At 72.0% G+C, this 56,109-nt stretch carries 49 protein-coding genes, 2 tRNA genes, 1 pseudogene and 1 riboswitch (1 of these 53 only partly in view); of the genes and pseudogenes, 10 read left to right on the top strand and 42 right to left on the bottom strand.

Annotated features, from left to right (window positions below):
* The 3 genes from thrS to MF605_RS07395 form a co-directional block, all read right to left on the bottom strand.
* Positions 1–1,791, bottom strand: partial view of a threonine--tRNA ligase gene (thrS, locus tag MF605_RS07405; RefSeq protein WP_044659661.1) — the 5' portion only. Its footprint begins 228 nt before the window's first position; the window shows 1,791 of its 2,019 coding nt (coding positions 1–1,791); it begins with the start codon at positions 1,789–1,791; its stop codon lies beyond the left edge, outside the window.
* 109 nt (positions 1,792–1,900) lie between these two features.
* Positions 1,901–5,599 carry a DNA polymerase III subunit alpha gene (locus MF605_RS07400; protein ID WP_134416940.1) on the bottom strand — a complete coding sequence of 1,233 codons (3,699 nt, stop codon included), beginning with the start codon at positions 5,597–5,599 and terminating at the stop codon, positions 1,901–1,903.
* Positions 5,596–5,922, bottom strand: coding sequence for a DUF6504 family protein (locus tag MF605_RS07395; RefSeq protein ID WP_036338972.1), 327 nt, complete (start codon positions 5,920–5,922; stop codon positions 5,596–5,598). Before MF605_RS07395 ends, MF605_RS07400 begins: the two co-directional genes overlap by 4 nt.
* Before the next feature lie 444 nt (positions 5,923–6,366).
* Between MF605_RS07395 and MF605_RS07390 the strand changes: the two genes are divergently transcribed.
* On the top strand, positions 6,367–7,086 hold the full coding sequence (locus MF605_RS07390) for a DUF6318 family protein (RefSeq protein ID WP_082067620.1): 720 nt from the start codon (positions 6,367–6,369) through the stop codon (positions 7,084–7,086).
* 215 nt (positions 7,087–7,301) lie between these two features.
* Positions 7,302–8,021 (top strand): PKD domain-containing protein, encoded by a 720-nt coding sequence (locus MF605_RS07385; RefSeq protein ID WP_230278125.1) that lies wholly within the window; start codon positions 7,302–7,304, stop codon positions 8,019–8,021.
* A gap of 68 nt (positions 8,022–8,089) precedes the next feature.
* Here the strand turns inward: MF605_RS07385 and MF605_RS07380 are convergent, their stop codons facing one another.
* The 3 genes from MF605_RS07380 to MF605_RS07370 form a co-directional block, all read right to left on the bottom strand.
* Positions 8,090–8,806 carry a hypothetical protein gene (locus MF605_RS07380; RefSeq protein WP_242821261.1) on the bottom strand — a complete coding sequence of 239 codons (717 nt, stop codon included), beginning with the start codon at positions 8,804–8,806 and terminating at the stop codon, positions 8,090–8,092.
* 213 nt (positions 8,807–9,019) lie between these two features.
* Positions 9,020–9,841 (bottom strand): SOS response-associated peptidase, encoded by an 822-nt coding sequence (locus MF605_RS07375; protein ID WP_041102748.1) that lies wholly within the window; start codon positions 9,839–9,841, stop codon positions 9,020–9,022.
* 1 nt (position 9,842) lies between these two features.
* Entirely contained in the window at positions 9,843–10,112 is a 270-nt protein-coding gene (locus MF605_RS07370) for a hypothetical protein (protein ID WP_041102747.1), read from the bottom strand.
* A gap of 205 nt (positions 10,113–10,317) precedes the next feature.
* Between MF605_RS07370 and MF605_RS07365 the strand changes: the two genes are divergently transcribed.
* Genes MF605_RS07365 through MF605_RS07355 form a run of 3 tightly spaced genes read left to right on the top strand, consistent with a single transcriptional unit; the run spans position 10,318 to position 12,721 of the window.
* Positions 10,318–11,412 carry an S-(hydroxymethyl)mycothiol dehydrogenase gene (locus MF605_RS07365; RefSeq protein ID WP_061867737.1) on the top strand — a complete coding sequence of 365 codons (1,095 nt, stop codon included), beginning with the start codon at positions 10,318–10,320 and terminating at the stop codon, positions 11,410–11,412.
* Positions 11,412–12,068, top strand: coding sequence for an MBL fold metallo-hydrolase (locus tag MF605_RS07360; protein ID WP_061867738.1), 657 nt, complete (start codon positions 11,412–11,414; stop codon positions 12,066–12,068). The genes MF605_RS07365 and MF605_RS07360 overlap by 1 nt, the downstream gene beginning before the upstream one ends.
* Positions 12,069–12,100: 32 nt before the next feature.
* Complete coding sequence (locus MF605_RS07355) at positions 12,101–12,721, top strand: uridine kinase family protein (RefSeq protein ID WP_061867739.1); 621 nt, start codon at positions 12,101–12,103, stop codon at positions 12,719–12,721.
* 31 nt (positions 12,722–12,752) lie between these two features.
* Here MF605_RS07355 and MF605_RS07350 read toward each other — a convergent pair whose 3' ends face one another.
* From MF605_RS07350 to nrdH, 9 genes are all read right to left on the bottom strand, one after another.
* A complete protein-coding gene (locus MF605_RS07350; RefSeq protein WP_134416941.1) occupies positions 12,753–13,523 on the bottom strand; it encodes a lipoate--protein ligase family protein in 771 nt (256 codons plus the stop codon).
* Positions 13,520–14,386, bottom strand: a complete 867-nt coding sequence (locus MF605_RS07345) for a thioesterase family protein (RefSeq protein WP_041102744.1) — start codon at positions 14,384–14,386, stop codon at positions 13,520–13,522. Before MF605_RS07345 ends, MF605_RS07350 begins: the two co-directional genes overlap by 4 nt.
* Before the next feature lie 102 nt (positions 14,387–14,488).
* On the bottom strand, positions 14,489–15,352 hold the full coding sequence (locus tag MF605_RS07340) for a MetQ/NlpA family ABC transporter substrate-binding protein (protein ID WP_010078798.1): 864 nt from the start codon (positions 15,350–15,352) through the stop codon (positions 14,489–14,491).
* 53 nt (positions 15,353–15,405) lie between these two features.
* Entirely contained in the window at positions 15,406–16,086 is a 681-nt protein-coding gene (locus MF605_RS07335) for a methionine ABC transporter permease (RefSeq protein ID WP_010078799.1), read from the bottom strand.
* Positions 16,083–17,123, bottom strand: coding sequence for a methionine ABC transporter ATP-binding protein (locus tag MF605_RS07330; protein ID WP_041102743.1), 1,041 nt, complete (start codon positions 17,121–17,123; stop codon positions 16,083–16,085). The genes MF605_RS07335 and MF605_RS07330 overlap by 4 nt, the downstream gene beginning before the upstream one ends.
* A 59-nt stretch (positions 17,124–17,182) precedes the next feature.
* Positions 17,183–17,280, bottom strand: a riboswitch (SAM riboswitch).
* Positions 17,281–17,562: 282 nt separating this feature from the next.
* Positions 17,563–18,546 (bottom strand): class 1b ribonucleoside-diphosphate reductase subunit beta, encoded by a 984-nt coding sequence (gene nrdF / locus MF605_RS07325; protein ID WP_239074567.1) that lies wholly within the window; start codon positions 18,544–18,546, stop codon positions 17,563–17,565.
* Positions 18,547–18,795: 249 nt separating this feature from the next.
* Positions 18,796–20,922, bottom strand: a complete 2,127-nt coding sequence (gene nrdE, locus MF605_RS07320) for a class 1b ribonucleoside-diphosphate reductase subunit alpha (RefSeq protein ID WP_180537555.1) — start codon at positions 20,920–20,922, stop codon at positions 18,796–18,798.
* A 47-nt stretch (positions 20,923–20,969) separates the two neighbouring features.
* A complete protein-coding gene (gene nrdI / locus MF605_RS07315; RefSeq protein WP_004167610.1) occupies positions 20,970–21,437 on the bottom strand; it encodes a class Ib ribonucleoside-diphosphate reductase assembly flavoprotein NrdI in 468 nt (155 codons plus the stop codon).
* An 11-nt stretch (positions 21,438–21,448) separates the two neighbouring features.
* On the bottom strand, positions 21,449–21,694 hold the full coding sequence (nrdH, locus tag MF605_RS07310) for a glutaredoxin-like protein NrdH (RefSeq protein ID WP_036313172.1): 246 nt from the start codon (positions 21,692–21,694) through the stop codon (positions 21,449–21,451).
* 411 nt (positions 21,695–22,105) lie between these two features.
* On the opposite strand from nrdH, the gene MF605_RS07305 reads away from it, so the two are divergent.
* Positions 22,106–22,411 carry a GNAT family N-acetyltransferase gene (locus tag MF605_RS07305; protein WP_095354181.1) on the top strand — a complete coding sequence of 102 codons (306 nt, stop codon included), beginning with the start codon at positions 22,106–22,108 and terminating at the stop codon, positions 22,409–22,411.
* Positions 22,412–22,420: 9 nt separating this feature from the next.
* Here the strand turns inward: MF605_RS07305 and MF605_RS07300 are convergent, their stop codons facing one another.
* The 4 genes from MF605_RS07300 to MF605_RS07285 all read right to left on the bottom strand — a co-directional run bounded on the left by MF605_RS07300 (position 22,421) and on the right by MF605_RS07285 (position 26,625).
* Positions 22,421–23,464, bottom strand: coding sequence for a hypothetical protein (locus MF605_RS07300; RefSeq protein ID WP_127445755.1), 1,044 nt, complete (start codon positions 23,462–23,464; stop codon positions 22,421–22,423).
* A gap of 202 nt (positions 23,465–23,666) precedes the next feature.
* The gene (locus MF605_RS07295) at positions 23,667–24,737 is read right to left on the bottom strand and encodes a DUF305 domain-containing protein (RefSeq protein ID WP_036313160.1); all 1,071 of its coding nucleotides are present in this window, start codon (positions 24,735–24,737) and stop codon (positions 23,667–23,669) included.
* A gap of 122 nt (positions 24,738–24,859) precedes the next feature.
* Positions 24,860–25,648 carry a class F sortase gene (locus tag MF605_RS07290; RefSeq protein WP_095354179.1) on the bottom strand — a complete coding sequence of 263 codons (789 nt, stop codon included), beginning with the start codon at positions 25,646–25,648 and terminating at the stop codon, positions 24,860–24,862.
* An 80-nt stretch (positions 25,649–25,728) separates the two neighbouring features.
* Entirely contained in the window at positions 25,729–26,625 is an 897-nt protein-coding gene (locus MF605_RS07285; RefSeq protein ID WP_134416942.1) for a LysR family transcriptional regulator, read from the bottom strand.
* Positions 26,626–26,769: 144 nt separating this feature from the next.
* On the opposite strand from MF605_RS07285, the gene gabT reads away from it, so the two are divergent.
* The gene (gabT, locus tag MF605_RS07280) at positions 26,770–28,092 is read left to right on the top strand and encodes a 4-aminobutyrate--2-oxoglutarate transaminase (protein WP_134416943.1); all 1,323 of its coding nucleotides are present in this window, start codon (positions 26,770–26,772) and stop codon (positions 28,090–28,092) included.
* A gap of 81 nt (positions 28,093–28,173) precedes the next feature.
* Here the strand turns inward: gabT and MF605_RS07275 are convergent, their stop codons facing one another.
* The 4 genes from MF605_RS07275 to MF605_RS07260 form a co-directional block, all read right to left on the bottom strand.
* Positions 28,174–28,485, bottom strand: a complete 312-nt coding sequence (locus tag MF605_RS07275; RefSeq protein ID WP_017487866.1) for a hypothetical protein — start codon at positions 28,483–28,485, stop codon at positions 28,174–28,176.
* A 198-nt stretch (positions 28,486–28,683) separates the two neighbouring features.
* Positions 28,684–30,069, bottom strand: coding sequence for an NAD-dependent succinate-semialdehyde dehydrogenase (locus tag MF605_RS07270; RefSeq protein WP_134416944.1), 1,386 nt, complete (start codon positions 30,067–30,069; stop codon positions 28,684–28,686).
* Positions 30,066–31,727, bottom strand: a complete 1,662-nt coding sequence (locus tag MF605_RS07265) for an APC family permease (protein WP_134416945.1) — start codon at positions 31,725–31,727, stop codon at positions 30,066–30,068. Before MF605_RS07265 ends, MF605_RS07270 begins: the two co-directional genes overlap by 4 nt.
* A gap of 26 nt (positions 31,728–31,753) precedes the next feature.
* Positions 31,754–33,286, bottom strand: a complete 1,533-nt coding sequence (locus MF605_RS07260) for a flavin monoamine oxidase family protein (RefSeq protein WP_036381601.1) — start codon at positions 33,284–33,286, stop codon at positions 31,754–31,756.
* Positions 33,287–33,447: 161 nt separating this feature from the next.
* Here MF605_RS07260 and MF605_RS07255 point away from each other — a divergent pair, with 161 nt between their 5' ends.
* Positions 33,448–34,140, top strand: a complete 693-nt coding sequence (locus MF605_RS07255) for a TetR/AcrR family transcriptional regulator (RefSeq protein WP_036381598.1) — start codon at positions 33,448–33,450, stop codon at positions 34,138–34,140.
* A 96-nt stretch (positions 34,141–34,236) separates the two neighbouring features.
* Here MF605_RS07255 and MF605_RS07250 read toward each other — a convergent pair whose 3' ends face one another.
* Together MF605_RS07250 and MF605_RS07245 are read right to left on the bottom strand one after the other, a co-directional pair.
* A complete protein-coding gene (locus MF605_RS07250) occupies positions 34,237–35,316 on the bottom strand; it encodes a hypothetical protein (protein WP_134416946.1) in 1,080 nt (359 codons plus the stop codon).
* A gap of 246 nt (positions 35,317–35,562) precedes the next feature.
* A tRNA-Ala gene (locus tag MF605_RS07245) sits at positions 35,563–35,635 on the bottom strand.
* A gap of 168 nt (positions 35,636–35,803) precedes the next feature.
* Here MF605_RS07245 and MF605_RS07240 point away from each other — a divergent pair.
* Complete coding sequence (locus MF605_RS07240; protein ID WP_134416947.1) at positions 35,804–36,934, top strand: oxidoreductase; 1,131 nt, start codon at positions 35,804–35,806, stop codon at positions 36,932–36,934.
* A gap of 86 nt (positions 36,935–37,020) precedes the next feature.
* Here MF605_RS07240 and MF605_RS07235 read toward each other — a convergent pair.
* The 11 genes from MF605_RS07235 to MF605_RS07185 form a co-directional block, all read right to left on the bottom strand.
* Positions 37,021–37,096: transfer RNA gene (locus tag MF605_RS07235), tRNA-Ala, on the bottom strand.
* Between the two features lie 121 nt (positions 37,097–37,217).
* The gene (locus tag MF605_RS07230) at positions 37,218–37,883 is read right to left on the bottom strand and encodes a histidine phosphatase family protein (protein WP_134416948.1); all 666 of its coding nucleotides are present in this window, start codon (positions 37,881–37,883) and stop codon (positions 37,218–37,220) included.
* Between the two features lie 13 nt (positions 37,884–37,896).
* Positions 37,897–38,322, bottom strand: coding sequence for a ribosome silencing factor (gene rsfS / locus MF605_RS07225; protein ID WP_036316941.1), 426 nt, complete (start codon positions 38,320–38,322; stop codon positions 37,897–37,899).
* On the bottom strand, positions 38,319–38,966 hold the full coding sequence (nadD, locus tag MF605_RS07220) for a nicotinate-nucleotide adenylyltransferase (protein ID WP_100058799.1): 648 nt from the start codon (positions 38,964–38,966) through the stop codon (positions 38,319–38,321). Before nadD ends, rsfS begins: the two co-directional genes overlap by 4 nt.
* A 74-nt stretch (positions 38,967–39,040) precedes the next feature.
* Positions 39,041–39,262, bottom strand: a complete 222-nt coding sequence (locus MF605_RS07215; protein ID WP_010078833.1) for a hypothetical protein — start codon at positions 39,260–39,262, stop codon at positions 39,041–39,043.
* A gap of 79 nt (positions 39,263–39,341) precedes the next feature.
* Complete coding sequence (locus tag MF605_RS07210) at positions 39,342–40,691, bottom strand: glutamate-5-semialdehyde dehydrogenase (RefSeq protein ID WP_134416949.1); 1,350 nt, start codon at positions 40,689–40,691, stop codon at positions 39,342–39,344.
* Between the two features lie 72 nt (positions 40,692–40,763).
* The gene (gene proB / locus MF605_RS07205; RefSeq protein WP_134416950.1) at positions 40,764–41,969 is read right to left on the bottom strand and encodes a glutamate 5-kinase; all 1,206 of its coding nucleotides are present in this window, start codon (positions 41,967–41,969) and stop codon (positions 40,764–40,766) included.
* A 3-nt stretch (positions 41,970–41,972) separates the two neighbouring features.
* Positions 41,973–43,520, bottom strand: coding sequence for a GTPase ObgE (gene obgE / locus MF605_RS07200; RefSeq protein WP_020622077.1), 1,548 nt, complete (start codon positions 43,518–43,520; stop codon positions 41,973–41,975).
* Positions 43,521–43,689: 169 nt separating this feature from the next.
* The gene (gene rpmA, locus MF605_RS07195; RefSeq protein ID WP_002853915.1) at positions 43,690–43,947 is read right to left on the bottom strand and encodes a 50S ribosomal protein L27; all 258 of its coding nucleotides are present in this window, start codon (positions 43,945–43,947) and stop codon (positions 43,690–43,692) included.
* A gap of 51 nt (positions 43,948–43,998) precedes the next feature.
* Entirely contained in the window at positions 43,999–44,304 is a 306-nt protein-coding gene (rplU, locus tag MF605_RS07190) for a 50S ribosomal protein L21 (protein WP_002853919.1), read from the bottom strand.
* 232 nt (positions 44,305–44,536) lie between these two features.
* Positions 44,537–47,710 carry an Rne/Rng family ribonuclease gene (locus tag MF605_RS07185; RefSeq protein WP_242821260.1) on the bottom strand — a complete coding sequence of 1,058 codons (3,174 nt, stop codon included), beginning with the start codon at positions 47,708–47,710 and terminating at the stop codon, positions 44,537–44,539.
* Positions 47,711–48,107: 397 nt separating this feature from the next.
* On the opposite strand from MF605_RS07185, the gene MF605_RS07180 reads away from it, so the two are divergent.
* Positions 48,108–48,767, top strand: a complete 660-nt coding sequence (locus MF605_RS07180; protein ID WP_134416952.1) for a vitamin K epoxide reductase family protein — start codon at positions 48,108–48,110, stop codon at positions 48,765–48,767.
* Positions 48,768–48,853: 86 nt separating this feature from the next.
* Here the strand turns inward: MF605_RS07180 and ndk are convergent, their stop codons facing one another.
* From ndk to MF605_RS07150, 6 genes and pseudogenes are all read right to left on the bottom strand, one after another.
* Complete coding sequence (ndk, locus tag MF605_RS07175; RefSeq protein WP_012750845.1) at positions 48,854–49,276, bottom strand: nucleoside-diphosphate kinase; 423 nt, start codon at positions 49,274–49,276, stop codon at positions 48,854–48,856.
* A gap of 75 nt (positions 49,277–49,351) precedes the next feature.
* Positions 49,352–49,852 carry a DUF4233 domain-containing protein gene (locus tag MF605_RS07170; protein WP_078026091.1) on the bottom strand — a complete coding sequence of 167 codons (501 nt, stop codon included), beginning with the start codon at positions 49,850–49,852 and terminating at the stop codon, positions 49,352–49,354.
* Positions 49,849–51,402 (bottom strand): bifunctional folylpolyglutamate synthase/dihydrofolate synthase, encoded by a 1,554-nt coding sequence (locus tag MF605_RS07165; protein ID WP_078026090.1) that lies wholly within the window; start codon positions 51,400–51,402, stop codon positions 49,849–49,851. The genes MF605_RS07170 and MF605_RS07165 overlap by 4 nt, the downstream gene beginning before the upstream one ends.
* On the bottom strand, positions 51,402–54,818 hold the full coding sequence (gene ileS / locus MF605_RS07160; RefSeq protein WP_113914190.1) for an isoleucine--tRNA ligase: 3,417 nt from the start codon (positions 54,816–54,818) through the stop codon (positions 51,402–51,404). Before ileS ends, MF605_RS07165 begins: the two co-directional genes overlap by 1 nt.
* Positions 54,819–55,096: 278 nt before the next feature.
* The gene (locus MF605_RS07155) at positions 55,097–55,732 is read right to left on the bottom strand and encodes a TIGR03085 family metal-binding protein (RefSeq protein WP_101965499.1); all 636 of its coding nucleotides are present in this window, start codon (positions 55,730–55,732) and stop codon (positions 55,097–55,099) included.
* 81 nt (positions 55,733–55,813) lie between these two features.
* Positions 55,814–56,109: pseudogene (locus tag MF605_RS07150) on the bottom strand (pyridine nucleotide-disulfide oxidoreductase); the annotation flags it as partial.

The raw sequence follows: 56,109 nt of genomic DNA, 5'->3' as shown, positions 1-56,109 counted from the left end.
GGCACGCAGCTTCGCGACGACGTCGTCCAGGTAGTCGTTGAATGCCTCGGCCACCGGGATGGCCACGACCTGCTCCGGGGCAAGCCAGGCCGGGAACGCGCCGGCGTAGTGCTCGGTGAGGACGCCCAGGAAGCGCTCGATGGAGCCGAAGAGGGCGCGGTGGATCATCACGGGGCGCTGACGGGTGCCGTCGGCGGCCTGGTACTCGAGGTCGAAGCGCTCGGGCAGGTTGAAGTCCAGCTGGATGGTGGACATCTGCCACGTGCGGCCGATGGCGTCCCGGGCCTGGACCGAGATCTTCGGGCCGTAGAACGCGGCGCCGCCCGGATCCGGGACGAGCTGCAGACCGGAGGCCTCCGCGACCTCGGCGAGGGTGCGGGTGGCCTCCTCCCAGATCTCGTCGGAGCCGACGAACTTCTCCGGGTCCTTCGTGGAGAGCTCGAGGTAGAAGTCGTTGAGGCCGTAGTCCTTGAGCAGGTCGAGGACGAAGTTGAGCGTGGTGGTCAGCTCCTCCTTCATCTGCTCGCGGGTGCAGTAGATGTGGGCGTCGTCCTGGGTCATGCCGCGCACGCGCGTGAGCCCGTGGACCACGCCGGACTTCTCGTACCGGTACACGGAGCCGAACTCGAACAGCCGCAGCGGCAGCTCACGGTAGGACCGGCCGCGGGAGCGGTAGATCAGGTTGTGCATGGGGCAGTTCATCGGCTTGAGGTAGTAGTTCTGCCCCTGGCGCGTGATCTCGCCGGTCTCGGGATCACGGACCTCGTCGATGTGCATGGGCGGGAACATGCCGTCCGCGTACCAGTCGAGGTGGCCGGACACCTCGTAGAGGTGCTGCTTGGTGATGTGCGGGGTGTAGACGAACTCGTAGCCGGCCTCGGTGTGGCGCCGACGGGAGTAGTCCTCCATCTCCTTGCGGATGATGCCGCCGCGCGGGTGGAACACGGGCAGGCCGGAGCCGAGCTCGTCCGGGAAGGAGAAGAGATCCAGCTCGGCGCCGAGCTTGCGGTGGTCGCGGCGCTCGGCCTCGGCGAGGCGCTCCTGGTAGGCCTTGAGGTCGTCCTTGCTGGCCCAGGCGGTGCCGTAGATGCGCTGCAGCTGCTTGTTCTTCTCGTTGCCGAGCCAGTAGGCGGCGGCGGAGCGGGTGAGCGCGAAGCCGTTGCCGATGAGCTTGGTGGAGGGCAGGTGCGGGCCGCGGCAGAGGTCGCACCACACGGCGTCGCCGGTCTTGCGGTCCACGTTGTCGTAGATGGTGATCTCCCCGGCCCCGACCTCCACGGAGGCGCCCTCGCCGGCGGTGTCCGCGGCATCCTTCTTGCCGAGCAGCTCGAGCTTGTAGGGCTCGTCCGCCATCTCGGCGCGGGCGGTCTCCTCGTCCACGACGCGGCGGCGGAAGGTCTGGCCGGACTTCACGATCTTCTGCATGAGCGAGGAGATCTGCTTGAGGTCCTCGGGGGTGAAGGGCTCGTCGACGTCGAAGTCGAAGTAGAAGCCGTCCGTGATGTACGGGCCGATGCCGAGCTTGGCGCCCGGGCGCAGCTGCTGCACGGCCTGGGCCATCACGTGGGCGGTGGAGTGCCGCAGCACCTCGAGGCCCTCGGGCTCCGTGATGTCCACCGCTTCGACGGACGCGCCGGCAGGGATCTCCCGGGCCAGGTCCCAGAGCAGGCCGTCCACCCGCATGACGGCGGTGGTCGGCTTCTCGCGGAAGAGGTCGAGGCCGGTGGTGCCGTGCGTCACCTCCCGCAGCTCTCCGTCCACGGTCAGCAGGATGTTCTTCGGCTCCGACACGGTGCTCCTTCGAGGTCTGGCTTCGGGATCGGTGGCGTACGGGGGCCACCGTCGGCCGCGTCCCATTCTAGGGGCGCGGCCGGACGGCGGGGCACGGAGGCGGACGGTCTCATCTGTCCGGGGTGGGCAGCAGCTCCCACGTCTTCGGGTGGGGCACCGGGATCGGGGGGTGCTCCGGCGCGGGCCGACCCGGTGCCGTGCGGCCGGGGCGGGCCCCGCCGGCCGGCCCGACGTCGGTGCGCACCTTCACGGGCCAGCCGCCCGTGCCGTGGTGCGGGATGTCCGGCAGGGGCTGCGCTCCGGTGCCCGCCCGGCCGCTGCGGCGCGCGGCGGCGGCTCGGCGGTCCGCCGCGAGCCAGTCCCGCCACTGCTGCCGGGTGGCGTCCAGGTAGTCGGGGTCCGGGAGCGTCTCGGGCCGGTGCAGGTCCCAGGCGCGCACGGCCTGGACGGACACGGCCCGGTCGCCGGTGCGCCGGACGGTGCCCTCGATCAGCAGGAGGCGGGCGGAGAAGAGCATCTCCCCGGAGGCGTGCTGGGCCTCGGTGAAGAAGGAGGCGTCCACGCAGCCGGTGCCGTCGTCCACGGAGAGGAACACCACCCGCTTGCCGCTGCGCATGGGCGGGGTCTGGGTGGCCACGCGCACCCCGGCCACGAGCACCCGGGACTGCGTGCGCAGCCCGAGCAGGTCCTTCGCCCGGGTGACGCCGAGCGCGTCCAGGTACGGGGCGTGGGAGTCCATGAGGTGGGCGGTGACGTCCAGGGCGGTGAGCTCCAGCTCGGTGCGGACCCGGGCGGCCGGGCCCGGGTCAGGGAAGAGCGGGGCGAGGGCGGTGAGCTCGGTGTCCGGCAGGTCCAGGGCCAGCTGGCCCTCCACCTGCCGCGGACGGGCGGACCGCGAGCGCGGGGCGGTGCGGCCGGGGGCGGTGCCGCGGGTGGTGGAGTGCTGGAGTTCGAGGTGGTGGACGAGGTCGGTGCGGGAGGCGCCGCCGGGTGGGAGGAGGCAGTCGAGGGCGCCGAGCTGGGCGAGGCGTTCGAGGTTGCGGGCGGTGGGGCGGGCGCGGTCGCGGACGTCGGCGAGGGAGCGGTAGGGGCGGCCGGCGTCGAGGCGGTCGGTCTCGGCTTCGCTGAGTCCGGAGAGGCTGGTGAGGGGCAGGCGGATGCCCCAGCGGCCGGGGGCGCCGTCGTCGACCTCGGGGTGGGCGGGGACCCACTCGACGTGGACGTGGCGCGAGGAGGCGTTGACGTCCACGGGCAGGACGGGGATGCCCATGCGGCGGGCCTCGGCGACCATGAGGCGGGCGGGGTACATGCCGGGGTCGTGTTCGAGGATGGCGGCCATGAAGGCGGCGGGGTGGTGGGTCTTGAGCCAGGCGGAGTGGTAGGTGGGGACGGCGAAGGCGGCGCCGTGGGCCTTGCAGAAGCCGAAGGAGCCGAAGGCGGAGAGGGTGGCCCAGACCTCGTCGATGACTTCGAGGGAGTAGCCGCGGGCGAGGGCGCCGGTGCGGAAGGCCTCTTCGACGAGGTGTTCCTGCGGGCCGCCGAGGAGGCGGCGGTGCTCGTCGGCGCGGGCCAGTCCGCAGCCGGTCATGACGTCCATGGTGCGTAGGACCTGTTCGTGGAAGACGGTGACCCCGTGGGTCTCGGCGAGGACGGGCCGCAGGTCGGGGTGCGGGTAGTGGGCGGGTGCCCAGCCGTGCCGCTGTTCGAGGAAGGGCCGGACCATGTCGGACTGCATGGGGCCGGGGCGGAAGAGGGAGATGTCCACGGTGAGGTCGTTGAACTCGCGGGGGGCGAGTTTGCCGACGAGTTCGCGCTGGCCCGGGGACTCGATCTGGAAGCAGCCGAGGGTGTGGGTGGTGCGGATCATCGCATAGGTGGCGTCGTCGTCCAGGGGCACCTGTTCGAGGTCGATGCGCTCGCCCGTGGTGCGTTCGACCTCGGCGATCGTGTAGGCGATGGCGGACTGCATGCGCACGCCGAGGATGTCGAGCTTGAGGAAGCCCATGGGGTCCATGTCGTGCTTGTCGAACTGGCTCATGGGCAGGCCCATGCCGGAGGGCTGGACGGGGGTGCGGTGCAGCAGGGCGGCGTCGCCGAGGATGACGCCGCAGGGGTGCATGGAGATGTGGCGGGGCAGGCGGTCGAGGCGTTCGGTGAGGTCGACGAGCAGGTCCAGCTGGCGGTCGCCCTCGGCGCGGCCGGACTCGATGCGGCGGGAGAGGCCGCCGAGTTCGGGCATGCGCTGGAGGGCCTCGCGGAAGTTCGAGGCGGAGAAGCGCCAGAGCTGCTTGGCGATGGCGTCCACCTCGGGTTCGGGCATGCCGAGGGCGAGGCCGGCGTCGCGGACGGCGCCGCGGGCCCGGTAGGCGTTCTGCATGCTCATGAGGGTGGTGCGCTCGGCGCCGAAGCGCTCGACGACGGCATGGTAGATCTCGTGGCGGCGGGCGGACTCCACGTCGATGTCGATGTCCGGGAGGGTGGAGCGGTCGGTGGAGAGGAAGCGCTCCATGATCAGGCCGTTGGCCATGGGGTCGACATGGGAGATCCGCAGGGCGTGGTTGACGAGGGAGGAGGCGCCGGAGCCGCGGGCGGCCACGCGGATGCCCATGCCCTCGATGAGGTCGACGACGGCGGCCACGGTGAGGAAGTAGGAGGAGAAGCCGAGTCGGGTGATGATGCCGAGCTCGTGTTCGGCGCGGTCCTGCAGGTCCCGGGCCGCCTGGCTGGTGCCGGGGAGGCCTCCCCCGGTGTGGAGGTGGGGGTAGCGGGCGAGGAGGCCGGTGCGGGTGCGCTCGCGCAGCACGTGCTCCGGGGGGCCGTCGATGCCGATGACGGCGGCCTCGGGGACGCGGGGCACGCCCCAGCCGAGGTCGGTCTCGGGGTCGAGCGCGCAGGCCTCGGCGAGGCGGCGGGTGGCCTCGAGCAGGGGGGCAGGGCGGTCGTCGGCGGCGGCGGCGACCTCGTGGGCGATGCGGTGCATGGCGGCGGTGGACTTGAGCCAGCCCTGCCCGTTGGGTTGCAGGTCGTGGAGGGCGTCGAGGGAGCTGAGGGCACGGACGGCGTCGAGGACGTCCGCGGTGGCGGCACCGTCCGGGGCCGCGTAGCGCACGGCGTTGGTCAGGACGGCGGGGATGCGGGCCTGGCGGGCGGCGCGGAGGGTCTTCACGGCGTGCCCGGTGTCGAGGCGGCGGCCGGGGGCGGAGAGGTGGGTGACGACGTCGGCGTGGGGGCTGCCTGCGGGCAGGGCCGCCTTCCAGCGGTGCAGGGCGGCGAGGCCGGCCGCGTACCGGCGGCGGGCCAGGTGGCGGCCGACGTCCGAGTCCGGGCCGAGGAGGACGAACAGCTCGGGGGTGGACGGGTTGTCCCGGTTGGCGGCGGTGGGGACTCGGCCGGCCGCCGCGGCGGCGAGCTCGGCGACGCTGGCCCAGGGGCTGCCGCCTGCCGCTCCCCCGGTGGTGCGGGCGTGGGCGGCGGAGACGAGCTCGCACAGGGAGCGGTAGCCGGAGCCGTGGCAGCCTCCTCGGGCGAGCACGACCACGCGGCCGGCGTCCTCGTCCTCGCTCCACCGGACGGCCAGGTCCACGCCCACGATCGGGGTGATGCCGTGGCGCAGGCAGGCGCCCACGTGCTTGGCCATGCCGTAGAGCCCGTCCCGGTCGGTGCAGGCCAGCAGGTCCATGTCCGCGGCCGCGGCGGCGGCCACGAGGTCCTCGGGCCAGCTGACCCCGTAGTGGGCGCTGAACGCGGAGGCGACGTGCAGGTGGGCGAAGGGTGCGGCGGTGCGTCCGGCCGCGGTGGCCCGGCTCATGCCGACCGCCTCAGGTCCTGGGCGTGCTCGTGGACGCGCACGAGCCGCCACCGGCCGGAGTCCAGGTGGTGGGCGACGTCGAGGGTCTGCAGGGGCGCGGCGCCGGCCCGGGCCAGGCGGACCTGCAGCCGCCACATCTCGTGGTCGACGAGACCGGCGCCGCGGCCCTTCTCCGCGCGGACCTCCTCCGCCCACCAGCGGCGCCGCTCGAACCAGCGCACGGGGCGCTCTGCGAGGACGTAGTCCCGCCCGTTCCAGCGCAGCCCCTGCGGGGTGCCGTCTGCCCCGCACTCCACCGCCACCGACTGTGTGAGGACTCCCATTCTGCTTCTCTCCCTGTGCACTGCTGACCGGACCGACGACGGGGTGCCGTCGGGCGATGGGAGCGCGGCCCGTCCGGCGGACCGGACGCGGGGAAGAAGTGGGAAGGTGGGGCCGCACCCCCGATCGTACTCGAATATGTGTTCGAATGCGATGGAGGCGAACGTAGGGCGGCCGCCGGACACGTTAAGGACGCATGGCCCCCGGGATGGGAGGGACCGAGTCCTGGCCGCGGACCTCGACCCGACCCTGGGGCGCACATGCACGAGAAAATCGTCTCTTGGGCCGGAAGAAGTGCGCCGGCACGGTCCTGTGGACAATGCGAGCAGGACCACAATCCGCCTGCGTATACTCCGAACCAACCGGGCCTCGCATGCCACGGGCACCGCGCTGCGGGATCAGCGCGGGAGGCGCGGACACACGACGGACGTCCAGTTGGAGGGGAAATGTCTCTCACCGCACCCGGGCGCGCCCTGCGCCGCCACCGATTCGCCCAGGCCGGCACGCTCAGCGTGGCCTTGGCGCTCGCACTGACCGCCTGTGGCGGGCAGTCCGAGCCCGCCGAGTCGTCGACGACGTCACCCTCGTCCGCCAAGCCCGCCGTCGAGACGTCCGCGCCCGCGAGCACGAGCGAGACCGCGGGCGTCAGCTCATCCCCCACGGCCACGGAGAGCAGGTCCGGCGAATACGTGCCCGCATCTGCCGACGGTCCCGCTCAGAACGTGCCCAAGCCGGAGATGCCCGCCGCCATGAAGGAAGAGACCAAGGAGGGCGCCGAGGCGGCGATTCGCTATTTCTGGGAGGCGACTTATTTCCTGCAGCAGACGGGTGAGCCCCAACCTCTGCAAGAGGTATCAGGCAAGACTTGCAAATTTTGCGAGCAGTACAAGCAGTCAATGACAGGTCTATATGAGAACGACGGATGGATGTCTGGCGACGGCCCAAGCATCACCTCCATGGCGACCCAGCCATCTACAGACGGATATATAGCAACACTTCTCATCGATCTGAGCCCTGAGACTGCCCGTGACTCCAAGGGAAAAATTCTTCCCGGCGGAGAGGTTTCAGCCTCACCTGAAAGTCCGTGGATTGCAGAACTTTCCTACTCAAGTGACCTTGGACATTGGGTCGTAGACAGCATGACGCTCGAGTCTCCAGCCGGATGACCAGCATGAAACCTAGGCTTTTCCTGTGCGGTTTCGCTCTTACCTCCCTGCTCCTTACTGCACAGCCCGCCGCCTCCGAAGAACCCGTAGTCAAATGTGGCACCCAGGGAAATTCCTATGGAATAGGCGACAACGCCGTGAAGTCTGAAGTAAATTGCACCGATCCGTCGGAGATTTCTTCACCTGGAACAGACGGTGCAAACTCGTCGGCTCCCGTGGCATCCCACCTAGAGCACAAGACGGTCAGTGCGTGCATCCCAGGGCAGCTCGGCAACTCGGATTTCGAGAGCTGCCGAGAGCAGGAGGACAACTTCTGCCCCGAGGGTTCATGGATCCGGGCGCAGACCATAGACACCCGTCAACCTGATGCGAATCCCGTCTATGGCGCCCCCAAATGTTGGACGGCCAAGGCCTCCAGCAACGGCGCCCCGCCCGTCTCCATCGACGAGGTCCGCACGCTCCTCGTGCTGGAGCCTGAGATCCGGTCGGACAATGGCGGACGCGGGATCCGCAATGCGGAGACGAACTTCTACGCAGACGCCGAGACGCGCACGCTCGTCACCACCCTCAACGGGGTCGAGGTCGAACTCCGCGCCACGCCGGTGAGCTTCCACTGGGATTACGGGGACGGGTCCCCCACCAAGACCACCTCGGTCGCAGGCCAGAGCCAGCCGGAGTTCAACGTCCCCACCCCCACGAGCCACGTGTACGAGGACACCGGGCAGTACACGGTCCGCCTCACCACCGTGTACATCGGCGAATACCGGGAGGCCGGGGGCGAGTGGGTGCTCATCCCGGGCACCATCAGCCTCGACTCGGCCCCTGTCACCGCGAATATCTGGCGCACCATCACCCGCAATGTCGCCGATGACTGCAGCGTCGACTCCTCAGCCTGGGGCTGCACCGGCCCCATCGAATCCGCTCCGGCCGGCTGAGCACAGACCGCGGGGCGGCCGACGGTCTCCCGTCCACCGCCCCGCGGCCCCCTCGTCGGCCGGGTGTGTCAGACCCGGCGCACCCGCCCCCGGGCCATGAGCACGAGTCCCGCGCCGAGGGCCGCGAGCGCTCCGAGCGCGCCCGCCGGAACCTCGCGCCCGGTCTCGACCGTGTCCGGGGTCGTGTGGGTCTCCTCCTCGCCCGTTCCCTCTCTCGGCTCCTCCCCGGCCACGGGCGCCGGAGTGTCGACGGGCTCCTGCTCGGCGGGCGGCACCGGGTCCGCCTCGCCGGGAGACGGGGCGTCCTCCCCCGCCGGCACGTTCAGGGCCCGGGGCTTCTGCCCGTCCGCGAGCAACTCGACGAGCGCGAAGACGTCGGACCGCGCCGCGTCCTGGGTGATGATGACGTCCTCACTCTTGGTCATCCCGTCCAGCGACCAGTCGAGGACGAGGCGGTCGTCGGTCGGGTATGTCGCATCAGCGAGGTAGTGAAACCCGGTGAAGGAGTCCACCGTGGTGTCGCGCCAGAGGGCACCCCAGCGCGGACCCCACGAGAGTTCCGCAACCGCCGCGTCGTCGCCCAGGCCTTCGGACCGGAACGGCAGCAGCACGCCCGGCTCGGCGTGCTCCAGCGTGAGGAACCGCTCGGGGTAGTCCCCGAACACGGGGTCGGCCAGGCTGTGCTCGCCCCACGCGTAGACGAGCCCGGCAGAGGGGCCTCTGTTGCCCTCCGGAGTGCCGGCAGCCTCATCGTAGAGAGCGGCGGCCACCGGGGTGCCGTCCACGGACAGGGTGAACAGGAGATGACCGTCTCCGGCCTCACCGTGGCACCCCGCCGAAAGATGCGGCGCTCGCGCCGGCCCGGTGACACCCACGCTACGCAGAGCCCATTCTCAGGGGGAGTTCAGGACGGTCTCGGATCCGTCTCGATCCGATCACGGTGCCGCGGCACCGCGTTCCCGCGCCTCACGGGCAGGTCATCCCCGTCGCCCCGTCCCTCAGAGCAGCGTGCCCTGCTGCTCTCTCATCTCCTGGATCAACTCCGGCCCGTTGTTCCGGACGTTCCCCACGGCGCCCTCCACGGGCCGCAGCGACCAGCCCGCCGCGACGTCGTACGCGCCGGCGCACACCTCGCCCACGAGGGCGTCGGCTTCTTCGGCAGACCCGAGCGTGTCCGGGGCGAGCCACCGGTCCATCGTCTCGGCGTCCATGGGCACGGGCATCCGGTCGTGCAGCTGGCCGAGTGCGGCGAGCACCGGCTCGTCGTCGTCCGCGTCGGGTGCGGCCATGGTGAGGATCGTCGTCGAGAGGACCCAGGCGTCCTCCCCCGCGGCCTGGGCCTCGGGGTCCTGCCACCACTCGTACAGGCCGGCGAACCAGATGACCGGCCCCTCGCCGTCCCCGGCCCCGGCCGGGTGCACGTAGTAGGGCTGCTTCTTCGCGGCCCGCCCGTCGGGGCCCTTGGCGCCAGGCTCCGGCGTCTTCCACTCGTAGTAGCCCTCCACCGGCACAGCGCAGCGGCGGGCGCGGACGGCGGCCCGGAACGTCGGCTTGGAGGCCACGGTCTCCGAGCGCGCGTTGAACGCACGGGACCCCACGGACAGCTCCTCCGCCCACGGCGGCACCAGGCCCCAGCGGGCCACGTGGATCCGCCGGGTCACTCCGGCGCCGCCGTCGTCCGCATGCGCCACGAGGATCGGCACCTCGGCTGTCGGCGCCACGTTCCAGCTCTGGCGCAGCACCAGCTCCTCATTCGTCTCGGCATCGCCCAGGGCCACCAGGTCGCTCGTGGCGCGGGCCATCACGTAGCGGCCGCACACGTCAGCGGTCCCTCCCGTCCCGGCCACGCTCGACATACATCCACGCGATGCCGAGGGCGAAGCCCATCATCGCGCAGCCGAGCACAGTGCCCCAGGGCCTTTCGGTGCCCAGTCCGAACACCACCCCCAGGCCGACGCCGATCAGCAGCCCCACCAGTGGGATGCGCCACTGAGCGAGCGCCCCGGTGCCGTTCCGGGCACCGGCCGGAGCCCCGGCTGGAGCCTCCGGAGCTTCGTACGCCTCGTCCTCGTCTCTGCCCTGTCCTGCCACGGTTCGCCCCTCCGTTCACATCGGTGTTGCGGGTCAGGTTGCAGTCTCCCCCGGCCGCCGCGGCGACACCACACACCAGGCCCCCCGGCTGCTCACCGATGCGTCGCACAGACACCTGTGATGGGATGGGCAGAACGAGCCCGCACGTCGCGCCGCCCCACGCATGCGCGGCATCGGGCAGATCCCCACCACCAGGAGGAACAACGTGTCCCAGAAGGTCCGCGGCGTCGTCGCCATGGCGAAGGACGCCCCCGTCACCATCGAGACCATCGTCATCCCCGATCCGGGACCCGGCGAGGCCGTCGTCGACATCAAGACCTGCGGCGTCTGCCACACGGATCTGCACTACCAGCAGGGCGGGATCGGCGACGAGTACCCGTACCTGCTCGGCCACGAGGCCACGGGTGTGGTCTCCGCGATCGGCGAGGGCGTCGACCACGTCAAGGTCGGCGACACCGTGATCCTCAACTGGCGCGCCGTGTGCGGCGAGTGCCGCGCGTGCCGGAAGGGCGAACCGAAGTACTGCTTCAACACCCACAACGCGACCCAGAAGATGACCCTGGAGGACGGCACGGAGCTGTCCCCGGCCCTGGGCATCGGGGCGTTCGCGGACAAGACGCTCGTCCACGCCAAGCAGTGCACCCAGGTCGACGGCGTCGACACGCCCGAGGAACAGGCCGCGGTCGGCCTGCTCGGCTGCGGGATCATGGCCGGCATCGGCGCGGCCATCAACACCGGCGAGGTCAAGCGCGGCGAGTCCGTGGCCGTGATCGGCTGCGGCGGCGTCGGCGTGGCCACGATCGCCGGGGCGAAGCTCGCCGGCGCCACCACGATCATCGCGGTGGACATCGACGCCAAGAAGCTCGCCAAGGCTGAGGAGCTCGGCGCCACCCACACCGTGAACTCGAAGGACGAGGACCCCGTGGAGGCCATCCGCGCGGCGACCGGCGGCTTCGGTGCCGACGTGGTCATCGAGGCGGTCGGCCGCCCGGAGACCTACGAGCAGGCGTTCTACGCCCGGGACCTGGCCGGCCGCGTCGTCCTGGTGGGCGTGCCCACCCCCGGCATGGAGCTGAAGCTGCCCCTGCCGGAGGTGTTCGGCCGCGGCGGCGCGCTGAAGTCCTCGTGGTACGGCGACTGCCTGCCGGAGCGCGACTTCCCGATGCTCGTGGACCAGTACCGCCTGGGCCGCCTGCCGCTGGACGAGTTCGTCACGGAGACCATCGCCCTCGACGAGGTGAACGAGGCCTTCGAGACGATGAAGTCCGGCGACGTCCTGCGCTCGGTGGTGGTGCTCTGATGGCGCGCATCGATCACCTGGTCACCTCTGGCACGTTCTCCCTGGACGGGGAGACGTTCGACGTGGACAACAACGTGTGGATCGTCGGCGGCGCGGAGCAGTGCGTCGTCATCGACCCGGCCCATGACGCCTCGGCCGTCTGGAAGAAGGTGAACGGCCGCCAGGTGCTGGCCATCGTCCTCACCCACGGCCACGACGACCACATCCGCCAGGTCCAGGAGTTCCGCCAGATGGTGGACGCCCCCGTGCTGCTCCACCCCGCAGACCGCATGCTCTGGGACGACGTCTTCCCCGACGAGGAGCCCGACGGCGCGCTCGCCGAGGGCGACGTCCTGCGCGTGGCCGGCGTCGAGCTGCGGGTGCTGCACACCCCCGGCCACTCCCCCGGCTCGGTCTGCCTGTACGCCCCCGCCCTGGGCGAGGCCGGCGACGACGGCGCCCCGACCGGCGTCGTGTTCTCCGGCGACACCCTGTTCCAGGGCGGGCCCGGCGCCACCGGCCGCTCGTACTCGGACTTCGACACGATCATCGAGTCCATCCGCGAGCGCCTGCTCCCGCTGCCGGAGGCCACCGTGGTCCACACCGGCCACGGCGACTCCACCACGATCGGCACGGAGAGGCCGCACCTGCAGGAGTGGATCGACCGCGGCCACTGAGGACGCGCCGAGGTGGGGAAGAATGGTCCCCCGTGACCATCCTCCCCGCCTCGCCCCCTCCCTCCGTGATCCTGCTCGGCGGCGCGTCGGGCTCCGGCAAGTCCTACCTGGCCCGGCGGCACGGCCGGCCCCACCTCTCGCTCGATGCCTTCTACCGTCCGCAGTCCGACGACGGCGCCGCGGGCGGGCCCGGCCCCGCGTTCCCGCGCACCCCGTACGGCGAGATCGACTGGGACCACCCCGGAACATGGGATGAGCAGGCGGCGGTGGACGCCGTCGTCGAACTGCTCGAGGAGGGCGCCACGCGCGTGCCCGACTACGACATCTCCACGTCCTCCGTCCGCGGGCACAGCACCGTCGCGCTCGAGCCGGGCGGGGTGATCGTGGCGGAGGGCATCTTCGCCGAGCGCATGCCCGCCGCCCTGGACCGGGCCGGAGTCCGCTACGCGGCCTGGTACATCGACCAGGCGCGGACCACGACGGCGGCCCGCCGGTTCGTGCGCGATGTCGCCGAGCGTCGCAAGCCCGTGCCGTTCCTCGTGCAGCGGGGCTGGTCCCTGTACCGGACGGACGCGGCGCGCCGGGCGGCGGCCGTGGCGGCCGGCTTCACCCCGCGACGCAAGCGGGAGATCATCGCGGATCTCACGGCCTGACGGGCCGCCCGCAGCCGGGCCGCCCGTGCCCTCAGCCGGCGGTGCCCGCGGTGAGGACGGCGAGCTGCTCGTCCACGACCTCGAGCCCGGCGGCGGCGGCCCACGCCGTGTACTCCTCCCGCAGGGCCACGGCGAACGCGGGGACGCTCACCCCGGGGCGCACGTCCTCGGCCGCGCCCGCCGTGCGGGGGTCCATGTCCAGGCCGAGCTCCCGGTAGACGTCGACGAGCACGGCCCGCAGCGGGGCGGGGTCGGACACCACCACGTGGGTGGAGAACAGGAACGCCCCCTTCACCAGGCGCTGCGCGGAGCCGGCCAGCTTCACCGGGTAGGTCGGCGCAGGACCCTGCACGGAGAACTCACCCGGGCAGTACTCCCCCGGGATCTCGCCCACGGAGGCGGGCACGTCCATGCGCGCGAACGCCCGCACGAACAGGTCGGCGAACTCGGCGAACCGGGCCTGCTGGGTGAGTGCCGCGTCCTCCTGCTGGCTCAGGTGGTCCACCACCAGGCAGCCGTGATGGTAGGCCGCCGCCCGCCCGCCGGCCCGGCGCACCACCGGCGCGAAGCCGTGGGCCCGGGCCGCCGCAGCCGCGGCCGCGAAACCGGGCAGCCGCGCGTCGCGCTGGCCGAACGCGACCGTCGGTTCGGGCACGTAGACGCGGATCAGATCGTCGAGGGCCCTTCCCTCGGCCGCGGCGGCGCGGAAGACGGCCAGCTCGCCCATGGCCCAGTCGAGGTCTTCAGCGGCCCCGAGGGTCCGCTCCTGCACGGCCCAGCGCAGCCGGGGAGCTGGGCTCACAGGCCGCCCTCGACCGGCCAGGAGCGCAGGGTGAGGGTCTGCTCGACGTGGGCGAAGGGGCCGTCGTCGTCGTGGAGGACGGTGCTGGTCAGGCCCACGCCGTCCGGGCCCACCGTGACCTGCCCCGCGAGGCCGAGCCAGTGGCCGGTGGGCTCGCGGTACAGGTGGATCTGCAGGTCCACGTTGGGGAAGAACCACCCGCCCGGCTTCGCCGGCAGGGCGGGGGCGATCCCGTTGGCCGCATCGGTGAGGCTGATCAGGCGCACCAGGTCGCTCGTGCTCTCCCCCGCCACCATCTCGCGGTCCGTGGTGAGCCACACCCGGCCGTGGCCCGGCCCGTGGCCGGGCAGGACGACGCCGTCGAGGGAGGCGATGTACCCGCCTCCCCATCCGTGGAGCGCGTTGTGCGACTGCGCCTGCGAGCGCGGCGGGAGGGGCTCGTCCGGCAGCTGGGCGACGGCGGAGGTGTCCGAGGTGGACAGCAGCCAGGCGCGCAGGGTCAGCACGGTGCGGCCCCGGGCGTGGAGCACGGACTCGACGAGCTCGATGGTCCGGCCCGGACGCAGGGTGCGCGTGACCACCTCGAGCTCGCCCGACCAGAGCGTGCCCAGGATGTCGTAGGAGAGCCGTCCCACCCGCAGCCCGGGAGTGGTCTCGTGCGCGGCCACCTCGTGCAGCAGCAGGCCCGAGACGGCGGCCATGTGCATCTCCTCTTCCCGCCATGCGCCCTGGGCGTGCACGGTGGAGCGCACGCGGGAGGTGCGGACGCCGTCGGCGTCCACGGTGGGCTCGCCGAGGCGCACGTAGAAGGCCAGGGGATCGTCGGCGACGGAGGCCGCGGGGGTGGAGGTGATGTCGGTCATGGGCCGAAGTCTGCCAGAACGACGACGACGGCCGGTGACGTCCCCGCGGGGATGTCACCGGCCGATGAGGCAGGCGCGGGGCGCCGTCAGGGACGCTCCGACTCAGAAGGACGGGGTGACGTCGCCGCCCGGCCAGGTCTGCTCGATGTACTCCTTGACCTCCGGCGAGTGCAGCAGCTCGTCGAGCTTCTCCACGCCCGGGGTCTTCTCCCCCTCGCGCCATGCCACGAAGTTGGCGTAGGGGTTCTCGCCGGAGATCTCCTCGACCACCACGGCGTCCTCCAGGGTCATGCCGGCCTGGATGAAGTAGTTGCCGTTGATGATGGCGAGGTCCACCGCCGGGTCGTCCAGGATCTGCACGAGGATCTCCGGCTGGTTCTCCTCGAACTGCAGGCCCTTCGGGTTCTGCTCGGGGGTGAGGGTCAGGGCGGCGGAGTCGTCCTGGATGTCCTGGAGCAGGCCGGCCTGCTCCAGCATCTTGAGGGCACGGGGCTGGTTGCCGGGGTCGTTCGTGATGGCCACGGTGGCGCCGTCCGGCACCTGGTCCACGGAGTCGAACTTCTGGGAGAACGCGGCGTAGGGCTCGATGTGCACGCCCTCGCCGTGCTCCATCTTCAGGCCGCGCTCCTCGACCTGCTTGTTGAAGAACGGCTCGTGCATGTAGTAGTTCGCGTCGATCTTGCCCTCGTTGAGCGCGGTGTTGGGCATCTGGTAGTCGTCGAACTCCTGGATCTCCAGATCGATGCCCGCCTCCTTCGCGAGGTTCTCGTCCACGAACTCGAGGATCTGGGCGTGCGGCACGGGGTTCGCACCCACCTTCACGACGACGGGATTCGCCGGGTCCGGGGTGGGGGCGGAGGAGGCCGCCGAGTCGGAGCCGCTGGCGCCGCAGGCGGAGAGGGCGAGGGCGAGAGCGGCGGTGCCGGCGCCGAGGGCGGTGCGGCGGGAGAGGGGTGACAGAGCCATGGGAGGGGCCTTTCGTATCGGAGGGGTGGAGAGATGAAGAAGAAGGTGAGAGGTCAGCGGTGGTCCATGCGGCGGATCAGCAGGTCGCCGATCCACTGGATGAGCTGCACCAGGACGACGATGACGACGATGGTCACGACCATCACCTCGGTCTGGAATCGCTGGTAGCCGTAGTTGTAGGCGAGGCGGCCGAGGCCGCCGCCGCCGATCAGGCCGGCCATGGCCGAGTAGCCCACGAGCGTCACCAGGGTGGTGGTCGTCGCCGCGATCAGGCCGGGCATGGCTTCCGGGAGGAGGACCTTGCGGATCACCTGGCCACGGGTGGAGCCCATGACCTGCGCGGCGTCCACGGTGCCCGAGGGGATCTCACGCAGCGCCGACTCCACAAGGCGCGCGAAGAACGGCGCGGTGCCGATGGTCAGGGAGATGGTCGCCGCGATGGGCCCGATCGCCGTGCCCACGAGCCACTTGGTCAGCGGGATGAGCGCCACCATGAGGATGGCGTACGGGATCGACCTCGTGATGTTGACGATCACGGCGGACAGCACCGTGTAGAGGGCGGGCATGGGATTCAATCCCCCCGGACGGGTCACATGCAGCACGATGCCCAGGAGGCCGCCGATCAGCACGGTGGCGACGCCGGAGATCGCCACCATCAGCAACGTCTCCACGACCGCCTCAGGCAGGGCCTCGGTGATCGCCGGGTTCGTGGTCAGCTTCTCGAGCCAGGTCATCGGGCTCCTCCGATCTCATCCGCGGTGACGTGGTCCTGGGCTGCCTGCCGAGCCGTGCGGACGCGAGCGGTCAGGCCTGCCTCCTGCAGGCGCGCCACCACGGCGTCGGCCGAGGCCTCCGTGGCGGACAGGCCCAGGAGCTGGTGGGAGAAGCGCTCCCCCGCGAGGTCCTCGACGGTGCCGGCCAGGATCTCGACGTCGCCGGCGCCCGCGTCGCGGACCAGCTGGGTGATGGGCAGGGAGGCGGCCCGGCCCCGGCCGAGCACCTCCACGAGGCGCTGGTCCCGAGCGGCATGGGGCGTGGGCAACGGCAGCAACGCGGCGGACAGCGGCGAGTCGAGGTCGGACGCCACGTCCCCGAGGTCGCCGGACTGGACGATCCGCCCGTCCTGCAGGAGGGACACCTCGTGGCACAGTCGCTTGACCACGTGCATCTCGTGGGTGATGACCAGGACGGTCAGGCCCAGGCGCCGGGAAAGGTCCTCGATCAGGGTCAGGACACCCTCCGTGCTCGCGGGGTCGAGGGCCGAGGTGGGCTCGTCGCAGAGCAGCACGTCGGGGTCCGACGCGAGCGCGCGAGCGATGCCCACCCGCTGCTTCTGACCGCCGGACAGCTGCGCCGGGTAGGACCCTTCGAAGCCCTCGAGACCCACCAGAGCGAGCAGCTCGTCTGCGCGCGCCCGACGCGCGGTGGCATCGGACCCGCCGGCGACCTCGAGCGGATAGGCCACGTTGTCGCGGGCGGTCCGGGAGGAGAACAGGTTGGCGTGCTGGAAGACCATGCCGATCCGGCGGCGGGAGTCCAGCAGGCCGGAGCGCGACTCCCGGGTCAGGTCCTTGCCCGCCACGGAGACCGTCCCGGAGGTCGGGGGCTCGAGCAGGGTCAGGCACCGCACGAGCGTGGACTTGCCCGCGCCGGACTGGCCGATGATCCCATGGATGCGGCCCGGGGCCACGGCGAGGTCGACGCCGCGCAGCGCACGGATCTCCTTCGCGCCCTGGCGGAAGGTCTTCTCGAGACCACGCACCTCGATCATGGGCGTGCCCATGGGATGCGCAGACGTGCTGAGAGCAGGGGTAGACGACATTCCCGTCCTTTCCATCGGTCCTGGCGTTAGCACCTGCGCCCGGTCGGTGGGGGTGTGGTTGCTGCGGCGTCGTCGAGCCAGATCTCTCGGCCGCTCAAGATGGTGAGGGGCGCCCCGGCGTCGTCACCGGTGCAGGGAAAAAGTCAACCACACCGGGGCGCCGTGGAAGGAACGACGTGACACAGGTCTCATTTCCCGACCTCTCGGAGGGCTGGACCCCGCCTCCGGCCCGCGTCATGTGTCGCCATATGACAAACCCCTGCCATCCAGTGGCCGGTGGCACCCCTCCCCACCACGACGCCGGCCCGCACCTTCACGGGAAGGTGCGGGCCGGCGTCGTGGTGGCCTGCGGACGGCGGGGCCCATCAAGGGCCTCAGGCGGACGGGATCAGAAGTCCCAGTCCTCGTCCTCGGTGTTCTCGGCCTTGCCGATCACGTAGGAGGAGCCGGAGCCGGAGAAGAAGTCGTGGTTCTCGTCCGAGTTCGGGGAGAGCGCGGAGAGGATGGCGGGGTTCACGTTCGTGGTCTCGGCCGGGAACATGGGCTCGTAGCCCAGGTTCATCAGCGCCTTGTTCGCGTTGTAGTGCAGGAACTTCTTCACGTCCTCGGCCAGGCCGAGGGCGTCGTAGAGGTCATGGGTGTACTCGACCTCGTTCTCGTACAGCTCGAACAGCAGCTCGAAGGTGAAGGCCTTGAGCTCCTCCCGCTTCTCCTCCGGCAGGGTCTCGATGCTCCGCTGGTACTTGTAGCCGATGTAGTACCCGTGCACGGCCTCGTCGCGGATGATCAGGCGGATCAGGTCGGCGGTGTTGGTGAGGCGGGCGTGCGCGGAGAGGTACATGGGCCAGTAGAAGCCCGAGTAGAAGAGGAAGGACTCGAGCAGGGTGGAGGCGATCTTCTTCTTGTACGGGTCCTGGCCGTCATAGCGCTCCACGATCAGGCCGGCCTTGGCCTGCAGGTTCCGGTTCTCACGGGACCAGCGGAACGCCTCGTCGATCTCCGGGGTGGAGGCCAGCGTGGAGAAGATCGAGGAGTACGACTTCGCGTGCACCGACTCCATGAACGCGATGTTCGTGAGGACGGCCTCCTCGTGCGGGGTCATGGCGTCCGGGATGAGGGAGACGGCGCCCACGGTGCCCTGGATCGTGTCCAGCAGCGTCAGGCCCGTGAACACGCGCATGGAGAGCAGTCGCTCCTCGTCCGTGAGGTGGGACCAGGACTGGACGTCGTTGGACAGCGGCACCTTCTCCGGCAGCCAGAAGTTGTTGACGAGGCGGTTCCACACCTCCACGTCCTTCTCGTCCTGAATGCGGTTCCAGTTGATCGCCTCGACGAGGTGGGACTGCTGGGTCTCGGTCACGGCAGGGCACATCCTTCAGAAGAATTCGTTGAGAATCCGCGGATTCCGGGGGCTCTCGGGAGCACGGTCATCGGGGCGCGGGTCCGGGACAGTCTAGGCCCGCAGGGGCAGCGGCAGCCACTCGGGCGGGTCCGGGCTCGCGACGTCGTGGGCCCGCCCCGCCCGGCCAGGCGCGCCGCCCCGCTTCGAGGCGGGAAATCGAGCGCACCTGCGCTCAGAAGCGCGGAATACGCCGGATTTCCCGCCTCGAAGGGCTGGCTGTCAGAGCATGCAGCTGACGCAGCCCTCGACCTCGGTGCCCTCCAGCGCGAGCTGGCGCAGGCGGATGTAGTAGATCGTCTTGATGCCCTTCGTCCACGCGTAGATCTGCGCGCGGTTCAGGTCACGGGTGGTGGCCGTGTCCTTGAAGAACAGCGTCAGGGACAGACCCTGGTCCACGTGCTGCGTCGCCGCGGCGTACGTGTCGATGATCTTCTCGTAGCCGATCTCGTACGCGTCCTCGTAGTACTCGAGGTTCTCGTTGGTGAGGTACGGCGCCGGGTAGTAGACGCGGCCGAGCTTGCCCTCCTTGCGGATCTCGATCTTCGAGGCCACCGGGTGGATCGAGGAGGTCGAGTTGTTGATGTAGGAGATCGAGCCCGTCGGCGGGACGGCCTGCAGGTTGCGGTTGAAGATGCCGTGCTCCATGACGGAGGCCTTCAGCTCACGCCAGTCGTCCTGCGTGGGGAGGGCGATGCCGGCCTCGGCGAACAGCTCGGCGACGCGCTCGGTGGCGGGCGCCCACTCCTGATCCGTGTACTTGTCGAAGAACTCTCCGGAGGCGTACTTCGAGTCCTCGAACCCGCCGAACCGCTGGCCGGTCTCGATGGCGATCCGGTTCGAGGCCCGCAGCGCGTGGAACAGCACCGCGTAGAAGTACATGTTCGTGAAGTCGATGCCCTCCTCCGAGCCGTAGTGGACGCGCTCGCGCGCCAGGTAGCCGTGGAGGTTCATCTGCCCCAGGCCGATGGCGTGGGAGGCGGCGTTGCCCTTGGCGATGGACGGCACCGACTGGATGTCGGACATGACCGACACGGCCGTCAGCGCACGGATCGCGGTCTCCACGGACCGGCCGAAGTCCGGCGAGTCCATGGTCTTGGCGATGTTCATCGAGCCGAGGTTGCAGGAGATGTCCTGGCCCACGTGGGCGTAGCTCAGGTCCTCGTTGTACTCGGAGGCCTCGGAGACCTGCAGGATCTCGGAGCACAGGTTGGACATGGTGATGCGGCCCTTGATCGGGTTCGCGGCGTTCACGGTGTCCTCGAACACGACGTACGGGTAGCCGGACTCGAACTGGATCTCGGCGATGGTCTGGAAGAACTCGCGCGCGTTGATCTTGGTCTTCTTGATCCGCGCGTCGTCGACCATCTCGTAGTACTTCTCGGTCACGGAGATCTCGGAGAACGGCACCCCGTAGACGCGCTCGACGTCGTACGGCGAGAACAGGTACATGTCCTCGTTCTTCTTCGCCAGCTGGAACGTGATGTCCGGGATCACGACGCCGAGGGAGAGGGTCTTGATGCGGATCTTCTCGTCCGCGTTCTCGCGCTTGGTGTCGAGGAAGCGGTGGATGTCCGGGTGGTGCGCGTTGAGGTACACCGCGCCGGCGCCCTGGCGCGCGCCGAGCTGGTTGGCATAGGAGAAGGAGTCCTCGAGGAGCTTCATCACGGGGATGACGCCGGAGGACTGGTTCTCGATCTGCTTGATGGGCGCGCCGTGCTCGCGGATGTTGGTCAGCGAGAGGGCCACCCCGCCGCCGCGCTTGGACAGCTGCAGGGCGGAGTTGATGCCGCGGGCGATCGACTCCATGTTGTCCTCGATGCGCAGCAGGAAGCAGGAGACGAGCTCGCCGCGCTGCTTCTTGCCCGAGTTGAGGAACGTGGGGGTGGCCGGCTGGAAGCGGCCGGCGATCATCTCGTCCACCAGATGGGTGGCCAGCTCCTGGTCGCCCCGGGCCAGGTGGAGGGCGACGACGGCGACGCGGTCCTCGTAGCGCTCGAGGTAGCGCTTGCCGTCGAAGGTCTTCAGGGCGTACGAGGTGTAGAACTTGAACGCGCCGAGGAAGGTCGGGAAGCGGAACTTGGCCTTGTAGGCACGGTCGAACAGGCCTCGGATGAACTCGAACGGGTACTGCTCGAACGTCTCGGTCTCGTAGTAGTCGTTCTTCTGCAGGTAGTCGAGCTTCTCCTCCAGGTCGTGGAAGAACACCGTGTTGGTGTTGACGTGCTGCAGGAAGTACTGGCGCGCGGCCGCGTGGTCGGCCTCGAACTGGATGCGACCGTCGGCGCCGTAGAGGTTCAGCATGGCGTTGAGCTCGTGGTAGCCGAGGTTCTGCCACTCGGCGGGCATGTTCTTCGCCTGGCGGATGAGGTCCGCCTCGGTGGGTGCGGTGGTGGTCATGTCCACAGTCCTTCCAGGCCGCCGCGGACGCGTTCGACGTCGTCGGGCGTGCCCATCAGCTCGAATTTGTACATGAGGGGCACCTGGCACTTGCGGGAGATGATGTAGCCGGCCAGGCAGTAGCCCTCATGGAAGTTGGTGTTCCCGGACGCGATCACACCCCGAATCCAGTGACGGTTCTCCGGGACGTTGAGGAACTTGATCACCTGCTTCGGGACCGCGCCCGGCCCGCTGCCCCCGCCGTAGGTGGGGGTCATCAGGACGTACGGGGCGGTGGCCCCGAGGGTGGGCTCCCGGGTGATCAACGGCAGTCGAGCCACCCGGTCCTCGGGCAGCTCGAGCTTCTCGACGAAGCGGTGCGTGTAGTTGGAGGCGGAGGAGAAGTAGATCAGTCCCGCGTCGGTGGGGACGAGCCCCTGCGCCTCGGCCGAGCGGATGTGGCTCGGGTCCGCGGCGACGGTCATGTCGACTCCGGTCAGGCCACCGATGCCGCGGCGGACTCGGCGAGCTCGGCGATCTTGTCCGGGCGGAAGCCGGACCAGGAGTCGGTCTCGGTGACGACGACGGGGGCCTGCATGAAGCCGAGGGCACGGACGCGCTCGAGGGCGGCGGGGTCCTGGGACATGTCCACGACCTCGTAGGCGATGCCCTTCTTGTCCAGTGCACGGTAGGTGGCGTTGCACTGCACGCAGGCCGGCTTGGTGTACACGGTGACGGTCATGGCGATCCCTGTTCCTTCGTGGTCTCTGGTGGTCTGCGGGTGTCGGCGCGGCGCCCGCGAGGTGAATCACGGGGCGTGCCGAACATCTGCGTCGATACTACATCTAGTGATCACAGCCGGGAACCATCCCTACATGTAGTAGTCACACCGCTGTAGTTACGTATCCCCACCCTCTGGCCATCCTGTCCACACCCTGCTGTGCGAGACGATCCGCGCGGACATGCGGGACACGCCGGGACCGAGGTCGACTGTCCACAGCCGGTGGAGATCTCGGGGCCGGGTTCCCACAGCCGGAAAGTCGGGTTCGCCACGTCCGCGAGCGGCGTGTCCGGCCCCCGCGGACCACTACATGTAGGAGCCCGCCGCCGGCCGGCGTCGGAATACCCCGTGACCACCGGGGGTTGCCCCGGCATGAGCACCTCCCCCACCGTCACCCGCAATGACGCCGAGTCCCGCTACGAGCTCCACGACGGCGGCACACTGCTCGCCGTCCTCGACTTCCGGGACAACGGCGCGGCCGTCTCCCTGAACCGCGCGTTCACCATCCCGGTGCACCGCGGCCGGGGCCACGCCGCCGCGCTGACCGCGGGCGCCGTCGAGGACATCGCGACGAACGGCGGCCCCGCAGGGGGCCGCCGCATCGTGCCGATGTGCTGGTACGTCGCCCAGTGGTTCGACGAGCACCCGGAGAAGAGCGCGCTGCTCGCGCCCCACTGACCGGCGCGGTCAGGCCGCGACGCGGTGCCGGCGCACCACGGCCAGGACGCCCGCGGCCAGCACCGCGACGGCGACGGGCCACGCCGCCGGACCACGCCCGGTCTCGACCGTGTCCGGCACCGTGTGCTCGCCGTCGGCCGGATCCGCAGGGGTCTCGGGCTCCGCCGGCGAGGTGGGAGTGTCGGGATCGGCCGGCTGGCCCGGAGCGTCGTCGAACGGGCCGGCCACGGGGAAGGTCACGAACCCCGGGATCCGCCCGTTCTCCCAGTCGTAGAGGTCCACGCGGGGATCGCCGAACCGCACGGTCACCGTCCGCGTCGTCGTCACGCCGTCCCTCGTGGCCCGCAGGGTGACGGTGTCGGATCCGGTGAAGCCCTCGGGCGCCTGGTACACGTAGCCGCGCGGCCCGCCGGTCTCCTCCTCCGTCACCTCGACGACCCGACCCTCGGCCGGGCCCGCGACGAGCGTCAGCGGCGCCGCCTCATCGCCCGTGTACGAGGAGATGAACACGTGTCGCTCCCCCGGCGCCGCGAGCAGGGTGGTGTCCCAGGCGGTGGGGAGCATGTGGAAGCCGAGCTCATGACGCTGGTCGGCGCGCAGCGGCTCGCCCGGGTCAGCGTCGGTGAGGTCGGCGTCCGGACCGTAGGTGAGGGCGGCCACCTCGCCGCCCAGGACGTAGAGGGTGTAGACGACGGGACCGGTCCCCGACTCGCCCAGGCTCCGCCGGGCCGCGGCGACGTCGAAGTCACCGCGCTCCAACTCGTCGTCGTACGTGAACGGGACCTCGGTCTCGGCGCCGCGGGCCTCCCCCTCCAGCACCGGAGCCACCGTCAGGCGGACGTCGGACTCGTCCACCTCGAACTCGGTGCCGAAGGAGGCACCGGTCTCACCCTCCGCGCTGGCCACGAGGAAGGATCCGCCGGGCAGGCCGTGCTCGGCGGTCCATCCAGCGGGGTGGGCGGGTGAGGCGAGGGCAGGGGTCGCCCCCAGGCCGGTGAGAAGGACGCCGGCGCCCAGGGCGGCGGCAAGGCGGGTCGGTCGGGCGGTGCGCATCGTGCTCCTCCAGGGGTGCGGTGCTGCGACGGGCTGAAGGGTTCTCCGGCTCGGACGCCCGAGGTCGACCGGATGCCGCACTCGCCGCGTCGGCACGAATCTACGCCGCACGGACGTGAGGCGGGTCACCATCCGGTGACGAAGCGCTATCGACTCGGTCACGGCGACGCGCGATGCGGATCGGGCCGGCCGGCGCCGCGCGTCAGCGGGATGCGCTGGGCGAGGGGCTTGCCCCGGAGGAGGGGCGCGGGGTGGCCTGCGCCGTGTCGGCCGGGCTGGGCGACGGGCTCGCCGATGCGGCGTCCCGCCCCCGCTGGTCCTCGGCGTCCCGGCCGGACGCGCTGGCGGAGCCCGACGCGCTGGAGGAACTGGGCGAGCTCGACGACGGCAGCACCGGCTTCTGGGTGGCGCGGAAGCTGCGCACCCGCTGCAGCGGCTCCGGGACGAAGTCCGAGGGGACGGAGCCGCCGTCCGCGCCGGTGCCCTCGATCTTGATGGGGCCGGTGAACCCGGACGGTTCCGCCGTGCGCGCCCCGCTCGACCCGATCACGCCCATCTCCCCGAGCGTCGCGGCCAAACTCTCCAGCTCCTTGCGATGGCCCTCGACCACGCTGGAGGCCAGCTCCTTCGCCGCGTCGTCCGAGCCGTCCTCCGCCTCCGTGGCGGAGATCGTCAGCGCGCCCTGATAGAGGCGGCGCATCTGGAGCAGGTAGATCCGTCCTGCCTCCTCCGGCTCGGCGGCGGCCAGCACGTTCTTCTCCCGGTCGGACAGGAGTCCGGCGCGCAGCTCGTCGCCCACGATCTGGGTCGGCTCCGCGTCCTCCGTGGACTCGGGCTGCGCAGACGGGGTCGACTCGGCACCCGCACCGCGCACGTCATCCGAGGGGACGCCCCAGCCCTCGAGCATCGACTCGAGCCGGCCCGCCCGCTCCTCGTGCTCGGACTTCATCCGTTCGGCGGTGGCCCGGATCTCCTGGTCCACGCCGTCCTTGCCCAGCACCTGATCGGACTGCTGGATCGCGTCGCGGTGGTTGCGCAGCAGCAGACCCGCGAACTGGATGTCCGCCGCGAGCGGGTCGGCGGACGTCTGGCTGGGGCTGGCCAGCACGCCCTCCAGGTAGGTGTTCCCCGCCTCCGTGCCACCGGTCTGTCCGGGCTCCTCGGCGACGCTGCAGCCGCCGGTGGCCAGGGTGATGCTCAGGAGCGCCCCTCCGACGGCCACGCTCCAGCGGCGGGGGCGCACGCGGGCGGGGGCGATGTCGGCTCGGCTCATGGGCGCAGGTCCTCTCGGCGGTCGTCACCCGGTCACGGGGTCAATGGCGGTCCGACGCGGTCGGCCGCCCCGGCCTCCCCAGGGTACCCCTCCGGCCTCCCTGCCCCGGGGTCACCGCGGCCTCAGGCGACGCGGGTGGCCTGCACCACCCAGTTGTTGAAGGCGTTCCCGGCCATCCCGGTGCCCGGCACGAGGTCGCACGTGATCAGCGTGACCTTCGCGTCGTCGCCCCCGGGCTCCCAGGCCCAGCGGTTCGCCGGATCCTGGGTGAGCGCCTCCTTCTCCACCGAGACCGCGTCCGAGTCCGCCTCGAAGGCGGCCTGCGTGCCGTCGTCGTACGTCACCACGACGACGGCGCCCGCCCGCACGTCGCCCAGGTTCCAGAACACGTCCCGCACGCCGTAGTAGACGACGTGCCCGGCCAGGACCCCCGCGTACCGGGACCGCTCCCCCGGCGTGGTGCCCCACTGCGGCGGGCCGTACCAGCCGACCGTCTGTGGCTCCGGGTCCAGTTCGCCGCCCTCGTCCAACTGCGTGAGGTCGATCCCCGCTCCGACGATCTGCTCGCCGTCCTGGTGGACGTCCACGTGCACGGGCGTCGCCGTGATCTCGTCCCACGGGGCGGCGGGGCCGGAGAGGTGGGCGGCCGCGGCGGGGGCTGGCTCCTCGGTGGGGGTCGGCTCCTCGGACGGCGTGGGTGCGCCGGCGGGTTCCTGGGTCTCGATGGGAACCGCCGCCTCCCGCGTGGTTGCCGCAGAGGACGGGCTCACGGACGCCGTGGCGCTGAGGGTGGGGGCAGCGCTGATCGGCACGGCGCCGACCGCCAGCACCCCGCGCAGCGCGAGGAACACGAGGCTCAGGCACAGCAGCAACAGGACCACCCACAGGGCGCGTCGGACGGTGGTGTTCATCCGGGTTCTCCCCTCGTGTGCATCGACGCGGCCCGCCCGGGGCCGCGTCCGACGACGGCATGGTCTCACGCGCTCCGGCCTCAGCGCGGCGCGTCATCCCCGGGCTCGGCATAGCGGTCCCGGACGAAGGCCTGCAGCCGACGGGCGATCTTCTCCAGCGTCGCGGTGGCGAAGTGGTCCTCCCGCCACGCCGCGTGCAGTCGCACCGCGAGCGCCCGCCCCTGCGCGATGACCCGCACCGGCGTCAGCTCGAAGGCCGGGTCCTCGGTGACGACGGCGACGCCCGCCCCCGTCGCGACCAGGGCCTGGGCCACCCGCCCGGAGTTCGCCTCGGTGAGAGCCGGCGGCGTGAGGCCCGCCACGGCCACGGCGCCGTCGAGGACGCGCCGCGCCATGAAGGTGCGGGCGGGCGCGACGATGGGCTGGGCCACGAGGTCGTCGAGGGACACCCGCGTCCGGCCCGCCCAGGGGTGGCCCGGGGCGACGTACGCCCAGACCGGCAGGTCCATCAGCGGCAGCGACGCGACGGAGGGCGGCGGCACCGTCGGCATCACCACGAGGTCGTGCCGCGCGACGGCGTCGAGCAGCGAGTCGTCCAGCTGGGTCTCCGCGACGCGCGGGCGCGGGTCCTCCTCCCCGAAGGTGGCCACGAACGGCAGCACGACGTCGATGAGGGTGGTGCCCGGCGCGGCCACGGCCACGTCCGTGAGCCGACCGGAGGCGAGCGCGCGGGCCGCCTGCTCCGCCCGTCGATGGGCGACGAGGACCTCGCGCGCCACCGGGAGGAACGCCTCGCCGGCCGTCGTCAGCTCGAGCCGACCGGCGACCCGGGCGAACAGGGGCAGGCGCAGCTCACGCTGAAGCCGCTGCAGCTGCCGACTGAGCGCGGACTGCACGAGATCCAGGCGGATCGCGGCCCCCGAGACCGTGCCGACCTCTGCCACCGTGACGAAGGCCCTGAGCAGTTTCTCCTCCATGCCGAATGAGCATAGCCACCATGCAAGATCATCACTGGACGGCATGGACCCGACGCCCCACCATGGGAGGACGCGGCCCGACGCGTCGTCGTCGTGCCCACCCGTCGTCCACGCTCCCGTGAGCCGTCCCCAGGAGGCATCCCCATGACCGCCACCCCCGACCTCGAGCAGACCCGCCATCTGGCCACCGAGCTGCCCGGCCCTCGCTCCCGTGAGCTCGCCGAGCGCCAGAAGCGCGCCGTCCCGGCCGGCGTGGCCACCACCATGCCGGTGTACGCGGCCCGCGCCGCGGGCGGCATCCTCGAGGACGTGGACGGCAACCGCCTGATCGATCTGGCCTCCGGCATCGCCGTCACCTCCGTGGGCGCCTCCCACCCGCGCGTCGTGGCCGCCGTCCAGGAGCAGGTCGCGCAGTTCACCCACACCTCGTTCATGATCACCCCCTACGAGGGCTACGTGGCCGTGGCCGAGCAGCTGGACCGCACCAGCCCGATCCCCGGCGAGACCCGCACCGCCCTGTTCAACTCCGGCGCCGAGGCCGTGGAGAACGCCGTCAAGGTGGCCCGCGCCTACACCGGCAAGCAGGCCGTGGCCGCGTTCGACCACGCCTACCACGGCCGCACCACCCTGACGATGGCGCTGACCGCCAAGTCCATGCCCTACAAGCACAGCTTCGGACCGTTCGCCCCCGAGATCTACCGCGTGCCCGGCTCCTACCCGCTGCGGGACGGCCTGTCCGGCGCCGAGGCCGCGCAGCGCGCCATCTCCGCGCTGGAGAAGCAGATCGGTGCCGACAACCTGGCCGCCGTGATCATGGAGCCGATCCAGGGCGAGGGCGGCTTCATCGTCCCGGCCGAGGGCTTCCTGCCGGCCGTGGTCGAGTGGTGCAAGGCCAACGACGTCCTGTTCATCGCGGACGAGGTCCAGTCCGGCATCGCCCGCACCGGCGCCTGGTTCGCCTCCGAGACCGAGGGCATCGAGCCGGACCTGATGGCGACCGCCAAGGGCATCGCCGGCGGCATGCCGCTCTCCGGCGTCACCGGCCGCGCCGAGGTGATGGACTCCGTGCACCCGGGCGGCCTCGGGGGCACCTACGGCGGCAACCCCGTCGCCACGGCCGCGGCGCTCGCCGTGTTCGAGGCCGTCGAGGAGGACGGTCTCCTCGAGAAGGCCCGCCGGATTGAGCAGGTCATCCGCGAGCACTTCGCGCAGAACGCCGACGACCGCATCGCCGAGGTCCGCGGCCGCGGCGCGATGATGGCGATCGAGTTCGTGGACCCCGCCACCGGCGAGCCGGACGCGACGCTGACCGCCACCGTGGCCGCGGCCGTGCGCGCCACCGGCGTCATCCTGCTCACGTGCGGCACCTACGGCAACGTCGTCCGCTTCCTGCCGCCGCTGACCATCGGTGAGGACCTCCTCAAGGAGGGCCTGAGCGAGGTCACGAAGGCGCTGCAGTCCGCCTGAGCCCCCGCCACCGGCGGACCGGCGACGACGGCCCCGCATCCCTGCCCGGGATGCGGGGCCGTCCGCCTGTCGGCAGAGGCCTCAGATGTCGTCCTCGTACGCGGGGCCGCCTTCGTTCTCCAGGGCCTCGAGGCGCCGGGACTTCTCGGCGGTGAAGATCCGGCGGACCCCCGTGCCGCCGAACTCGTCCTCCGGGACCAGCCCGACGCCGTACTTCCGCAGGGCCTTCTCCAGACGCAGACGCTCGTCCACCCGCAGGTCGGCCAGCCCCTTCTCGAAGCGGCGCAGCTGCTCCTTCTCGAGACCGGCCGCGGTGGCCAGGGTGCGGACACTGACCTGGGCGAGAGCGCGGCCGGCGCGCGCCACGTCGAAGGTCATCGGGGTGGGGTACATCAGACATCTCGATTCTGCAGTTCTCGACGGGGATCCGCTCCATGATGGCCACGCCCCGGATGAAAGGACAAGGGCGCGCCAGCCTAGAACCCGCTGTGCGACATGCGCGTCGCTGACCCATCGCGCCCGCCACGCCGGCGGGACGCGGACGGGCCCGCCTCCGGTCACCGGAGGCGGGCCCGTCGTCGTCGTGGGGTGTCAGTCCTGGACGAAGTACATCTGCTTGTTGACGAACTCGTCCATGCCGAGCGGGCCGAGCTCGCGGCCGAAGCCGGAGCGCTTGACGCCGCCGAACGGGATCTCCGCCCCTTCTCCCGCCGGCGTGTTGACGTTGGCCATGCCGACCTCGAGCTGCCGGGCGATCCGCTCGGCCTGAGCCTCGTCCTGGGAGAACACGGCGCCGCCCAGGCCGTACTGGGAGTCGTTGGCGAGGGCGAGCGCCTCGTCCGCGGACTCCACCTTGTAGACGACGGCGACGGGGCCGAAGAGCTCCTCGCGGTAGGCGTCCATCTCGGAGGTGACGCCCGTGATCACGGCCGGGGCGAAGCGGGCGCCCGCCTCGTCCGTGACGGTCCCGCCGACGTGGACGGTCGCACCCTGCTGACGGGCCCGCTCCACCTGCTCGGCCAGGCCCTCGGCGGCACCGCGCGAGGACAGCGGGGTGAACACCGTCGGGTCCTCGTCGGCGGCCTCCCCGGGCTTCATGGCCTCGGCCAGGGACACCAGCTCGGCCACGAAGCCGTCATGGATGTCCGCCGAGACGATCATGCGCTTGTTGGAGTTGCAGGCCTGGCCCATGTTGTACATGCGGGTCGCCCACGCGGTGCGGGCGGCCTCGGCCGGGTCCTCGGCGTCGAGCACGATGTACGGGTCCGAGCCGCCGAGCTCGAGGACGGCCTTCTTGAGGTGCTGGCCCGCGAGCGCGCCGATCACGGAGCCGGCCCGCTCGGAGCCGGTCAGGGAGACGCCGGCCACGCGCGGGTCGGCGATGAACTCGGCGATCTGGTCGTGCGTGGCGAACACGTTGGTGTACACGCCGGCCGGCACGCCGGCGTCGTCCATGATCTGCTGCACGGCCAGGGCCGAGCGCGGGCAGATCTCGGCGTGCTTGAGCACGATCGCGTTGCCGAGCATGAGGTTCGGCGCGGCGAAACGGGCGATCTGGTAGTACGGGAAGTTCCACGGCATGACGCCCAGCAGCACACCCAGGGGCAGGTGGCGGATCATGGCGCGGCCGCCCTCGAAGGTCTCGATGGGGCGGTCCGCGGCGAGGGTGGGGCCCTTGTCCGCGAAGTAGCCGAAGATGGCCGAGCTGAACTCCGCCTCCTCGACGCCCTCGGTCACGCGCTTGCCCATCTCGGTGGCGATGATCTGCGCGAGCTCGTCCTTGCGCTCCTCGAAGAGGTCCGCGACCCTCTGCACGATGGTGGCGCGCTCCTCGATGGGGCGGGCGGCCCACGCACGCTGGGCGGTCTCGGCGGCGGCCAGCAGCTGGTCGACCTCACCGTCGGCGAGGGCGGGGAAGGTCTCCACGACCTGGTCGGTGCTGGGGTCCTGCACGCGATAGCCGGTGGGGGTGCTCATGAGTGGGTCCTCTCGTTCGGGTCCCGGACCACGGCAGTGCCGTCGTCGTCCGGACGGATGATCGGGATGGGTCGGGTCGAGTCCGTCTGCGGCAGGGTCTCGCCACGGAAGTAGGCCGGGTGGCGCAGCCGCGTCCACATCATCAGTACCACGCCGATCGCCAGCACGCCCATGCCCAGGATGAACACCGTGCCCACGCCGAACAGTGATGAGCCGGAGCCGTAGTCGGGGTCGGTGGAGTCCAGCGCGGTCACGCAGAACATCACCAGCAGCACGAGGCCGCCGATCAGCGGGAACAGGAAGGTGGTGAGGGCGTTGCCCACCGAGGTGAACCACTCGCGGCGGAAGTACCAGACGCAGGCCAGGGCGGTGATGCCGTAGTAGAAGCAGATCATCAGGCCCAGGGCGGTGATGGTGTCCCACAGGGCGTTCTCGGAGAGCAGCCGCGTGACGACGTAGAAGAGGCCGGCGAAGCCCGCACACACCCAGGTCGCGAAGGCCGGGCTGTTGAACCGGGGGCTCAGCTCGGCGAAGCGCGCGGGCACGGCCCGGTAGAAGCCCATCGCCAGCAGGGTGCGGGCCGGGGAGACCATGGTGGACTGCAGGGAGGCCAGGGAGCTGACGAGGATCGCGCTGGACATGATCACGGCGAAGGGGCCCAGGATCGGGCCGGCGAGGACCGCGAAGATCGACTCCTGGTTGTCCGGGTTGCCCGCGCCCAGGCCCTCGGAGCCGATGCCCGCCCAGGAGATCACGGCCAGGGCGGACAGGATGTAGACGGCGATGATGACGAACACGGTGACGGCGGCGGCCCGGCCGGGGGTGCGCTCGGGGTCCTTGGTCTCCTCGTTTATCGTGAGGGTCACGTCCCAGCCCCAGAACAGGAAGATGGACAGGGAGACGCCGGCCGCGACCACACTGAAGTCGCCCGCGGTGAACGGGTTGAACCAGTCCAGCTGCACCGGGGTGGGGTCGAAGCCCGCACCACGGGAGGACTGCGTCAGGGCGGCGATGGCGAACGCGCCGAGGGCCAGGATCTGGAAGGCCACCAGGATGTACTGCAGGTGCTTGGTGGTCTCCATGCCGCGGTGCGAGATCCATCCGGCCAGGGCCAGGTACACCACGGTCAGGGGGATGTTGACCCACAGGTTGCCGGCCAGGTCCGCGATGGCCTGGCTCCCGGTGATCTGGGCGAGCAGCAGGAACGTGAAGTCGACGGCGACGGCCGCCAGGTTGGATAGCACGATCACGGAGGCCGCGATGAGCCCCCAGCCGCCCATCCACCCGACATACGGCCCGAAGGCGTGCGTGGCCCAGGTGAACGACGTGCCGGAGTCCGGCACCCGTGTATTCAGCGCCCGGTAGCCGAGGGCCACCAGGAGCATCGGGATGAAGCCGAGCAGCAGGATCGCGGGCACGTGGGTGCCGACGGTGCTGATGGTCGGCCCGAGGCCCGAGGTCAACGTGTAGGCGGGGGCGACGACGGAGACGCCGATCACCACGGCCCCGAGCAGGCCGACCTTGCCGGCCTGGAGCCCCTTGTTGCTCACTCCTCCCGGGTTGAGGAGGTTGACCTGCTCGATGGCGGAGGTGGTCGGGTACACGTGCTCGTGTCCCTCGCTGTCGACGACGCGGCGTCGTGGGGTGGATGCGCTCATGAGGATGTCCCTGTCCGTGGGGCCGGTCAGCCGGTGGGCTGCCCCGCGTCGGTGGCTTCCCGCTCGGCGATGGCCAGGGCGGCGGCCTCGCCCATGCGGATCGCGCCATCCACGTGCTGGTAGCCCTCGGCGGCGATGTCCGAGCACGCGTAGTGGATGGGGCCGGTCGGTCGGTTCTGGAGGTGGCCCCAGCGGGAGAGCCCCCCGAGGTCGTAGCTGGTGGCGTAGGCACCTCGGGTCCACTCCTCGGCGGCCATGTCCGAGAGGAAGAACGCGATCGGCTCGAGAGTCCGGGGGCCGAGGTACTCGGCCATGGCGCCGAGGATCGCGGCCTTGCGCTCCTCCTCCGGCAGGGCCCACATCTGCTCCGCATACACGTCGGACACGAAGCCGACGAGGGTGCCGTGCGGGTCCTCCTCGCCCGGGGCGCCGCCGGCCGGGTTCTCGCCGCGATTGGTGTTGTCATAGATCTCCTGGACGAGACGGCCGCCGCCGAAGCACGTGCCGGACAGGCCCTCCTCGCGCCAGAACGGGGTCTCGTACACGGCGTGCACCTTGATGACCAGGCCCATGGAGATGTGCTGGTGCGCGATCTGCTGCTCGCGCGGCATCGGCGGCTCGAAGGAGATGCGGCTGTAGAGGTTCGGCGGGACGGCCAGGACCGCGTAGCGGGCGTGCACCTCGTAGTCGTCAGTGAGCGCCACGACGTCGCCGGCGGCGCCGTCGTGCGCCACGCCGTTGCGCACGTCTGCGGCCACACCGTTCTTCTCGTCCGCGGTGGACGGGTCCGGCTCGGCCCAGCGCAGGGTGCGCACCGGCTGGCCGAGGACGACGTCGTCGCCCAGCTCGGCGGCCATGGCCAGGGACACGGACTGCATGCCGCCCTCGACGCGCTTGTCCAGGATGAAGTCCTCGTCCACCAGGTTGCGGAACGACCCCGCCGAGGCGGACATGAGCAGCGCCTGGAGCAGGGAGAAGGTGTGGGAGGGCTTGGTCAGCATGCCGGAGGCGATGTAGATGGAGACGTTGTCGATGGCCTCCGGGTCGTCGGACTGCTGCTCCAGCCAGTGCCGGAAGGAGATCTTGTCCAGCTCGGCGGCCCGCGGGTGCTCCCACGGGGCGGCGGCGTCGATCTCGGCGGTCAGTTCGTCGATCTTGGCGATCAGGCGATCCATCTCCCGGTCCGTCTTCTCGGCCACCGGGAAGTCGAGGCCGTCGTAGACGTGGCGTTCTCCGCGCGGGTCCACGTAGACGTTGCGACCGTCGCGGAAGCGGGAGAACGTCGGCAGGCCGAGCTCCTCCACCAGGGAGATGAGGCGGGTCTGGTCCGGGGAGATCCACTGGCCGCCGATCTCGATGAAGTGGTCCTTGCCGTCGGCGCCCTCGACCAGGCCGTTCCAGGTGCGGCCGCCGACGCGCCGGCGAGCCTCCAGGACGGTGACGGACAGGCCCTGGGCCTTCGCGGTGCGGGCGGCCATGAGGCCGGCCGGGCCGGCGCCGATCACGACGACGTCGCTCGTCCGGCGCTCGCGGCCGGCGGTGGCGGGGGCGGTGGTCATGGGGTGCTCCTCTGGCGGGGACGGGGCATCGGGCGGGGCCCGGGTGAATGCCGTTCATTTAGAGTGTCGGCGCTCACTGTACGGGCCGCGCGCCGGGAAGGGAAGGCTGGTCCGTAGCCGGCCTGACACCTCCTGCCCGTCCGACGGGTCAGAATGGCCGGATGGACGAGACCACTGAACCGCCCCGGGCGCGCCGACGCCGCGGACGACCTCTCTCCCCCGCTCTGAGCCGCGAAGCGATCGCGGACGCGGCGCTCGCGGTCGCCCGCACCGAGGGATACGAAGGGCTCACCATGGCGGCGGTCGGCCGTCGCCTGGGCGTGGCGCCGAGCGCGCTCTACAACCACATCAGCGGCAAGCATGAGCTGCTCGTCCTGCTGCAGGACGCCGTGATGGGCGAGGTCTCGCTCGTCGAGCTGGAGGCCGCGATCCGGGGCGAGGTGCCCGTCGTCGCCGCCCTGCGGGCGTGGGCGCGCTCCTACCGCGACGTCTTCGCGGCCCATCCGCCGCTGATCCCGCTCATCGCGACCCTGCCGATCGAGGGAGCCCCGTCGACGCAGCGGGTCTACGAGACGGTGTGCGCGGTGCTGGCCCGGACCGGTCTGGCGCCGGAGCAGGTGCTGGCCCGGGTGATCGCGCTCGAGTCGTTCATCTACGGGTCTGCGTACGACGTCGACGCTCCGGCCGACATCTTCGAGGTGGCGGGGGCGCAGGAGCGCCTGCCCGCGCTTGGCGCGGCCGCCGAGGCCTTCCGGGCGGGCGGGGGCACGCGCGCGACGGGGGCGCGGAACCCCTATGCGGACGCACCCTTCGAGGAGGGACTGGACCTGCTGCTGGCGGGCCTCGGCGACTGACCCGCGGACTGCCGGCCGCGTGTCAGGCCGGCACGGACGCGCCGCCCCTGTGTGTGAGAGGGGCGGCGCGTCGACGGGGCCGTGTGCGGCGGGCCGTCAGCGGGTCAGGCCGAGACGACGGCGGGCCGCGACCAGCACCCCCGCGGCGGCGGCGCCGAGGCCGGCCAGCCACCAGCCGGTGGACTGCCCCGTCTCGACGGTGTCCGGGGTCGTGTGCTGCTCGTCGGCGTCGTCCTCGACCGGAGCGGGCTGTTCCTCCTCATCCTCCGGAGCCGGGGCGGCCTCGTCGCCCCGGAACGCGGCGAGCGCCGCTGCGGTGTCCGGGTCGGTCAGGTCGAGCGGCTTCCCGTTGAGGACGCCGTCCTCGGCATCGAGGAAGCCGTCGTACGCGGCGGAGATCTCCTCGCCGACATGCACGGTGACGGTCTGGACGTGGGCGACGTGGTCGCTGTGGAAGTCGACGGTGAAGGTGTCCGTGCCGACGAAGCCCTCGTCGGGGATGTACCAGGCACGGAGCTCGGAGTGCTCCGAGTCACGGAACGCGAAGACCTCACCGTGGGCCGGCTCGGCCACGACCGCCGCGTAGGCGTCCTCCATCGTCGGCGCGGCGACCAGGTGGACGATCTCAGCGCCCGCCACCCCGGGAGCCAACTGCATGGCCGAGTCCCAGACCAGGGGCCGGTCCCCGAGGTCGGCCGTCTGCGGGCCGTCGACGGCGTGCACGGCCGCACCCTGATCGTCGGCGAGGTCGGCGTCCGCCTGGAGCGTGATGCCCATGTTCAGCATCTGTCCGTCGGCCACGACGTCGTACCGCACGAGGCCTTCCCCGGCCGCGCCGAGCATGCGGCGGGTCTCGAGGACGTCCACCGCACCGCCGTCGATGACGTCCAGGGCGGTGAACTCGACCTCCTGGCCGCCCTCCAGGCGGGTGCCGTCCTCGGCCACCGGGGTGAGCGTGAGCGTGAGGTCCTCCGGGTCGTAGCCGTCGTAGGTCTGGAAGAAGGCGGTGGTGACGTTCTCGTGGTCGACGGCCTGGAAGTAGCCGGCCTGGGGGCCGTGGGCGTCGTCCCAGGCGGCGGCGGGGCCGGCGAGGGCGACGGCGGTGCTGAGGCCGGCGGCGGCGACGGCGGCGGGCAGGTGACGGAGGGAGGGACGACGGGTACGGATGACGGACATGGCAGCTCCTCACCGAGTCGGCCGGTCGGAACCGGCTGCCCCCGCCTCTGCAGCACCGGTGTTCCGGGCTCCACGGGTGGGGATGCTTCGAGTCTGTCCGCCCAGAGCCTGCCGTGAAAGGGCTGTGCGACGCCGATGCCTGATCCACGCTGGACCACAACCCGGCCGTGACCGGCGGGTCTCGACGGCGAGCCCGCCGTCACGACAACGAAGGCCCGATCCATATGGACCGGGCCTTCTGACGGGTGGAGGTAAGGGGATTCGAACCCCTGACCTTCTGCATGCCATGCAGACGCGCTACCAACTGCGCCATACCCCCAGGTGGGTGGTGACTCCGTTTCCGGCGGACCGGCCGGAGCACCTGGATAGGATACCCGGCCCGCGGCAACCGCGCAAACCGGCTGGGCGGCGTCGATGGACCGACGCGGCCCCACGGCCTAGCGTGCAGGAGACACCCCCACGCCCACCGCCCACCAGGAGGCCCCCGATGTCCCCCACCGACGCACCGATCCCCACCGCGCTGATCGGCTATGGGTTCGCCGGGAAGACGTTCCACGTCCCCCTGCTTCACGCCACGGAGGGACTCGCGCTCACCCATGTCGTCTCGAGCCGCCCGGACGCGGTGCACGCGGACCTGCCGGACGTCGTCGTGGTGCCTGACGTGGACGAGCTCCTGGCGCGCCACGACGTGGACCTCGTGGTGATCGCCGCCCCGAACGATCAGCACACGCCGCTCGCGCGCACGGCCCTGAGGGCGGGCAGGCACGTGGTGGTGGACAAGCCGTTCACGCTGAGTCTCGCCGAGGCGCGAGAGCTGCGCGACCTCGTGGCCGAGACGGGACGGGTGCTGCGGGTGTTCCAGAACCGCCGCTTCGACAGCGACTTCCTGGGCATCGCCGAGCTCGTCCGCTCCGGCCGGCTCGGGGACGTCGTCCACCTCGAGTCCCGGATCGACCGCTTCCGTCCGACCGTCCGGGACCGCTGGCGGGAAGCCGCGGTGCCCGGGGGCGGCATCTGGTTCGACCTCGGCCCGCACCTGGTCGACCAGGCGCTCCTGCTCTTCGGCGTCCCCGAACGCGTGGACGCCGACCTCGCAGCCCTGCGTCCGGGCGCCCCGGTCGAGGACTGGGCGCACTGCGTGCTGCAGTACCCGGGCCGGCGCGTGGTCCTGCAGGCGTCGATGCTCGTGGCCGGCGGCAGCCCGCGCTTCGCGGTCCACGGCACGCGTGGCACCGCGGTGAAGGAACTGCCGGATCAGCAGGAGGCTCAGCTGCGCGCGGGCCTGTTCCCCGGCGCCGAGGGCTGGGGCGTCGACCCGGGCCCGATCCTCCTGCACGACGGGGAGGGAAACATCGAGCGTGTCCCCGCGCCGATCGGAGCTCAGCAGCGGTCCTACACGGGCGTGCGCGACGCGATCCTGGGCCGCCCGAGCGGCGACGCCGCCACCCCCGACCAGGCCGTCGCCGTGATGGCGGTGCTGGAGGCCGCCGTCGCCTCGTCGCGGGAGGGCCGTGCGGTGGAACCCGCGCTCACGGCGGTGGAGCGCGCCGCGTACCCCGGCGTGTCCCCCGCACCGACCGCGGCGGAGCGACATCACCGCAGTGCAGAACCGCGGTGATGTCGCGGGGCGGCGGTCGCCTCCCGGCCCCGCACGGGAGTCCGACGACGACGAAGGCCCGGTCCGTACGGACCGGGCCTTCTGACTGGTGGAGGTAAGGGGATTCGAACCCCTGACCTTCTGCATGCCATGCAGACGCGCTACCAACTGCGCCATACCCCCAGATGTGGGCGTCGCCCGCGATGTTCACGCGCCGTTTCCGGCCCGTTCGCCTCGCTGGCAACTCGACCAGCGTACACGGTCCCCGCGCGGGCACCAAATCGGCGTCCGGGCCGAGGCGCCCTCAGATGTTGTAGCCCTCGAGGATCCAGTCGCCCCAGCCCTCGGCCCCGGTGTCGGCAGTGAACGCGCCCTGCAGCACGGCGGCGCGGGCATTGCCGATCCGCTCCATCGCCGCGAAGGCCTCACCCTCGTGACGCAGGAGCAGCCCCGTGGCCGCGCGGATCAACGCACCGTGGGCCACGGCGAGCAGAGTCTGGGCGCCCCCGTCGCGCGGGGTGTCCCCCCAGTGCGAGGGCACGTGTCCGCGCAGCGCACGCAGGGCCCGCTCGCCGCCCCCGCGCAGGGTGTCCCCGCCGACGGGGCCGGCGTCGAGCGCCGGCTCGGCCCGCCAGAGGCGGTGCTCGTCCGGCCAGCGTTCCGCGATGGCACTGAGCTCCAGGCCTTCCCACTCTCCCCCGGCCAGCTCCATCAGCTCCGGGTCGACGGCCACGGACGCCGCACCCACCCGGGCCTGGAGGACGATCTCGGCCGTGCGCCGCGCCCGGGCCAGCGGGGAGCACACGGCCACGAGCTCCTCCGCGTTCTCGATCAGGTCGCCCACGGGCCCGCCGGCGGCGCGGCGCGCCTGGCGCTCCCCCTCGGCGTTCAGCTCGATGTCCGTGTGCCCCTGGTAGCGGTCCAGGGCGTTCCAGTCGGTCTCGCCGTGACGCAGCAGGATCAGGCGCATCTCGCGGCCGCGCTCAGGAGGCGTGCGAGGCGGAGGCGCCGTCGTCCTGGGTGGCCGCGTCCGGGCGGGTGCTCTCCTCCGGCAGGCCGAGGTCGATCGCCGGGGTGTCCTTCCACAGGCGGTCCAGCGCGTAGAACTCGCGGTCCTCGCGATGCTGGACATGCACCACGAAGTGCCCGTAGTCGAGCAACACCCAGTGGCCGTCGGACCGGCCCTCACGACGCAGCGGCTTGAGCTGCTCGTCCTTCAGCAGCGCCTCCTCGACGCCGTCGACGATCGCGTTGACCTGACGCTCCGAGGCGCCGGAGGCGATCAGGAAGGCGTCGGTCAGGCCGAGCCGCTCGGCGACGTCGAACGCGACGATGTGCGTGCCGAGCTTGTCCGCGGCGGCGGCCGCGGCGGTGGTGAGGGCGTCCAGGGTGGTCTGGGGAACGGTCACGAGGTCTCCTCTTCCGAGACGTAGAGGTGGTGCTTGGCGATGTATTGGACGACGCCGTCCGGGACGAGATACCAGACGGGCCGGCCCCGGCGGACGCGCTCCCGGCAGTCCGTGGAGGAGATCGCCATGGCGGGGATCTCCATCAGGGACACGTCGGCGCCCAGGCCCATGTCCGAGAGGTCGTGGCCGGGACGGGTGACGCCGACGAAGTGCGCCAGGTCCCAGAGTTCGTCCACGTCCTTCCACGTGAGGATCTGGCCCATGGCGTCCGCGCCGGTGATGAAGAACAGCTCGGCGTCCGGGTGCAGGCGGCGCAGGTCCCGCAGCGTGTCCACGGTGTAGGTCACGCCGGGGCGGTCGATGTCCACGCGGGAGACGGTGAACCGGGGGTTGGAGGCGGTGGCCACCACGGTCATGAGGTAGCGGTCCTCGGCCGGGGAAACCTGCCGGTCCGACTTCTGCCACGGCTGGCCCGTGGGGACGAAGACGACCTCGTCCAGCTCGAACTCGGCGGCCACCTCGGAGGCGGCCACGAGGTGCCCGTGGTGGATCGGGTCGAAGGTGCCGCCCATGATGCCGAGGCGAGGACGGCGAGCGCGCCCGGCGGCGGGCGCGGTGACGGGGGTGCGGGAGGCGACGGTCATGCGCTCAGGAGACGAACGGACGGCCCGCCGCGTCGCCCCCGGCGGAGGCGACGACGCGGCGGGCCGGTGAGACGTCAGTGACCGGAGGTGTGCGAGCCGCGGCCGGTGCCGTGGTGCTGGACCGCGGTGGTGGGCTCGGGCAGGCGCAGCGCGCGGGAGCGCATGGACATGGTGGCGGCCAGGGCGGCCATCAGCAGCGCGAAGACGAGCAGGCCGTACCAGATGGGGTCCATCGGCAGCTCATTGACGACGTGATGGCCCTCGGCGGCGGCCAGGATCAGGGAGGTGTTCAGCATGGATGCTCCTCGGTGCAGCGGGTCAGACGGCCGGGCCGGGGCCGGGCCGAAGGGGTCCTGGTGTCCATCGTAGCCCGGCTCAGCGGCGGATCTGCCCGTCGCCGCGCAGGATCCACTTGGTGGTCGTGAGCTCCTCCAGGCCCATGGGCCCGCGGGCGTGCATCTTCTGGGTGGAGATGCCCACTTCGGCGCCGAGGCCGAGCTCGCCGCCGTCGGTGAAGCGCGTGGACGCGTTCACGATGACGGCCGCGGCGTCCACCTCGGTGATGAACCGCTCGGCCGCGGCCAGGTCGTTCGTGACGATGGCCTCGGTGTGGCCCGTGGACCACCGGCCGATGTGCTCGATCGCCTGGTCGAGGGAGTCCACGACGCGCACGGCCATCTCCATGTCCAGGTACTCGGTGCCCCAGTCCTCCTCGGTGGCGTCCACGGCGTCCCGGGCGTGGTCGCCGCGGTCGGCGAGCGTGGGCAGCCAGGCCCGCGCGGCCTCGTCCACGTGCAGCAGCACGCCGGCACGGGTGAGGGCGCGCAGCACTTCTCGGCCCACCTCCTCCGCGTCCCGGTGGAGCAGCAGGGTCTCGGCCGCATTGCACACGGAGGTGCGGTGGGTCTTCGAGTTGAGCACGATGTCCACCGCCATCTGCTTGGGTGCGGAGGCGTCCACGTACAGGTGCACGTTGCCCTCACCCGTCTCGATCACGGGCACCCGGGCCTCACGGACCACGCGCTGGATCAGCTCACGGCCGCCGCGCGGGACGAGGACGTCCACCGCGCCACGGGCGGCCATCAGGGCGGCGACGCCAGGACGTCCGAGGTCGTCGATGCCCTGGATGATGTTGGGGTCGAAGCCCTGGTCCACGAGCGCCTCCCGCAGCACCTGGATCAGGACCGCATTGGTGGACTCCGCGGCCGAGCCGCCGCGCAGGATCACGCCGTTGCCCGACTTCAGGGCGATGCCGGCGATGTCCACCGTGACGTTCGGACGGGCCTCGTACACGGCGCCCACGACGCCCAGGGGCACCCGCACCTGGCTCATCCGCACACCGTTGGGCAGCGGACCGCCGCGGACCACGGTGCCCACGGGGTCCGGCAGGCCGGCCAGGGTCTCCAGGGCGAGGGCCAGCGCCTCGACGCGCGCCTCGTCCAGCTTGAGGCGGTCCAGCAGGGCCGCCGAGGTGCCGGCCTCGCGGCCGCGGCCGCGGTCCTCGCGGTTGGCCGTGATGATCGCGGCCGCGTTGGCGCGCAGGGCCTCGGCCATGTGGCGCAGGACGGCGTCCTTGCGGGCGCGGCCGGCGGTGGCCAGCTCGGGCACGGCCTGACGCGCCCACTCGGCCCGCTGGCGGACGGCCTCCTCGACCTCGGGCGTCGGCGCCTCGGCGTCCTGGCGGCCGGACTGATCCTGGGGTGCGGTGCTCTCGGTGGTCTGCATGCCGCCAGCCTATCGAGCGCCCCGGACGAGGCACGAGGCCCGGTCCGTCGACTCGGCCGGAGCCCGTGCCGGTCAGCGCTGCGGCGGAGCCAGGCGCACCCAGTCGTCGGCGTGCACGACGACGCCGTCGTAGCCCGCGCCGAGGTCCTCGCGGAGGTCGGCGGTCGTCCGCCCGAGCATGGCGGGCAGCTGCGACGAGGAGTACTGCACGAGGCCGCGCGCCCGCACCCGGCCATGCGCATCCACGATCTCGACGACGTCGCCCGGCGTGAAGGCGCCCGTGCAGCCGGTGATGCCCGCGGCCAGCAGGGAGCGGCCGCGGTCGATCGCCCCGGCCACCGCGCCGTCGTCGATGATGAGCCGACCCCGGACCTCCGCCGTGAGGCCGAGCCACGCCGCGCGGGCGGACCGGCGGCGGCCGGTGGCGGAGAACCACGTGCCCACGTCCTCCCCCGCGAAGGCGGCGCCCGCATTGGCGGCCGAGGTCAGCAGGGTCGGGATGCCGGTGGTGGCCGCGATGCCGGCCGCGTCCACCTTGGTCACCATGCCACCCGTGCCCACGCCCGCGGAACCGGGCACACGCACGTCGACGCCGGCCAGATCGTCGTCCGAGGCGACCTCCGGGATGCGCCGCGCGTCCGGGTGGGAGGGGTGGCCCGTGTAGAGGGCGTCCACGTCCGAGAGCAGGACCAGCAGGTCCGCCTTGCAGAGGTTGGCGGTGAGGGCCGCGAGGCGGTCGTTGTCGCCGAAGCGGATCTCGCGCGTGGCCACGGCGTCGTTCTCGTTCACGATCGGCATCACGTCGAGCGTGAGCAGCCGCGACAGGGCGCGGTGCGCGTTCGTGTACTGGGTGCGCCGCATGAGCTCCTCGGCGGTCAGGAGCACCTGGGCCACCTCGGTGTCGTGCCGGCCGAAGCTCGTGGTGTAGTGCGCCATGAGCTTGCTCTGGCCGACCGCCGCCGAGGCCTGCTGGGTGGCGGTGTCCTTGGGGCGTCGGCCCAGCCCGAGGTGGGGGAAGCCGGCCGCGACGGCACCGGAGGACACGAGCACCACCTGGGTGCCCTTCTGCCGCTCGGCGGCGAGGACGTCCACGAGCCGGTCGATGGCCGCCACGTCCAGGCCGTCCGGGGTGGTCAACGAGGACGAGCCGATCTTCACGACCACTCGGCGTGCGGCCTGCATCGTCTCCCGCGAGGTCACGGGGTTGGCCTGCGGGTCCTCAGAGCCGCGCGTGGCGGGGGTCGGATAGCGGGTGACGACGGTGCGCCGCACGGACATGGATCATCCCTCTCGATCGTCGGTGTCGGTCCACAGGCCGGAGCGTCGCTCGGCCTCCATCTCGGCCCGGGTCGCCGCACGGGCGGCCCGGCGGGCATCCTGCTCGGCGCGCTTCTCCGCGCGGGTCGCGCGGGTGCGCTCGTCGAGCCGCAGGTCGGTGCCACGGGGCCCGGCGAGCAGCTCGGCTCCCGCGGACAGCGTGGGCTCCCAGTCGAAGACGACGCCCGTGACGTCGTCGCCGATCACGACGGCGTCGCCCGGCCTCGCACCGGCCTTGAACAGGCCGTCCTCGACGCCGGCCCGCTGGAGCCGGTCCGCAAGGTAGCCGATCGCCTCGTCGTTCTGGAAGTCCGTCTGGGCGACCCACCGCTCGGGCTTCTCGCCGCGCACGCGGAACAGCGGCTCGAGGTTGCGTTCCTCGCGGCGGATCGTGAATTCGGCCCGCTCGCCACGGCGGCGATGCCGGCGCGGCACCTCGACGGGCGCGGCCGGCGCGGGCTCGACCACCCGGGAACGGGCCTCCGCCACGAGCTCGGCCATGGCGTACTTGAGGGCGTCCAGGCCCTCGCGGGCCAGCGCGGAGATGTCGAAGACCCGCAGGCCACGGCCCTCGAGCTCGTCGCGGACCATGTCCGCCATCGCGGCGCCGTCGGGCAGGTCGGTCTTGTTCAGGGCGATGAGGCGGGGCCGCTCGTTCAGCGGTACGACGCCCTCCCCGCCCTGGGAGAAGACGGGCTCCACCGCGTAGGCCTCGAGCTCGGCCTCGATGGCCTCGAAGTCGGCGATCGGGTCGCGGTCGGACTCGAGGCTGCCGCAGTCGAGGACGTGCACGAGCGCGGCGCAGCGCTCGACGTGGCGCAGGAACTCCAGGCCGAGGCCGCGGCCCTCCGAGGCACCGGGGATCAGGCCCGGGACGTCGGCCACCGTGAAGCGCACGTCGCCGGCCTGCACGACCCCGAGGTTGGGCACGAGCGTGGTGAACGGGTAGTCCGCGATCTTGGGACGGGCCGCAGACAGGGCAGCGATGAGGGAGGACTTGCCGGCCGAGGGGAAGCCCACGAGCGCGACGTCCGCCACGGTCTTGATCTCGAGCGTCAGGTCCCGGCTCTCCCCCGGCAGGCCGAGCAGCGCGAAGCCGGGCGCCTTGCGCTTCACGGAGGCCAGAGCCGCGTTGCCGAGGCCGCCCTGACCGCCGGCGGCGGCGACGTAGGTCGCGCCCTCCCCCACGAGATCGGCCACGATGTTGCCCTGCTCATCCTTGACCACCGTGCCGTCCGGCACGGGCAGCACGAGCGACTGGCCGTTCTTGCCCTCGCGGTGGTCGCCCATGCCCGGCTGGCCGTTCTCAGCGGACCGGTGCGGGGCGTGGTGGTAGTCCAGCAGCGTGGTGGTCTGCGAGTCCACCACGAGGGTGATGTCGCCGCCGTCGCCCCCGTCGCCGCCGTCGGGGCCACCCAGGGGCTTGAACTTCTCGCGATGCACGGAGACGCACCCGTGCCCGCCGTTGCCGGCGGTGAGGTGGAGGACCACGCGGTCCACGAAGGCTGCCATGGGAGTGCTCCTAGGGGCTGGAGGGATCGGACTCAGACGGCCCAGGGGCCGGAGACGCCGACGGCGGGGGCGGGTCCGGTGGATGCCGGGCCCGCCCCCGCCGGGGCGTCAGGGGGTGCGGGTGTCCTCGCCGGGCGAGGGTCCGCACGCAGACCGCACGAGTGTCAGATCACTCCGCGGCGGGGACGATGTCCACGACCTTGCGGCCGCGGCGCTGGCCGAAGGCCACGGAGCCCGCGGACAGCGCGAAGAGGGTGTCGTCCTTGCCGCGGCCGACGTTGCGGCCCGGGTGGAACTTGGTGCCACGCTGGCGGACGATGATCTCGCCGGCGTTGACGTCCTCACCGCCGTAGCGCTTGACGCCGAGGTACTGCGGGTTCGAATCGCGGCCGTTCTTCGAGGAACTGCCGGCCTTCTTATGTGCCATTGCTGTTGCCTAACCTCTCGGATGCTCGGTTTCGCCGGTGCCGGTGACGGCTCAGGCGATCCCGGTGATCTTGACCGTGGACAGCTCAGAGCGGTGGCCCTGGCGCTTCTTGTAGCCGGTCTTGTTCTTGTACTTCATGATGACGACCTTCTTGCCACGGGAGTGGGAGACGACCTCGGCGGTCACCTTCACACCGGCGGCATCGGCGCCAGCCTTGACCTCGTCCCCGTCCACCAGCATCAGAGCGGGCAGCTCGACGGAGCCACCGGTCTCAGCGGGAACGCGGTCAAGGGTAACGAGGTCTCCGACGGAAACCTTCTCCTGGCGGCCGCCAGCGCGGACAATCGCGTACACCACTTGGGACTCACTTCTCTCGACGTTTCAATGGATCAGATCGGGTTCTGCTCGCCCGCACCTCGACCGCGGCTGCGTCCGGGTCCGGCGGTCCCTCACCGGGACATGCGGGAGCGTGCGGGCGGTGAACACCGATGGTCCAGCATACTCGCTGCCGGGCATCCGGACCAAACAGAGGCGTGTCGGCGCGTCGCCGCCGCCCGGGGCAGGCCCGGGGCGGCGGCACCGACGACGGTCAGCGGCCGCGACGGGCCAGGTCGGCGGCCTTCACGCCGACGCCGAGCATCACCGGGGCGGCACCCTGCGGCTCGGCGGGGGTGGACGCCTCGGCCACGGCCGCCGTGAAGCGGCCGCCCTGGGCGCCGCCGGGCGCGGCCTGGACCTGGACGTGGACGCCGTCGGACGACACGGCACGACGCGAGCGCCGGCGCGGCGATCCAGGCGCCGGGGCCGCCTGGGCCTCGGTCGGGGCGTCCGCGGCGGACGCCTGGTCCGCGTCCGCCGTGGGCTCCGCCGTCGGCTCGGTCGCCGCAGGCTCCACCATCACGGCCTCCTCGACGGCGGCCGGGGCGGCGGGCTGCTCGTGGACCTCGGTGGCGTCCGTGGACTCCTCGGGCGAGGGCTCGGTGGCCTCCACCGGAGCCGCGTCCGTGCGGTCGGCCGTCCGCTCGGCGGACGCGTCCGCACCGGCGGCCGGACGGACGACGCCGTCGCTCGAGGCCCGGCGGGACCGGCGGCGCCGGGGCGCCAGGGCATCCTCGGCGGGCACGGGCGCCGAGGCATCCTCGACCGGCTCCGATGCGTCCTCCGCGGGCGCGGCCGCCGAGGACTCGGCGTCCGCGGCGTCGTGCCGCGACGGCGTCGCGCGCTCCGCGCCCTGGTCCTCGGCGTCGGTCTCGGTCGAGGCCGCCTCGCCGTCCCGCCGGGACCGCCCACGGCCACCCCGACGACGCCGGGACCGGCGGGGACGGTCGTCCTGCGCGTCCGCGTCCTCCGGGGACTCGGCCTCCTCGGCCTGCGCGACCGGGTCCTGGTGCTCGGGGGCCTCGGCGGCGGCCGGCTCGGCCTCCTCCTCCGTCTGACGGGGCTGATCGGCGGACTCGGCGGGGCCGTCGTCGTGTGACCGCGCGGCATCCTCAGAGCCCGCGACCTCGGCGCCGGTGTCCCCCGACTCCTCGGTGCGGCCCCGGCCACGGCGGCGGCCCCGACGACGCCGGCGACGCGGCGTCTCCTCCTCGTCCGTCCCGGCCGGCTGCCCGGCCTCCGCGGGCCCGGCCGACGCGGCCTCGACGGCCTCGGCCGCGGAGTCCTCGGCGGGGGCGGACTCCTGCTCGGCGGGGGCGGACTCCTGGGCGGGGGTCTCGTCCTCGGCCACCTTGCCGGAGGCCTTCGCGATCGAGTGCAGGGCGACCCGGGCGGCCTCGGCCCGCTCACGGCGCTGCCGCTCGTCCTCGGAGTCGACGTGCTCGGCGCCCGTCGTCGTGGCCGCGGCGGCGTGGGCGTGCTCGCCCTCGCCGTTGCCCCGGCGCCGGCGACGACGGCGGCCCTCCGCTTCGCCGCGCTGCTCACCGCCGGAGCGGCCCCGCTCGACGGGGGTGTCCTTGATGATGATGCCGCGGCCGGCGCAGTGCTCGCAGGTCTCCGAGAACACCTCCACGAGCCCGGTGCCCATGCGCTTGCGCGTCATCTGGACCAGGCCGAGCGAGGTCACCTCGGCGACCTGGTGCTTCGTGCGGTCCCGGCCCAGGCACTCCACGAGACGGCGCAGCACGAGGTCGCGGTTGGCCTCGAGCACCATGTCGATGAAGTCGATGACGATGATGCCGCCGATGTCCCGCAGGCGCAGCTGCCGGACGATCTCCTCGGCGGCCTCGAGGTTGTTCTTGGTGACGGTCTCCTCGAGGTTGCCGCCGGAGCCCGTGAACTTGCCGGTGTTCACGTCCACCACGGTCATGGCCTCGGTGCGGTCGATCACGAGCGAGCCGCCGGAGGGCAGGTACACCTTGCGCTCGAGCGCCTTGTGGAGCTGCTCGTCCACGCGGTGGGTGGCGTACAGGTCCTCGCCGTCGTGGTCCTCCGGCACCCAGTGGTGCAGACGGCCCAGCAGGTGCGGGGCCACGTAGGTCACGTAGGCCTCGATGTTGTCCCACGTGGCCTCGCCCTGCACGAGCATGGCGGAGAAGTCCTCGTTGAAGACGTCGCGGACCGTCTTGATGGTCAGGTCCGGCTCGGCGTAGAGCAGCTCGGGGGCGAGCACCTTGGTGCCGGACGCCTTCTCCTGGATGCCCTCCCACTGGGCGCGCAGACGGTTGATGTCGTTCTGCAGCTCCTGCTCGGAGGTGCCCTCGGCCGCGGTGCGCACGATCACGCCGGCGTCCTGCGGCAGGTGGTCCTTGAGGATCTTCTTCAGACGCGAGCGCTCCACGTCCGGCAGCTTGCGGGAGATGCCGGTCATCGAGCCTCCCGGCACGTACACGAGGTAGCGGCCGGGCAGGGAGACCTGGCTGGTCAGACGGGCGCCCTTGTGGCCCACCGGGTCCTTGGTGACCTGGACGAGCACGGTGTCGCCGGACTTGAGCGCGTTCTCGATCTTTCTCGGCTTGCCGTCCAGCTGGGCGGCGTCCCAGTTGACCTCGCCCGCGTAGAGCACGGCGTTGCGTCCGCGGCCGATGTCCACGAACGCGGCCTCCATGGACGGCAGCACGTTCTGGACCTTGCCCAGGTACACGTTGCCGATCATCGAGTCCTGCGTGGTGTGCGAGACGAAGTGCTCGGCCAGCACGCCGTCCTCGAGCACGGCGATCTGGATGCGCTGGTCGCGCTGGCGCACCAGCATCTTGCGGTCCACGGCCTCGCGGCGGGCCAGGAACTCGGCCTCGGTGATCACGGTGCGGCGACGCCCGCCCGAGCGGGAGTCGCGGCGGCGCTGGCGCTTCGCCTCGAGCCGGGTGGATCCCTTGACGCTCTGGACGGTGTCCGAGGCGGTGCCGACGGCCTGGCGCGGCGCGCGCACGCGGGTGACGGTGTGCTCGGGATCGCCGGCCTCGCCGCCGTCGAGCTCCATGTCCACCTCACCGCGGCGGCGTCGGCGGCGCCGCCGGGAGACCACGGCGCCCTCGGCCCGGTCCTCGGACTCTCCGGCGTCCTCGTCCTCGGAGCGCTGCCGGGACGTGGTCTCGGTGCGCAGGACCTCGATCAGGTTCGCCGGCACGGCGAACGGGTCGGTCGGGTCGACCTGCAGCGTCGGCGCGCTCGGCTCCTCGGCCGGGTCCGCGGCGTCGTCGGACGCGGCGGTCCGCTCCGGCTCCGCCCCGTCGGCGGTGTCCGCCGCGGTCTGCGTCACGGCCTGCTCGGCCGTCTCTTCCACGCGTTCGTCTGCGCGGGTCGTGTCCTCGTTGTTGGCCGCCATGGCAGCACCTCCCGCCGACCGACGACGCCACACTCGCCGCCGCCCGGCGTGTCCGCGTCCGCCGCCGGCCGCGTTGCCCCGGGCGCCGTGCGCCACGGGTGCGCCGGGAGGCGGACTCCGAGAAGTCATCGGGTGGACCGCGTCGACCGTCAGGGCCCGGCGCGGAACCGCTGCGCCCTCGAGATCGGGGCCTGGGCGTCACGTGCCGTCCGCCGGCCGGCGCACGGACGCGCACGGGCGAAGCCCGGCGTCCACCTCCCGCACGATGCTCGACGCGGGGGCGCCTCGGCGGCGGCCCGACGTCGGGCGCGCAGCGGGCTGCCCCGCGGTGTGGCCACGGGACGGCCAGGGCCGATTCTCTCACATCCGCCCCGGGCACGCGCCTAGAATCGTGTCCATGCCTGCGACCCCGCTGACGGACGACGTCCGCCTCTCCCCCGCCGACGACATCCCCGCCGAGGAGGCCCGGCTCACCTGGTACGCCCGGCCCGCGGGCACGGCGGCGCTGCTCCTGATCACCTCGCTCGTGGCGCTGACGGCCACCATCATCATCATCGTCGAGCGCACCCTCCTCACCGCGGACCCGACGCACCGCACGTCCTGCGACCTCAACCCGTGGGTGTCCTGCGGCCAGGTGATGCAGTCGTGGCAGGCCCACACCTTCGGCTTCCCGAACACGTACATCGGCGTGGTCGCGTTCTCCGTGCTCATCACCGTGGGGATGTCCCTGCTCGCCGGCGCCCGCTTCGCCCGCTGGTACTGGCTGCTGATGAACGCGGGGATCCTGGCGGGCTTCGCGTTCTGCGTGTGGCTCTGGTACTCGGCCGTCTACAGCATCGGCACGCTCTGCCTCTACTGCATGATCGTGTGGGCCATGGTCATCGCCCAGCTCGTGCTTGTGACGTCCCGGAACCTGCAGACCGGCACGCTGCCGGCCCCGGCCGGTCTCGTCCGCCTCGCCCGGGAGCTGGCCTGGCCCGTGATCGTGCTCCTCTACGTCCTGGTGTTCGCCTCGATCCTGCTGGAACTGGGCCTCGGGGTCGTCGGGATCGACTGAGCCTAAGCTCCCCCACCGGACACGACGACGGCGGCCGGTCACCCCACCAGGGTGACCGGCCGCCGTCGTGCGGGCCCGGAACGGGCTCAGCCGAACCAGATCGCGAGCTCGCGCTCGGCCGAAAGGGTCGAGTCCGAACCGTGGACGAGGTTCTTCTGGACGGCCTCGCCCCAGTCCCGGCCCAGGTCGCCGCGGATGGTGCCCGGGGCGGCCACGGTGGGGTCGGTCTTGCCGGCCAGCGAGCGGAACCCCTCGATCACCGAATCGCCCGTGACGCGCGCGGCCACCACGGGGCCGGAGGCCATGAACGCCACCAGCGGCTCGAAGAACGGCTTGCCCTGGTGCTCCTCGTAGTGGCGCTCCAACATGGCGCGGGTGGGCGTGAGCATCTTCAGGTCGGCGATCACGTAGCCCTTGCGCTCGATGCGCGCGAGGATCTCGCCGACCAGGTTGCGGGCCACCCCGTCCGGCTTGATGAGGACGAGGGTCTCTTCGGTGTGGTGCGTCATGGGGTGTGCTCCTAGCGTCGTCGGACGGCCGCGAGCGCGGCCCGGTTCCCGCTCCACCCTAGTGGGGCCCGGGACTCAGCGTCCGTGCTCGGCCTCCCAGGCGGCCTCGAGGCGGTCGCGCTGGGCGTTCTCGACGTCCATGGCACCGCCCTTGATCACGGCGTACGCCCACGTCAGCGCGAAGAGGGCCCCCACCACGAACATCGAGTACTCCCAGAAGCCGGAGGCCAGCAGGACGGCCTGGATCGCCCAGCCGATCGCGATGCCGACGGGCTTGCGCACCAGGGCGCAGGTCAGCACCGCGACGACGGCCAGCGCGGAGTAGCCCGCCACGAACCACCAGGCGCCCGGCTCGTCCCGGTGCATGCCGAACAGCATGAGTCCGAGGAAGAAGATGAGCACCGCCTCGAGCATGAGGATCGTGGAGGTGAACAGGGCGCGCACGGAGCGTCGGCGCCGGCGAGTGCCGGGGCGCCACTGCCGCTGGGCTCGCGTCTCGCGCTCGGGGCGCCAGGGCTCGTCGCCGAAGCGCCCCTGCTCCGTGGCGCCTCCGGTCTCCGGCTGGTCGGGGGTCATCGGTCCTCCTCCGGCCGGCGGCGGGCGCCGGCGTCGTCGCGGTCCTCGAGCAGCTCGAGGATCTCCGGGTCCAGATCGTCTTCGTCGGCGTCCGCCAGCCCGACGGCGTCGAGCAGGTCGGCGGGGTCGAGGCCGCGGGCGGCCACGGTGACGGGGCCGGCATGGCGGGGCTCGCCCACGAGGGTGCGGACCTCGGCGGCCAGGGTGATCGAGCCGAGCACGAGCACGCCGCCGCCGGTGCCGGAGGCCAGTTCGTCCGCGCTCGTCTCGAGGGCCTCCGCGCGGCCGACCGCCCACTCGAGGGCGTCCGGCACGGACTCGGTGGCGTACACGTCGTCCTCGGGCCAGCCGGCGTCGACGGCCATGCGGGCCAGCTCCCCGGCCGGGATGGCGCGGGCCGAGGAGGACTGCGTCACCGCGAGGTCCTCCACGTCGTCGCCGAACGCCCGGTAGAGCGCCGCGAGCATGCCCGGCGCGTCCTTCTCCTGGAGGATCCCGACGACCAGCGAGAGGCGGGTGAAGCCGAACGCCTCCTGCACCGCACGGGCCGTGGCCCGCACGCCGTCCGGGTTGTGGGCGGCGTCCACGATGAGCGTGGGGGCGGTGCGCAGCACCTCGAGCCGGCCGGGCGAGGTGACCTGGGACAGCCCCTCGCGCAGCAGCTCCTCGTCCAGCGGTCGCTCGCCGCCGCCCAGGAACATCTCCAGGGCCGCCACGGCCACCGCGAGGTTCTGCGCCTGGTGCTCCCCGAGCAGCGGCAGGAACAGGTCCCGGTACTCGGCCGCGAGGCCACGCACGGACACCTGCTGGCCGCCCACGGCCAGGGAGCGCTCGAGCACGCCGAACTCGACGCCCTCGAAGCGGAACGGCACGTCGGCCGCCTGCGCCGCCTCGAGCAGCACCTGGGCGGCGTCGCGCTCCTGGGCGGCGGAGACGAGGGCGCCGCCGGGCTTGATGATGCCGGCCTTCTCCTCGGCGATCTCGGCCTCGGTCTCCCCCAGCAGGTCCGTGTGGTCCAGGGAGATGGGGGTGACCACGGAGACGACGGCGTCCGCGACGTTGGTCGCGTCCGTCACGCCCCCGAGGCCCACCTCGAGGACGACGACCTCCACGGGCTCGTCCGCGAACACCGCGAAGCCCAGCGTGGTGACCGCCTCGAAGTACGTCAGCGGGACCTCGCCCGCGGCCTCGAGCTCCGCGTCCACGGTCTGCACGATCGGGAGGATCTCCCCCCACACGCGCACGAAGGTCTCGTCGGCCACCGGGGCGCCGTCGATGCTGATCCGCTCCGTGACACGCTGCAGATGCGGCGAGGTGTAGCGCCCGGTGCGCAGCCCGTAGGCGCGCAGGACGGCCTCGACCATCCGCGCCGTGGACGTCTTGCCGTTGGTGCCGGTCAGGTGGATCACCGGGGCCGCGTGCTGCGGGTCGCCGAGCAGCGCGAGCACGCGCCGCATCGGCTCGAGCCGCGGCTGCATCTTGTTCTCCGGGGCGCGGGCGAGCAGGTCCCGGTAGACCTCCTCGACCGTACCCGGGGCGTCCCCGCGCATCACGCGTCCGCCTTCGCGACGGTGACTGCCACGGTCTTCATGGCGTCGTCGGCCGGGTCCTTGCGCGGGTCGGCCGCACCGGAGTCCACGAGCTCCAGGTCCACCGTGAGGGTCTCCTCCGCGACGAGGCCGCGGTGGGCCTCGAGCGCCGCCACGACGGCGGTGGGGCCCTCGATCCGCGTGCGCACGCGGTCGGAGACGTCCAGGCCGGCGTCCTTGCGGGCCGCCTGGACGGCGCGGACCACGTCCCGGGCGGTGCCCTCGGCGGCCAGCTCCGCGGAGACCTCGGTGTCCAGCACGAGGAAGCCGGCGGTGCCGGGCAGCACGCCCACCGCGGTCCCCTCGGGGGCGCCGGTGGAGACGGTGCGCAGCTCGTAGAGCGCGGGGGCCAGTGTCACGGTCTCGCCGTCGGCGAGCGTGACCGCCAGGCCCTCGGCCGTCTCCTCGTACGCGCCGGCGTCGACCGCCTGCTTCACGAGCGGCACCTGCCTGCCGAACGCCTTGCCGAGCTCGCGGAAGTTCAGCTTCAGCTCCGTGCCGATGCCGTAGCGGGCGATCGCCTCCTCCGAGAGCTCGGTGAGCTCGACGTCCTTGAGGTTCAGCTCGTCCGCCACGATGCGGGCGTAGGTGCCCTCGAGGCCCGCCGCGTCCGGGACGACGACGGACAGGCGGGGCAGCGGCAGGCGCACCCGGCGCCCGGCCCCCTTGCGCAGGGCCGAGCCGGCCGAGCTGATGCGGCGCACCGCGTCCATCCGGGCCACGAGGGAGTCCGCCTCGGGCCCGTGGGGGAACAGGTCGGCGTCCGGGTAGTCGGTCAGGTGGACCGAGCGGCCACCGGTGAGGCCGCGCCAGATCTCCTCGGCGATCAGCGGCATCAGCGGTGCGGCGGCCCGGGTGAAGGCCTCGAGAACGGTGTAGAGGACGTCGAAGGCGACGGTGTCCTCGTCGAAGAACCGCTCCCGGGACCGGCGGATGTACCAGTTGGTCAGCGTGTCCATGAAGCCGCGCAGCGCGTCCGTGGCGTCCGAGACCTCGTAGGCGTCCAGGCCGGCCTTGACCTCCCGCAGCATGCGGCCCGCGGCGGCCAGGATGTACTGGTCCAGGGGGTCCTCGGCGGTGTGCCGCTCCTGCGCGCGGTACCCCTCGGGGCGGGCGCCGCCGTCGTGCGCGGTGTTCGCGTACAGGGTGAAGAAGTGGTACGCGTTCCACGCCGGCAGCAGCACCTGGCGGACGCCCTCGCGGATGCCCTCCTCCGTGACGATCAGGTTGCCGCCGCGCAGGATGGGGCTGGCCATGAGGAACCAGCGCATGGCGTCCGCGCCGTCGCGGTCCAGGACCTCCGTGACGTCCGGGTAGTTGCGCAGCGACTTGGACATCTTCTGCCCGTCCGAGCCGAGCACGATGCCGTGCGAGATCACGTTGGAGAACGCCGGCCGGTCGAACAGCGCCGTGGCCAGGATGTGCATGGTGTAGAACCAGCCGCGCGTCTGGCCGATGTACTCCACGATGAAGTCCGCCGGGTTGTGCGTGGGGAACCAGTCCGCGCGCTCGAACGGGTAGTGCACCTGGGCGTACGGCATGGAGCCGGAGTCGAACCAGACGTCCAGCACGTCCTCGACCCGGCGCATGACCGCACCCGCCGCGGCGGCCTCGGGGTCCGGGTGGGGGCGGGTGAGGTCGTCCACCCACGGGCGGTGCAGGTCCACCTCGCCCTCGGCGTTGCGCGGCAGGCGGCCGAAGGCCTCCTCGATCTCCGCGAGCGAGCCGTAGACCTCCTGGCGGGGGAAGTCGGGGTGGTCGGACTCCCACACCGGGATGGGCGAGCCCCAGTACCGATTGCGGGAGATGGACCAGTCGCGCGCGTTGGCGACCCACGTGCCGAACTGCCCGTGCTTCACGTTGCCGGGGATCCAGGTGATCTCCTCGTTCAGCTCGAGCATGCGCTCCTTGATCTGGGTGACCTTGACGTACCAGGACGTCACCGCGCGGTAGATCAGGGGCGTGCGGCACCGCCAGCAGTGCGGGTAGGAGTGCTCGTAGGAGGCTTCGCGGGCCACGCGGCCCAGGGCGCGCAGGGCGCGGATGATCGTGCGGTTGGCCTCGAAGACCTGCACGCCGGCGATCTCGCGCAGGTCGCCGCGCCCGACGTCCTCGCGGGCGAACAGCGGCAGGAACCGGGCACCGGAGTCCACGGAGAGCAGCACGGGGATGCCGTTGGCCTCGCACACGCGCTGATCGTCCTCACCGTAGGCCGGCGCCTGGTGGACCACGCCGGTGCCGTCCTCGGTGGAGACGTAGTCGTCCACGAGGATGCGGTGGGCGCCCTCGACGCCGAGGTCACGGCCGTTGACGGTGAAGGTCTCCCCGCGGTGGGCGTCGAACACGTCCGTGAACAGCGGCGCGTAGGCCAGGCCGCCGAGGCGGGCGCCGGGGATCGTCTCGGTGACCGCGGCGCGGGCGGCGTCGGCATCGGCGTAGCCGAGCTCCCTGGCGTGGGCGCCCACCAGGTCCACGGCCAGGAGGAAGCGGTCCCCGTCCGCGGTCGCGCCCTCGGGGCCGGCCGGCACCACGGCGTACTGGATCTGGGGGCCGACGGCGAGGGCCGCGTTGGTCGGCAGCGTCCAGGGCGTGGTGGTCCAGGCCAGGACGTGGACGCCGGCCAGGTGCGCGGCGAGCGCCGCGTCGGCGCCGCCGTCGGGCACGAGGGCGGGGTCCGCCGGGAGGCCGGTGATCGGGAACGTGACGGTGACCGAGGGGTCCTGGCGCATCTTGTAGACGTCGTCGTCCATGCGCAGCTCGTGGTTGGACAGCGGGGTCTCGTCGTTCCAGCAGTAGGGCAGGACGCGGAAGCCGCGGTAGGTCAGGCCCTTGCGGTGCAGCTCGGAGAAGGCCCAGATCACGGACTCCATGAAGTCCGGGGTGAGGGTCTTGTAGTCGTTCTCGAAGTCGACCCAGCGGGCCTGGCGGGTCACGTAGTCCTGCCACTGGTCCGTGTACTTCAGGACCGAGGAGCGGCAGGCGTCGTTGAACGTGTCGATGCCCATGGCCTCGATCTCGGACTTGTCCGTCATGCCCAGCTGCTTCATCGCCTCGAGCTCGGCGGGCAGGCCGTGGGTGTCCCAGCCGAAGCGGCGCTCCACGCGGCGGCCCTGCTGCGTCTGGTAGCGGGCCACGAGGTCCTTGACGTACCCGGTGAGCAGGTGGCCGTAGTGCGGCAGGCCGTTGGCGAAGGGCGGGCCGTCGTAGAAGACGAACTCGTTCTGCGAGCCGTCCTCGTTCCGGGTGGGACGCTGGTCGATCGAGGCCTGGAAGGTGCCGTCCTCGTCCCAGTACGCCAGGATGCGGCGCTCGATCTCCGGGAAGCGCGGGGAGGCGGGGGTGCGGCCGTCAGGGGCGGAGGAGGCGAGGGGGTACACGGGGGTCCTTTGCGTCCGGGGCGTCGGTTCCGTGCAAGGACGCCCGAGGGCCCGACCCTCCGGCCGGCCGCGGACGCGGTACCACCTTGCTTGCCGGCGTCGGGAGGTCCCCGGGGTGCCGGCCGCTTGATGACTGCTGTGACGGGCTTACCCGTCCGGTTCTACTGGGGCCGTGCGGCCCGTTCTTCCGGAGGCTCGCCGGTGATGGCCGGGTCGACGCCTGTGCCCGCCAGTGTAGTGGACGCTGCGCCGGCCCGGGGCCGCGGGGCCGGAGCGCGTCAGAGGGCGGTGCGCACGGCCGCCGACGCGTCGCCGTCGATCTCCACGTGCACGGCGTCCCGGCCCGAGGCCCAGAGGAGGAGCTCCCCGACCTCGCCGGTCACCGTGACGGGCGCCCGCAGCGCCACGGCCCCACGGGTGACGGTGACCGGGGCGCGACCCGGGCCCTGGAGGACCACCGGCGCCGTGGACGTGCGCAGGAACAGCGGGGCCATGCGACGCAGCGAGCGGTAGAGGGCGTCCTCCTCGTCCGGGGAGAACGGGCGCGGGGCGGGCAGCGAGCCGCCGGTCGCGGACTCGCCGCGCCGGACGTCCTCGAGGTGGATGAAGTGCTCGGCCGCGTTCACGTGCCTGTCCGCCGCCCGCATGGGGTTCAGCGCCGACGGGCCCGCGGCCCACTCCCGCACGACCTCGGCGTAGTCGCGGCGCTTGGTGTCCGCGGTCAGGCGGTCGAGGTGGCGGGACAGCGGCGGGATGAACAGGGCGGCGAAGGCGTCGGGCCGGCTCTCCCGCAGCCAGAGGTGGGCGGCGAGGTCGCGGGTGCTCCAGCCGCCGCACAGGGTGGGCGCGTGGGGGCCCTTCTCGAGCAGGAGGTCAGCGAGACGGGCGCGTTCGGCTGCGGCGAAGGTGGTCATGGGCACCACGGTAGGGAGCGGGCCGCGGCGCGGGCGAGGGGTGGGCCGCGCCGCGGCCGCGAATCCGCCCGACGGGAGGACTCAGCCTCCGGCGCCGAGGAGGACGCTCTCCCGGGAGATGCGGGTCATCTCCTCCCGGTCCACGACCTTCACCCGCTCCCGCGCCACCGGACCGGCCTGCGTCGCCTGCGCACCCAGGGACTTCTCATGGTCATCCAGAGCATGCCAACCGGCCCACGTGGTGTACGGGACCTCACGGGACTCGAGCAGCTCGATCACCGACTCCTCGGAGGGCTCCTGGGCCGTCCACAGCCCCGGCTCGTCCTCGATCAGATGCTTGATCGTCTCCAGGGAGTCACCCTTGGTGTGCCCGATCA

The sequence above is a fragment of the Micrococcus luteus genome (assembly GCF_022664405.1).
GTDB classification, from domain to species: Bacteria; Actinomycetota; Actinomycetes; order Actinomycetales; family Micrococcaceae; genus Micrococcus; species Micrococcus luteus.
Note: the sequence above shows the minus strand (reverse complement) of the source record. Positions and strands in the feature narration are given on the sequence as shown.

Coding starts and splice junctions, on each gene's coding strand:
- MF605_RS07285 (WP_134416942.1), bottom strand. CDS start 26,625: ATGGAGGAGAAACTGCTCAGGGCCTTCGTCACGGTGGCAGAGGTCGGC.
- proB (WP_134416950.1), bottom strand. CDS start 41,969: ATGTCCGTGCGGCGCACCGTCGTCACCCGCTATCCGACCCCCGCCACG.
- MF605_RS07275 (WP_017487866.1), bottom strand. CDS start 28,485: ATGTACCCCACCCCGATGACCTTCGACGTGGCGCGCGCCGGCCGCGCT.
- MF605_RS07250 (WP_134416946.1), bottom strand. CDS start 35,316: ATGTCCGTCATCCGTACCCGTCGTCCCTCCCTCCGTCACCTGCCCGCC.
- MF605_RS07230 (WP_134416948.1), bottom strand. CDS start 37,883: ATGCGCCTGATCCTGCTGCGTCACGGCGAGACCGACTGGAACGCCCTG.
- obgE (WP_020622077.1), bottom strand. CDS start 43,520: ATGGCAGCCTTCGTGGACCGCGTGGTCCTCCACCTCACCGCCGGCAAC.
- MF605_RS07260 (WP_036381601.1), bottom strand. CDS start 33,286: ATGACCACCGCCCCCGCCACCGCCGGCCGCGAGCGCCGGACGAGCGAC.
- MF605_RS07390 (WP_082067620.1), top strand. CDS start 6,367: ATGTCTCTCACCGCACCCGGGCGCGCCCTGCGCCGCCACCGATTCGCC.
- gabT (WP_134416943.1), top strand. CDS start 26,770: ATGACCGCCACCCCCGACCTCGAGCAGACCCGCCATCTGGCCACCGAG.
- MF605_RS07240 (WP_134416947.1), top strand. CDS start 35,804: ATGTCCCCCACCGACGCACCGATCCCCACCGCGCTGATCGGCTATGGG.
- nadD (WP_100058799.1), bottom strand. CDS start 38,966: ATGACCGTCGCCTCCCGCACCCCCGTCACCGCGCCCGCCGCCGGGCGC.
- MF605_RS07305 (WP_095354181.1), top strand. CDS start 22,106: ATGAGCACCTCCCCCACCGTCACCCGCAATGACGCCGAGTCCCGCTAC.
- MF605_RS07295 (WP_036313160.1), bottom strand. CDS start 24,737: ATGAGCCGAGCCGACATCGCCCCCGCCCGCGTGCGCCCCCGCCGCTGG.
- MF605_RS07360 (WP_061867738.1), top strand. CDS start 11,412: ATGGCGCGCATCGATCACCTGGTCACCTCTGGCACGTTCTCCCTGGAC.
- nrdH (WP_036313172.1), bottom strand. CDS start 21,694: ATGACCGTCACCGTGTACACCAAGCCGGCCTGCGTGCAGTGCAACGCC.
- MF605_RS07345 (WP_041102744.1), bottom strand. CDS start 14,386: ATGACCGACATCACCTCCACCCCCGCGGCCTCCGTCGCCGACGATCCC.
- ndk (WP_012750845.1), bottom strand. CDS start 49,276: ATGACGCACCACACCGAAGAGACCCTCGTCCTCATCAAGCCGGACGGG.
- MF605_RS07265 (WP_134416945.1), bottom strand. CDS start 31,727: ATGAGCGCATCCACCCCACGACGCCGCGTCGTCGACAGCGAGGGACAC.
- MF605_RS07165 (WP_078026090.1), bottom strand. CDS start 51,402: ATGCGCGGGGACGCCCCGGGTACGGTCGAGGAGGTCTACCGGGACCTG.
- MF605_RS07395 (WP_036338972.1), bottom strand. CDS start 5,922: ATGGGAGTCCTCACACAGTCGGTGGCGGTGGAGTGCGGGGCAGACGGC.
- MF605_RS07180 (WP_134416952.1), top strand. CDS start 48,108: ATGCCTGCGACCCCGCTGACGGACGACGTCCGCCTCTCCCCCGCCGAC.
- MF605_RS07270 (WP_134416944.1), bottom strand. CDS start 30,069: ATGAGCACCCCCACCGGCTATCGCGTGCAGGACCCCAGCACCGACCAG.
- MF605_RS07300 (WP_127445755.1), bottom strand. CDS start 23,464: ATGCGCACCGCCCGACCGACCCGCCTTGCCGCCGCCCTGGGCGCCGGC.
- rpmA (WP_002853915.1), bottom strand. CDS start 43,947: ATGGCACATAAGAAGGCCGGCAGTTCCTCGAAGAACGGCCGCGATTCG.
- MF605_RS07330 (WP_041102743.1), bottom strand. CDS start 17,123: ATGATCGAGGTGCGTGGTCTCGAGAAGACCTTCCGCCAGGGCGCGAAG.
- MF605_RS07400 (WP_134416940.1), bottom strand. CDS start 5,599: ATGAGCCGGGCCACCGCGGCCGGACGCACCGCCGCACCCTTCGCCCAC.
- nrdE (WP_180537555.1), bottom strand. CDS start 20,922: ATGCCCGCCGAGTGGCAGAACCTCGGCTACCACGAGCTCAACGCCATG.
- MF605_RS07255 (WP_036381598.1), top strand. CDS start 33,448: ATGGACGAGACCACTGAACCGCCCCGGGCGCGCCGACGCCGCGGACGA.
- nrdI (WP_004167610.1), bottom strand. CDS start 21,437: ATGACCGTCGCCGCGGACCCGAGCCACATCCGCTCGGCCGAGGCGCAG.
- MF605_RS07155 (WP_101965499.1), bottom strand. CDS start 55,732: ATGACCACCTTCGCCGCAGCCGAACGCGCCCGTCTCGCTGACCTCCTG.
- MF605_RS07290 (WP_095354179.1), bottom strand. CDS start 25,648: ATGAACACCACCGTCCGACGCGCCCTGTGGGTGGTCCTGTTGCTGCTG.
- MF605_RS07170 (WP_078026091.1), bottom strand. CDS start 49,852: ATGACCCCCGACCAGCCGGAGACCGGAGGCGCCACGGAGCAGGGGCGC.
- MF605_RS07340 (WP_010078798.1), bottom strand. CDS start 15,352: ATGGCTCTGTCACCCCTCTCCCGCCGCACCGCCCTCGGCGCCGGCACC.
- MF605_RS07215 (WP_010078833.1), bottom strand. CDS start 39,262: ATGCTGAACACCTCCCTGATCCTGGCCGCCGCCGAGGGCCATCACGTC.
- nrdF (WP_239074567.1), bottom strand. CDS start 18,546: ATGTGCCCTGCCGTGACCGAGACCCAGCAGTCCCACCTCGTCGAGGCG.
- MF605_RS07335 (WP_010078799.1), bottom strand. CDS start 16,086: ATGACCTGGCTCGAGAAGCTGACCACGAACCCGGCGATCACCGAGGCC.
- MF605_RS07210 (WP_134416949.1), bottom strand. CDS start 40,691: ATGCAGACCACCGAGAGCACCGCACCCCAGGATCAGTCCGGCCGCCAG.
- MF605_RS07185 (WP_242821260.1), bottom strand. CDS start 47,710: ATGGCGGCCAACAACGAGGACACGACCCGCGCAGACGAACGCGTGGAA.